Source organism: Streptomyces sp. NPDC101194, from assembly GCF_044767885.1.
Classification (GTDB): Bacteria; Actinomycetota; Actinomycetes; order Streptomycetales; family Streptomycetaceae; genus Streptomyces.
In genome coordinates, this window is sequence record NZ_JBIWOS010000005.1 from 82844 (window position 1) to 140514 (window position 57671).

At 69.8% G+C, this 57671-nt stretch carries 48 protein-coding genes (2 of these 48 running past the window's edge); 25 read left to right on the forward strand and 23 right to left on the reverse strand.

Features of this window, described 5'->3' with window-relative positions; genetic code table 11:
- The 3 genes from ACIRP2_RS20320 to ACIRP2_RS20330 form a co-directional block, all read right to left on the reverse strand.
- A protein-coding gene (locus ACIRP2_RS20320) for an SDR family oxidoreductase (protein WP_404252119.1) crosses the window boundary here: on the reverse strand, positions 1–370 show its 5' portion. Its footprint begins 362 nt before the window's first position; 370 of the gene's 732 nt are visible here — the first part of the coding sequence; its start codon is at positions 368–370; its stop codon lies beyond the left edge, outside the window.
- Positions 371–431: 61 nt separating this feature from the next.
- On the reverse strand, positions 432–1328 hold the full coding sequence (locus tag ACIRP2_RS20325; protein WP_404252121.1) for an ABC transporter substrate-binding protein: 897 nt from the start codon (positions 1326–1328) through the stop codon (positions 432–434).
- 319 nt (positions 1329–1647) lie between these two features.
- Complete coding sequence (locus ACIRP2_RS20330) at positions 1648–2403, reverse strand: SDR family NAD(P)-dependent oxidoreductase (RefSeq protein ID WP_404252123.1); 756 nt, start codon at positions 2401–2403, stop codon at positions 1648–1650.
- A 673-nt stretch (positions 2404–3076) separates the two neighbouring features.
- On the opposite strand from ACIRP2_RS20330, the gene ACIRP2_RS20335 reads away from it, so the two are divergent.
- Positions 3077–4057: a GlxA family transcriptional regulator gene (locus tag ACIRP2_RS20335; protein ID WP_404252125.1), complete on the forward strand. Its 981-nt coding sequence runs from the start codon at positions 3077–3079 to the stop codon at positions 4055–4057.
- 144 nt (positions 4058–4201) lie between these two features.
- Positions 4202–5581, forward strand: a complete 1380-nt coding sequence (locus ACIRP2_RS20340; protein WP_404252127.1) for a DJ-1/PfpI family protein — start codon at positions 4202–4204, stop codon at positions 5579–5581.
- 133 nt (positions 5582–5714) lie between these two features.
- Here the strand turns inward: ACIRP2_RS20340 and ACIRP2_RS20345 are convergent, their stop codons facing one another.
- From ACIRP2_RS20345 to ACIRP2_RS20355, 3 genes are all read right to left on the reverse strand, one after another.
- Positions 5715–6527 carry a GPP34 family phosphoprotein gene (locus ACIRP2_RS20345; RefSeq protein WP_404252129.1) on the reverse strand — a complete coding sequence of 271 codons (813 nt, stop codon included), beginning with the start codon at positions 6525–6527 and terminating at the stop codon, positions 5715–5717.
- A 453-nt stretch (positions 6528–6980) separates the two neighbouring features.
- The gene (locus ACIRP2_RS20350; RefSeq protein ID WP_404252131.1) at positions 6981–7253 is read right to left on the reverse strand and encodes a hypothetical protein; all 273 of its coding nucleotides are present in this window, start codon (positions 7251–7253) and stop codon (positions 6981–6983) included.
- A gap of 166 nt (positions 7254–7419) precedes the next feature.
- On the reverse strand, positions 7420–8439 hold the full coding sequence (locus ACIRP2_RS20355) for a translation initiation factor 2 (protein WP_404252133.1): 1020 nt from the start codon (positions 8437–8439) through the stop codon (positions 7420–7422).
- Between the two features lie 95 nt (positions 8440–8534).
- Here ACIRP2_RS20355 and ACIRP2_RS20360 point away from each other — a divergent pair, with 95 nt between their 5' ends.
- The 3 genes from ACIRP2_RS20360 to ACIRP2_RS20370 all read left to right on the forward strand — a co-directional run bounded on the left by ACIRP2_RS20360 (position 8535) and on the right by ACIRP2_RS20370 (position 15545).
- Positions 8535–12896 carry a WD40 repeat domain-containing protein gene (locus tag ACIRP2_RS20360; RefSeq protein WP_404252135.1) on the forward strand — a complete coding sequence of 1454 codons (4362 nt, stop codon included), beginning with the start codon at positions 8535–8537 and terminating at the stop codon, positions 12894–12896.
- Between the two features lie 44 nt (positions 12897–12940).
- The gene (locus ACIRP2_RS20365; protein WP_404252137.1) at positions 12941–14356 is read left to right on the forward strand and encodes an esterase/lipase family protein; all 1416 of its coding nucleotides are present in this window, start codon (positions 12941–12943) and stop codon (positions 14354–14356) included.
- 250 nt (positions 14357–14606) lie between these two features.
- Entirely contained in the window at positions 14607–15545 is a 939-nt protein-coding gene (locus ACIRP2_RS20370; RefSeq protein WP_404252139.1) for a hypothetical protein, read from the forward strand.
- 153 nt (positions 15546–15698) lie between these two features.
- Here the strand turns inward: ACIRP2_RS20370 and ACIRP2_RS20375 are convergent, their stop codons facing one another.
- From ACIRP2_RS20375 to ACIRP2_RS20385, 3 genes are all read right to left on the reverse strand, one after another.
- Complete coding sequence (locus tag ACIRP2_RS20375) at positions 15699–16805, reverse strand: C45 family autoproteolytic acyltransferase/hydolase (protein WP_404252141.1); 1107 nt, start codon at positions 16803–16805, stop codon at positions 15699–15701.
- Positions 16802–18433: an amidohydrolase gene (locus tag ACIRP2_RS20380; RefSeq protein ID WP_404252143.1), complete on the reverse strand. Its 1632-nt coding sequence runs from the start codon at positions 18431–18433 to the stop codon at positions 16802–16804. Before ACIRP2_RS20380 ends, ACIRP2_RS20375 begins: the two co-directional genes overlap by 4 nt.
- A 118-nt stretch (positions 18434–18551) precedes the next feature.
- On the reverse strand, positions 18552–19985 hold the full coding sequence (locus ACIRP2_RS20385) for a purine-cytosine permease family protein (RefSeq protein ID WP_404252145.1): 1434 nt from the start codon (positions 19983–19985) through the stop codon (positions 18552–18554).
- Between the two features lie 578 nt (positions 19986–20563).
- Between ACIRP2_RS20385 and ACIRP2_RS20390 the strand changes: the two genes are divergently transcribed.
- On the forward strand, positions 20564–21391 hold the full coding sequence (locus tag ACIRP2_RS20390) for a nucleotidyltransferase domain-containing protein (RefSeq protein ID WP_404252147.1): 828 nt from the start codon (positions 20564–20566) through the stop codon (positions 21389–21391).
- 626 nt (positions 21392–22017) lie between these two features.
- On the opposite strand, the gene ACIRP2_RS20395 is transcribed toward ACIRP2_RS20390, so the two are convergent.
- The 5 genes from ACIRP2_RS20395 to ACIRP2_RS20415 all read right to left on the reverse strand — a co-directional run bounded on the left by ACIRP2_RS20395 (position 22018) and on the right by ACIRP2_RS20415 (position 27977).
- Positions 22018–22578 (reverse strand): hypothetical protein, encoded by a 561-nt coding sequence (locus ACIRP2_RS20395; RefSeq protein ID WP_404252149.1) that lies wholly within the window; start codon positions 22576–22578, stop codon positions 22018–22020.
- 1270 nt (positions 22579–23848) lie between these two features.
- Complete coding sequence (locus tag ACIRP2_RS20400; RefSeq protein WP_404252151.1) at positions 23849–25021, reverse strand: S1 family peptidase; 1173 nt, start codon at positions 25019–25021, stop codon at positions 23849–23851.
- A gap of 424 nt (positions 25022–25445) precedes the next feature.
- Positions 25446–25910 carry a MarR family winged helix-turn-helix transcriptional regulator gene (locus tag ACIRP2_RS20405; RefSeq protein ID WP_404252153.1) on the reverse strand — a complete coding sequence of 155 codons (465 nt, stop codon included), beginning with the start codon at positions 25908–25910 and terminating at the stop codon, positions 25446–25448.
- Between the two features lie 267 nt (positions 25911–26177).
- Positions 26178–27191 (reverse strand): alcohol dehydrogenase AdhP, encoded by a 1014-nt coding sequence (adhP, locus tag ACIRP2_RS20410; RefSeq protein ID WP_404252155.1) that lies wholly within the window; start codon positions 27189–27191, stop codon positions 26178–26180.
- Between the two features lie 234 nt (positions 27192–27425).
- On the reverse strand, positions 27426–27977 hold the full coding sequence (locus ACIRP2_RS20415) for a glycoside hydrolase family 25 protein (RefSeq protein WP_404252157.1): 552 nt from the start codon (positions 27975–27977) through the stop codon (positions 27426–27428).
- 136 nt (positions 27978–28113) lie between these two features.
- Here ACIRP2_RS20415 and ACIRP2_RS20420 point away from each other — a divergent pair, with 136 nt between their 5' ends.
- A complete protein-coding gene (locus tag ACIRP2_RS20420; protein WP_404252875.1) occupies positions 28114–28827 on the forward strand; it encodes an NADPH-dependent F420 reductase in 714 nt (237 codons plus the stop codon).
- A 119-nt stretch (positions 28828–28946) separates the two neighbouring features.
- Here the strand turns inward: ACIRP2_RS20420 and ACIRP2_RS20425 are convergent, their stop codons facing one another.
- Together ACIRP2_RS20425 and ACIRP2_RS20430 are read right to left on the reverse strand one after the other, a co-directional pair.
- Positions 28947–30311, reverse strand: a complete 1365-nt coding sequence (locus ACIRP2_RS20425) for a radical SAM protein (protein ID WP_404252159.1) — start codon at positions 30309–30311, stop codon at positions 28947–28949.
- Positions 30312–30468: 157 nt separating this feature from the next.
- The gene (locus tag ACIRP2_RS20430) at positions 30469–31314 is read right to left on the reverse strand and encodes a pentapeptide repeat-containing protein (RefSeq protein ID WP_404252161.1); all 846 of its coding nucleotides are present in this window, start codon (positions 31312–31314) and stop codon (positions 30469–30471) included.
- A 164-nt stretch (positions 31315–31478) separates the two neighbouring features.
- On the opposite strand from ACIRP2_RS20430, the gene ACIRP2_RS20435 reads away from it, so the two are divergent.
- The 9 genes from ACIRP2_RS20435 (at position 31479) to ACIRP2_RS20475 (ending at position 40734) form a co-directional block, all read left to right on the forward strand.
- The gene (locus ACIRP2_RS20435; RefSeq protein WP_404252163.1) at positions 31479–32078 is read left to right on the forward strand and encodes a hypothetical protein; all 600 of its coding nucleotides are present in this window, start codon (positions 31479–31481) and stop codon (positions 32076–32078) included.
- Entirely contained in the window at positions 32078–32524 is a 447-nt protein-coding gene (locus tag ACIRP2_RS20440; RefSeq protein WP_404252165.1) for a hypothetical protein, read from the forward strand. Before ACIRP2_RS20435 ends, ACIRP2_RS20440 begins: the two co-directional genes overlap by 1 nt.
- A 283-nt stretch (positions 32525–32807) precedes the next feature.
- Positions 32808–32996 (forward strand): hypothetical protein, encoded by a 189-nt coding sequence (locus tag ACIRP2_RS20445; protein WP_404252167.1) that lies wholly within the window; start codon positions 32808–32810, stop codon positions 32994–32996.
- Positions 32997–33073: 77 nt separating this feature from the next.
- Complete coding sequence (locus ACIRP2_RS20450) at positions 33074–33565, forward strand: hypothetical protein (RefSeq protein WP_404252169.1); 492 nt, start codon at positions 33074–33076, stop codon at positions 33563–33565.
- 118 nt (positions 33566–33683) lie between these two features.
- Positions 33684–33911, forward strand: coding sequence for a hypothetical protein (locus ACIRP2_RS20455; protein WP_404252171.1), 228 nt, complete (start codon positions 33684–33686; stop codon positions 33909–33911).
- Positions 33912–34398: 487 nt separating this feature from the next.
- Positions 34399–35565: an L-rhamnose isomerase gene (gene rhaI, locus ACIRP2_RS20460; RefSeq protein ID WP_404252173.1), complete on the forward strand. Its 1167-nt coding sequence runs from the start codon at positions 34399–34401 to the stop codon at positions 35563–35565.
- A gap of 67 nt (positions 35566–35632) precedes the next feature.
- Complete coding sequence (locus ACIRP2_RS20465) at positions 35633–37678, forward strand: bifunctional aldolase/short-chain dehydrogenase (RefSeq protein ID WP_404252175.1); 2046 nt, start codon at positions 35633–35635, stop codon at positions 37676–37678.
- A gap of 34 nt (positions 37679–37712) precedes the next feature.
- Positions 37713–39278 carry a rhamnulokinase family protein gene (locus tag ACIRP2_RS20470; protein WP_404252177.1) on the forward strand — a complete coding sequence of 522 codons (1566 nt, stop codon included), beginning with the start codon at positions 37713–37715 and terminating at the stop codon, positions 39276–39278.
- A complete protein-coding gene (locus ACIRP2_RS20475) occupies positions 39271–40734 on the forward strand; it encodes an arabinose isomerase (protein ID WP_404252179.1) in 1464 nt (487 codons plus the stop codon). Before ACIRP2_RS20470 ends, ACIRP2_RS20475 begins: the two co-directional genes overlap by 8 nt.
- Positions 40735–40815: 81 nt before the next feature.
- Here ACIRP2_RS20475 and ACIRP2_RS20480 read toward each other — a convergent pair whose 3' ends face one another.
- Positions 40816–41892: an enoyl-CoA hydratase/isomerase family protein gene (locus ACIRP2_RS20480; protein ID WP_404252181.1), complete on the reverse strand. Its 1077-nt coding sequence runs from the start codon at positions 41890–41892 to the stop codon at positions 40816–40818.
- Positions 41893–42371: 479 nt separating this feature from the next.
- On the opposite strand from ACIRP2_RS20480, the gene ACIRP2_RS20485 reads away from it, so the two are divergent.
- Positions 42372–44504, forward strand: a complete 2133-nt coding sequence (locus tag ACIRP2_RS20485; RefSeq protein WP_404252183.1) for a SpoIIE family protein phosphatase — start codon at positions 42372–42374, stop codon at positions 44502–44504.
- Positions 44505–44599: 95 nt separating this feature from the next.
- Here the strand turns inward: ACIRP2_RS20485 and ACIRP2_RS20490 are convergent, their stop codons facing one another.
- From ACIRP2_RS20490 to ACIRP2_RS20505, 4 genes are all read right to left on the reverse strand, one after another.
- Positions 44600–45247: an LAETG motif-containing sortase-dependent surface protein gene (locus ACIRP2_RS20490; protein WP_404252185.1), complete on the reverse strand. Its 648-nt coding sequence runs from the start codon at positions 45245–45247 to the stop codon at positions 44600–44602.
- A 287-nt stretch (positions 45248–45534) separates the two neighbouring features.
- On the reverse strand, positions 45535–46023 hold the full coding sequence (locus ACIRP2_RS20495) for a GNAT family N-acetyltransferase (protein ID WP_404252187.1): 489 nt from the start codon (positions 46021–46023) through the stop codon (positions 45535–45537).
- Positions 46024–46064: 41 nt separating this feature from the next.
- Positions 46065–47156 carry a DUF6397 family protein gene (locus tag ACIRP2_RS20500; RefSeq protein WP_404252189.1) on the reverse strand — a complete coding sequence of 364 codons (1092 nt, stop codon included), beginning with the start codon at positions 47154–47156 and terminating at the stop codon, positions 46065–46067.
- A gap of 138 nt (positions 47157–47294) precedes the next feature.
- A complete protein-coding gene (locus ACIRP2_RS20505) occupies positions 47295–47708 on the reverse strand; it encodes a roadblock/LC7 domain-containing protein (RefSeq protein ID WP_351082903.1) in 414 nt (137 codons plus the stop codon).
- A 548-nt stretch (positions 47709–48256) separates the two neighbouring features.
- Here ACIRP2_RS20505 and ACIRP2_RS20510 point away from each other — a divergent pair.
- The 3 genes from ACIRP2_RS20510 to ACIRP2_RS20520 are packed head-to-tail and all read left to right on the forward strand — an operon-like array spanning position 48257 to position 51880.
- A complete protein-coding gene (locus ACIRP2_RS20510) occupies positions 48257–48622 on the forward strand; it encodes an ArsR/SmtB family transcription factor (RefSeq protein ID WP_404252191.1) in 366 nt (121 codons plus the stop codon).
- On the forward strand, positions 48606–51326 hold the full coding sequence (gene mgtA / locus ACIRP2_RS20515) for a magnesium-translocating P-type ATPase (RefSeq protein WP_404252193.1): 2721 nt from the start codon (positions 48606–48608) through the stop codon (positions 51324–51326). The genes ACIRP2_RS20510 and mgtA overlap by 17 nt, the downstream gene beginning before the upstream one ends.
- On the forward strand, positions 51323–51880 hold the full coding sequence (locus ACIRP2_RS20520) for a GNAT family N-acetyltransferase (protein ID WP_404252195.1): 558 nt from the start codon (positions 51323–51325) through the stop codon (positions 51878–51880). Before mgtA ends, ACIRP2_RS20520 begins: the two co-directional genes overlap by 4 nt.
- A gap of 19 nt (positions 51881–51899) precedes the next feature.
- Here the strand turns inward: ACIRP2_RS20520 and ACIRP2_RS20525 are convergent, their stop codons facing one another.
- Complete coding sequence (locus tag ACIRP2_RS20525) at positions 51900–52955, reverse strand: LCP family protein (protein WP_404252197.1); 1056 nt, start codon at positions 52953–52955, stop codon at positions 51900–51902.
- Between the two features lie 458 nt (positions 52956–53413).
- On the opposite strand from ACIRP2_RS20525, the gene tatA reads away from it, so the two are divergent.
- The 3 genes from tatA to ACIRP2_RS20540 all read left to right on the forward strand — a co-directional run bounded on the left by tatA (position 53414) and on the right by ACIRP2_RS20540 (position 55204).
- Positions 53414–53599, forward strand: coding sequence for a Sec-independent protein translocase subunit TatA (gene tatA / locus ACIRP2_RS20530; protein ID WP_376216209.1), 186 nt, complete (start codon positions 53414–53416; stop codon positions 53597–53599).
- 166 nt (positions 53600–53765) lie between these two features.
- Positions 53766–54341, forward strand: coding sequence for a TerD family protein (locus tag ACIRP2_RS20535; RefSeq protein WP_404252199.1), 576 nt, complete (start codon positions 53766–53768; stop codon positions 54339–54341).
- A gap of 263 nt (positions 54342–54604) precedes the next feature.
- Positions 54605–55204: a class I SAM-dependent methyltransferase gene (locus ACIRP2_RS20540; RefSeq protein ID WP_404252201.1), complete on the forward strand. Its 600-nt coding sequence runs from the start codon at positions 54605–54607 to the stop codon at positions 55202–55204.
- 8 nt (positions 55205–55212) lie between these two features.
- Here ACIRP2_RS20540 and ACIRP2_RS20545 read toward each other — a convergent pair whose 3' ends face one another.
- Positions 55213–56115, reverse strand: coding sequence for an oxygenase MpaB family protein (locus ACIRP2_RS20545; protein WP_404252203.1), 903 nt, complete (start codon positions 56113–56115; stop codon positions 55213–55215).
- Positions 56116–56228: 113 nt separating this feature from the next.
- Here ACIRP2_RS20545 and ACIRP2_RS20550 point away from each other — a divergent pair, with 113 nt between their 5' ends.
- Positions 56229–56528, forward strand: a complete 300-nt coding sequence (locus ACIRP2_RS20550; protein WP_404252877.1) for a hypothetical protein — start codon at positions 56229–56231, stop codon at positions 56526–56528.
- Positions 56529–56657: 129 nt separating this feature from the next.
- Positions 56658–57671, forward strand: the 5' portion of a protein-coding gene (locus tag ACIRP2_RS20555) for a hypothetical protein (RefSeq protein WP_404252205.1). 147 nt of this gene lie beyond the right edge of the window; only the first 1014 of its 1161 coding nucleotides appear in the window; the start codon lies at positions 56658–56660; its stop codon lies off the right edge, out of view.

The window sequence follows — 57671 nt, forward strand, 5'->3', positions numbered from 1 at the left end:
AGGGGATCGGTCCGGCCTTGAGGATGTCTTCCTGAAGCACTTTCGCCCGGTAGTAGTCCAGGTCTCGAACGTGGTCCACGCCGACGATCGAAAGAATGACGAAGTGTCCGACTCCGGCCTTCTCGCTCGCGGCAAGCAGGTTGTCCATCGAAGTCCGGAAGAAGGCGAGCGAGGCGTCGTCGAAGGTCGGGGAATTCGCCAGGTTGATGACGACGTCGGCGCCCGCCACTGCCGCCTCCACCCCCTGACCGGTAATGATGTTCACGCCTGTGGACAGGGAGTGCGGTACGGCCCGATGTCCGGCTGCGTTCAGGTTCTCCACGACCCGTGACCCGATCAGCCCGGTTCCGCCGATGACTGCGAATTTCATGACTCGCTCCTTCCGTCGGTGACTGGTGCCCTGTTTGCACTTTATGAGGCTTTGATTGCTATCAAGATGGCGTAGGCGTCGTCGGGCTCCTGGTTGCGGTGCGGTAGAACTCGGCTGCGGTGACAGTGACGGGGAGGGCGAGTTCGGCGGCGACCGCGGTGATCGCGGTGGCGCCGACGGCCAGGTCCGCTTGGCCGTCGGTGGTGAAGTACGGTGCGATGAACGTCTCGTAGTGGGCTCGGACTTCGTCCGCGGTGTGTCGGCCGAGGAACGTCTGGATGTGCCGCACCGTGGTATCGGGTTCGGTGTGGATCATCTGCAGGGCGCGCCGGTGGGCTCGCACCACGGCCTGGACCGCGGGGTCGTCCGGGTGGACGTAGGTGGGGTCGACGGCCACGCCTACGGTGGGGATCCGGAAGTGGTCGCCGACCCAGGCCAGCACCTGCCAGCCGTGCTCGGCGGCCATCGCCTCCGGTGCCATGGTGCTGCCGACCAGGGCGGCGTCGATGCTGCCCTCGTGCAGCCGGCGCAGGTCCATGCCGTAGTCGCCGGGCACACGGACGATGGTGCGGATGTCGCGGTCCGGGTCGAGACCGACTTGGCGCAGCACGATCCGGGCGAAGCACCCGGGTGCGGTGTGGGGTGCGTGTACCGCCAGCCGACGGCCTGCCAGGTCGGCCAGGGAGGTCAGGCCGGGGCGTGCGAGGAACCAGAACAGCGGGCGGTGGGTGTTGACGTCGAGTGCGACCCAGGGGGTGCCATCGGCCAGTCGTGACAGCAGCGCCCGGCCGAGCCCGATGGTGGCGCCTCGGCGCAGCCGCTCGTCGTCCCAGGAGCAGCCGTCGCGCAGCGCCACGTGGACGCCCTCGTCGGCGTAGTAGCCCTGCTGGTCGGCGATGTAGGCGACCAGTTCCTCATGCAGTCCCCGCCCGACGTAGGCGAGATCGATCGTGTACATGAACGTTCTTCCTTGATCGTGTCACCGCGCCGGGGGCTGTCCCGTCATCCCTGGCGGAACAGCGAGCGGCGTCGGATGCGATGCATCGCGAGTCGAAGGGACGTCCGCGGAGTGGATGTGTGCGGACGTTCCGACAACGCGGCGAGGTGCCGTAGCTGTCGTCGTGCGCCCGCCGGAATGGACGGGACAGGCCTTGGGCCCGGGTGTGTCGCAGGCCCGGCCGCTGCGACCCCTGGTGCAGAGGTGACGGCGTGCCAAATGCGCTCCGATCGCCGGCGTGACCGGGACGGTACGACCCCGTGCGCGGGGACGACGGACGTCAGTACATGGACATCCCGCCGTTGACCGCGGCCGTGGTGCCGGTCATGAAGGCGTTGTCGTCGCTGGCATAGAAGGCAACCGCTTGGGCGACGTCGCCCGGGTGCGCCAGGCGGCCCAGGGGGGTGGCGGCCACCTGCCGCTGTTTGAGCTCCTCGTCGATCACGTCCGCCATCCGGGTGCCTTCCACCGGGCCGGGCTCGACGACGTTGACCGTGATGCCACGCGGGCCCAGTTCCTGGGCGAGGTACCGGGCGAACTGCGCCAGTGCGGCCTTGGCCGTGCCCAGCGCGATCATGCCCTCCCTGGGTCGACTGCTCAGGCCGGTACCGAGATAGATGATGCGCCCCCAGCCCTGTGCGGTCATGGCGGGCAGAACGGCTTTGGTGACCGCGAACGCCGCACGCATCTCGTCGTCGAGCTTGCCGCCCAGTTCTTCCCACGTCATGTCCTGGAACGGCTTGATCACATACGGGGTGAGCGCGTTGTGCACAAGCACGTCGATGCCACCCCATGCCGCCTGGACCCGCCCGGTCAGCCTCTCGACCGCCCCTGCCTCACGCACGTCGGCCTGCACTGCCATGGCCTGGCCGCCTGCGGCCCGGATGCCGACCACGACCTCCTCGGCTGCCGTGCCGCTGCGGAGGTAGTTGACCACCACGCGCATCCCTCGCGCGGCCAGAAGGCGCGCGGTGGCCGCACCGATTCCGCTGCCGGCCCCTGTCACCAACGCCACTCTGCCGGTTGCCCCGGTCACGGGCCCACCTCCTGCTCGTCGTCGCGGGCCGTCGGCATGACCGCCCGGAGCTGTTCACCGTCGATGCCGGGGTGTGCCGAGCGGATCGCCCCGCTGACCATGGTGTCGACCGGTCGCCCGCAGCAATTTCGACCGGGAAACAGTCGAGTTCGCGCGGCAACTGCAAGAAGCGCAGCCACTTCGACCCGCCAAGCGCATCGCGTGCCGAACCTCCCGCCGATCCGGCCGGCCACCGCTCACCGCATCCTCGCTCTGCGTGTCCGGTCTGCTTGGTGATCAAGTCCCGCAGCGGGTCCTGCACGACCGGCGGGTCGCCGTCCACGTCACGCATCGAGACCGGATCCATGGCGGCAAGGGTAGGCGCGAGACGCAGTCGTGGCTGGTTGCCGCCCTCGGATCGCGAGACGTGTCGGTCAGACGCGGCCCCGTCAGCCCCATGTGGCCGAGCGCCACCAGCGGCAAGCCGGTGCACCCGGCCGCGCTCGCCACCGGCGCATCGATCGGCCTCGTCCAAGAGACGGAGCACGGAAGCGAAAGAGTGTCGACATGCCCAGCAGGGCGACGGGCGCACCCGACCTCACCGCACGGGATCTCCCGGGCAGTGCCTGATCCGTCCGTTCCACTGCGCCGAGAGCCCTCGTGGACGGCACCGGCTCCTGCTTACTGTGTCCGGGTGAATGATGTGACGAGCGGGTGCACCGGACGTGTGATCGTGCTGGTCCTGCCCGAGGTGAACCTGCTGGACCTCGGCGGTCCGGTGCAGGTCTTCGATGCCGCTGCCCATTTGGGGGGCGGCTACCGGCTGGAGTACGCCGCCGAGACCGGCGGGGTGCGCTCGGCGCAAGGCCTGCAGCTGACCGGCCTGTCGCACCTGGCGGAGACGCAGGCCGGGCCGGGCGATCTGGTACTGGTTCCCGGGCCGCGACTGACCGGATCCGGCCGACTGGTACCTGAGGCCGCGGTGCGCTGGGTACGGAAAGCGTATGACGCCGGGGCCCGGGTCGCATCGGTGTGCAGCGGTGCCGCCGTACTCGCAGAGGCGGGACTGCTGGACGGCCGGGCATGCACGACGCACTGGTCGCTCACCACGGCGATGCGCGAGCGCTACCCTGCGGCTCGGGTGCGCGAAGCCGCGCTGTACGTCCACGACGGACGGGTCAGCACCAGTGCCGGCATCTCGGCCGGAATCGACCTCTCGCTGTCTCTCGTCGAACAAGACCACGGCCCGGAGCTCACCGCCGCGGTCGCCCGTGAACTGGTGCTGTATCTACGACGGGACGGCGACACCACACAGATCAGCCCGTTCCTGCGCCACCGCGACCATGTGCAGCCCGCAGTGCACCGGGTGCAGGACTTCCTGGCCCAGAATCTGGACGCCCCTCACACCCTGGGCGAGCTCGCGGCCGTCGCCCACCTGTCCCCGCGCGGCCTGACCCGGGCCTTCTCGAAGGCCACCGGCATCACCCCGCTCACCTACCAGCGGCAGCTGCGTCTGGAGCGGGCCCGCACCCTACTGGTCGGCACCGGTCTGACGGTGGAGGCCGTCGCGGTCCGCTGCGGCTTCCGCGACGCACGACAGCTGCGCCGTCTGATCACCGAAACCTTCGGCGCCTCGCCGTCCCGGTTGCGGACACAACTGCGGTCGGCCGGCTGACCGTCCCGTTCTTCGGACGGTGGCAGTTCCTCGGCCTTGCCCGTCCTCCCTCTTCCCTTTCCCCTGCTGTGGACCACGAGTGCACAGCACTACCACCACGTGCCCGAATTATGGAGGTATGTCTTGCCCGAGGTGAATTCCGAGATGAGTAAGGGCCGTAAGGCCGTCCGCCGTACCGGCTGGGTCCTGGCCGGCCTGGTCCTGTCCATGGCGTCGTTCGCCGGGATCGTCTTCGCCGGAGTGAGTGCGTCCATGGCGGACAGCTTCGCGCCCGCTCCTGCCGCATCCGCCACGCGGTCGTGGCCTGCCGCCCGGCCCGTGCCGAAGGACCGCATCACGGTGGCAGTGGTGATCAGCAACGAGGGCTCCGTGGCAACCGACGTCCTGGCGCCCTATCAGGTGTTCGCCGAGTCGGAGAAGTTCTTCGTCTACACCGTGGCGGCAGAACGCCGTGTCTCCCCGTTGTCCGGCGGAGCACACCTGCTTCCCGATCACACGTTGACAGAAGTGGAGCGCGGCACACTGCCGGAACCCGATGTGATGGTCGTGCCCGCGGTGACCGACCCGGCCGACGCCAAGGAGGCCCGGACCCGCCGGTGGATCGCCGAACGCCATCACAGGGGCACGCGCGTCCTCGGTGTGTGCGCCGGCTCGGAACTCCTGGCCGCCTCCGGCCTGCTGGACGGCCACGACGCGACCTCGTTCTGGTCCGGCATCAGCTCCCTGAAACGCCAGTACCCGCAGGTGCACTGGAAGCGCGGTCAGCGGTACGTCGAGGACGGACGGGTGACCACCACCGCAGGCATCACCTCCGGCACCGTCGGCGCCTTGCGGGTGGTGGAGGAACTGGCGGGCAAGGACGAGGCCGCCCGCATCGGGAAGAGGCTGTCGTATCCGGGCTGGACCCCGGACGGGCCGACCGCGATCCCGGCCAACCGGCTGGCCATCGGCGACGTGCCCTACGCGCTCAACGCCGCATTCCCCTGGCTGCGGCCCACCGTGGGCATCGGCCTGGTCGACGGCGTGGGCGAGATCGACGCGGCTGCGGCCTTCGAAGGCTACGCCGGGGTTTCCTTCACCGCGCGAACGGTGGTGCTCGGGGCACGCGACACCGTCATCACCCGTCACGGCCTGGTCCTGATCGCCGAGACGGCACGCGGAGGCGCCCATGGGGTGGACCGCTTCGTGGTGCCCGGCGTTGCAGACACCTCGGCCGTGGACACGCCGCTGCGCACCTGGGCGCGCAGCAACGGACTGGCCGTGGAGTTGCCGGGCGGGGGACGGCGTGAGGGGGAATTCGGTTTCGACCCGGTCCTGCGCGACCTCGCCGCGCACAGCGACGTCCGTTCGGCCCTGGTCACGGCGAAGTTCTCCGAATATCCCTCGTCCCATCTGGAACTGACCGGCGCGACCTGGCCCAGGCGGACGACTCTGCTGGCCGCAGGAGCAGCCGTGTTCAGCGTCGGAGTGGGATTCGTCCCCACCGTGATCCGGCAGACGGTGCGGCGCCGGCGCACAGCGTAGCCGGTACCCGGAGGCCCACGGAACGCGCCCAGTCACCGAGGACGACCACCACGCGGGCGAACGATCGCTCAGCAGACGTCCTGGAAGACCACGGCGCGCTCCGACGCCATTCGTTCGACTCCCGGTTGTCGTGTCACCAGCCGCCGTGCCCGCCGTCCCCGTGCCCGCCGCTGTGATGACCGCTGTCGGCTCCTCCCCCGGACCAACCACCCGCGTCCAAGTCGTGGGCGAGGCCGTGGCCCCCGGTGGTGAAGTCGGCGTAGAGGTCGCTCAGCTCGCCGAGGAGTCGGCGGGTGAGGGCGTCTGCGCCGCTGGTCAGTGCTGTGGCGATTTCCTCACCGGCTTCCGCGGCTGTTCCGGCGGTGGTGGGCGTGAGGTGGCCGGGTGCGCCGAGGGCTGCCAGACGGCGACGGTCGGCGATCCCCCGCAGGCCCGGGTAGGCCGCAGCGGCGAGGCCCGCAGCCTGGACGAGCAGGGCGAGGGATACGTCGCGGGCGGCCTTCGGCGTTGCGGAGCCCGCGCGGACCACGCCGTCGAGACGGGCCTGCAGCGCCCGGCGGCGCTGCAGGTCGACGGAGAGAATGTCGTGGCGGGTACGGCCGCCGGGCTCGCGCCGGCGGCGGACCCGGACCGCCTTCTGGTCCTCGAGCCGGGAGAGATACTCGAGGGTGAGGGAGCGCGGTGTCTGGCGCAGCCATTCCTTGAGGTTCGGTGGTGGAGCAGCCGCACCCAGACTGCGCAGAACATTGTTGAGACGACGGTCCTCGACGCGTCGCGAGTCCGTCACCTCGATCCGCCGGGGGCTGACCGTGATCCGTCCGGCCAGGCCCAGATCCACCAACTCCGATGCCCGCAGAGCGAACCGGAGCCGGTCATCGGCCCGTATCCGTACACGTCGCCTGCCCGGGACTGTCGCGAGCAGGAGCAGTTCATCCCCCATGGCCATACATGCAGGTTAGGCGCGGTCGGCGAAGGAGGGGAGTCCTCCGCGGACCCTCGCGTCGGCTTCCGCGACGCGCCACGCCGGGCGCCCTCGAAGCCGATGAACGGTCCCGCTTCGCTGCCGGCGCGTCCGTGAGTCGCTCATGAGCGGGGCGATCCGATCCTTCGCTCTCCTCGACAGGCCGAAGGCCCGGGTCCACGGTCCGGCACACGCTCGACGGAACCGCAGAACGTGTTGGGGGCCGAGCCGTTTCTTCGAACAGCCGTCTGCCGTGCGACGCCTGGCGCGCACGCTCGCCGCGTTGTCGCAGTCGTCCACGTACGCTCACCGGCTGTGATGCCTGTTCCGTCCCCCTTCCCCGACCTTGACGCCAGGGTGAGAGTCGGCGTCCCGGGCATGCCCGCTCCACCCCCGGCGGGGCACCGACCGGATACCGGGAGTACGACGAGTCGGCGATCACGCTGGTGGGCACATGGCCTGCTGTTCCCGCTCGGCCTCACCGCACATGACGTCCGTGACTTCCTGCCCTGCCTCGAACAGGACATCGCCGAAGCTCCCGTCCGTCCCACGAGCGCACGGGTCGTCGTCCGCAAGCTCAGCGATGTGGAGGACAAGATCGCCGCGCCGGGCGTCGTCCGCAAACGTGTCCTCGACGTACTCGCCCGGGCCGACGACTCCGGTCATCACCGGCTGCTCATGCGCCTGCAGGCTGTCGCCCACCGCGCGCATGTCACGGAAGCTGAGTCGGAGTTCGAGTTCGAGTTTCGACGCAGCGTGGATACCGGAAAGGAGGCTGGGATGAGCACCCGCACCCCGAACCACCGGGGCCGGCGGTACCGCGAACCACCGTCCGGGACCCACGCCTGGCAGACAGGACAGGCTCATGGACGCGGCGCTATACGTCGTTCGGCCCCTTGGCCGCGGCCCGCGCCACGGCCGGGGCGATTGCGCGCTCGACCGCGGAGCGGCCCGCTCCGGGACTTCCGGTCCGCTCCACCATCGTGCGGACCATCGCGTGGTAGAAGAAGCTGGGCGAGGCCGCCGACCACAGATCGATCCGCTCCGGGTCGAGCAGGAAGTCGAGCACCGGCTCCGGCTCGGCCGGCACGAACGCGTACTCGCTGTGTTCCCACTTGTCCTCCACACCATGGCTCCAGCGGTCCCGCAGGTCGTCCTCACCCAGGTCCGCCAGCACCGCCCGGAAACAACCGGCCCACTGGTGCCGCTGGGTGTCCATCCCGAAGGACAGCAGCTCCACACCGGAGATGTCCTCCTCCTGTACGGCCAGTTCCTCGCGCAATGCCCGGCGGGCCGCCCCGAACAGGTCCGGGACCCCGTCCTTGAGATCATGCTTTCCGGAAAGTCCCTCATTGGCGGAGGAGTTCCACCGGCCGGCATTGCCGCCCACGGTCGCGCTGCGCCGGGAGAACAACATCTTGTTGTCCTTCCCCGTGATCACGATGACGTTCGCCCCGAAACTGCTGGACAGGAAGCCGTTCACGGTGACCGGGTCGGCCCCGTCGAGGTAGTGCTCGCGCAGAGTCCGCCCGGCCCCCTTCCCCTCCTCCAGGCTGCGGTCCAACTGCTGCGAGGCCAGGAAGGTGAAGTAGTCCGTGGGAGAGAAGCGCAGTTCGACGATCGGGTCCTCGTACTCGTCGCTGCGGGTGACCGCGATCGTCTCCAGTGCGAAACGCGGGTGGTTCCAGCGCCGAGGGGCACCGGAGACGGCCTGCGTGCGCTGCTCGTCCTCGATCTCCTGGCGCCAGCGCAGCACCTCCTCCGGCACATGTACGAAGGTCTCCGGATCGAAGTAGACGCGGACGTTGTCCTCCTTGATGGGCCGCGTCCCATCGCCCTCGTAGACGTGGTACGGCGTCCTGAGCGGGCCGATACGGAACAGGTCGCGGTCGGACACGAGAACCCTCACTCCCTGGGTGACAAAGGGGAGTTGACAGTTGCACACCGCCCCTGCCTCGGGCAACATCGGGAATCTTCAGGGGGGAGCCGTCGGTGGGGCGCATACCGGATCGCGGTGCGGCGTACGTCGTGTGCGTGGACGTGTACGACCATCCCGAGCAGATCCAGGGTTCCCCCACCCTGCCCGAACTCGGCGGCGTCGTCGACCGGTTCTGGCGGCTGGCCGACACCCTGGGCTTCACACCCGGCGGTCCCGTCATCACCGGCAGCAAGGCCGACATCGAGAAGGGCCTGGCCGCGATCCGCACCGCGACCACCGACCGCAAACTCATCTACTGGATCGGCCACGGCCACCAGAGCGGCCGCACCCTGCTGCTCTGCCGGGACTGGGGCAACCCCGACGGCACCAGCGGCGCCCTGACCGGCGAAGATCTCGGCTGGCACGTCGTCGAGATGAAGGGCGACATCCTCGTCATCGTCGACACCTGCTTCGCCCAGGACGTCGCGCAGCGGGCGGACGACGCCGTGCGGCATGCCGAACGCACCCTGGGTACCCCACCGGTGCCCGGTGGCGCACCCGCGTCGACCCGCAGCATCGGCTGCGTGGGCACGGCGGCCGGCGCCGCGCTGCCCGGCACCTCCGCGCGGGCGAGTCGGGCCCAGGTCGGCGTCTGGCTGGACGGTTGGGCCGAGGTGTGCGGGAATCCGGACCACGCCTTCCGCCGGGGCCGCCCCCTGTGGAGTCCGTACTCTGACGCCGTGGACGCGGCCGCCGTCATGGAAGCCGTCTCCGAACACCTCACCGCCACCGGCAAGATGCAGACAGCCCGGCTCTACGGGGGAGAGCGCCTCGCGAAGTTCTTCACCAACCCCCATTTCGTGGCCGACGCCCCGCCCCGGTCTGCGGCCAGCGCGGCGCCGACGCCCCACAGGCGGCTCGGCGGGCTGCGACTGGAGGCCGACGACGAACGGTTCGTCGGCCGCCGCGATCCGCTCGACCGGGTGGCCCGCTGGCTCGGATCCGCCCACCACAACGGGGTCATGGTCGTCAAAGGGGGCCCCGGCAGCGGAAAATCGGCGTTCCTCGGCCAAGTAGCGCTCATGACTCTTGAGGACTCCGCCCGACACAACCACCTGCCCGCCCGGCTGCGGACCGACCTGGTCGGCGCGATCGATGCCGTCATCGGCTGCCGGGGCCGCAGCAGCCTGAGCTGCGCCCGCGAGATCGGCACACAGCTCGGCCTGGACACCGCCGGATGGACCGACACCCGCCAGGCCGTCGGAACGCTGGCGACCGAATGCGCGGAACGCCCCCGGACCGGCCTGATCGTCGACGGCCTCGACGAAGCGGACGACAGCGACCTGGACTCGATCATCACGGATGTCCTCACCCCGCTCCTCGAACACAACAGGGTCAAAATCCTCATCGGGACCCGCGAGGACGCGCGAAGCAACCAACATCCCCTCATCCACGACGCAGCCGGCCTGCTCCAGCTCGACCAGGACCCGGACCGTGACAGGGACGTGGCCGCCTACGTGAACCGGCGGCTGACCGAGCCCTCCTCGCCCTACGCCGGCGGCACCGTCCCGCTGGACCTGCTGCGGGCCGTCACCGAGGCCGTCGTCGACCGCAGCCAGGGCGTGTTCCTCGCCGCCCGCTTCTACTGCAGCGCCCTCACCCGCCTCGATGCCCCACATCCACCCGGGCACCCCGCCTTCCGGGCCCTCCTGGTCTCCGGTCTCGACGAGGTCTTCGCCATGGAACTGCGCTACATGGGCGCGGCCCTCGGCGAATCGGGCGAGATTTCCGACACCCTGCCCGGCCGGCCCGACGGGCTGCTCCTTCCGCTCGCTCTCGCCCAGGGCGCGGGCCTGCCCGACGAGGACGGCATTTGGCTGGACACGGCCAACGCCCTCGCCAAGCGCTGCGGAACCGGCCACCACTACACCCGTGACGACATCCCCCGCATCCTGCGGGTCGCCGGCGCACACATCGATGTCGACGGTGATGACGGTCAGCAGGTGTACCGGCTCTATCACAAGGCCCTGATCCAGCATCTCATCGACGGCGTCCGCGCCACCGCGACCGCCGCCGACCTGCACTCCACCATGACCGACGTCCTGTTGCGGGTGCACGAGAAGCTGTACCACGAGCGGCCCGACACCAACAGCTACATCGCCCGCAACGCCGCCTCTCACGCGGCGGCCGCGGGACGGCTCGACGAACTCGTCGAGAACGCCGACTTCATGTTCCGTGCCGACCCCGCCCGGCTCATCCCTCTGCTCGATCAGCCCGCGTTCCCGCCCACTCCGTACACCATCCTCTACCGCCGCGTCGCCGAGGAGCTGCTCGGCAGGACCCCGTTCCAGCGGGCCGCACTGCTACGTGCCGCCGCCGTGCGCCACGACCCGCGACTGCTGGCCTGGGCCTCACGCTCCATGGTCCTGCCGTGGCAGGACCTGTGGACCACCGCCGCCCCCGAGACCTCGTACAGGGAACTGCGCACCCCCTACGGCGACGTCCGCGCCCTCGCCTGCACACCGGCGCCCGAGGACACCGTCCTCGGGTCCGGCGACCAGGTATGGCAGTGGCCCTTGGCGAGCGGGCGCCCGGAACTGCTTCGCCGGTTCACCCCGGTCGCTGCCGGACACCGTGTCAACCGCTTGCACGCCCTGGCCGTTCCGGCCAGGGCGGACAGCACGATCGCCGCCGTCGCGGCCGACACCGAACGGGTACTGATCTGGCCCGCGGACCCGGCCGAGACGGTCCGCCCGCTCGGGTGGGGAGCACGGGTCGGCGGAGTCGCGGTGGGCGCGGACCAGGACCGGGAGATCGTCGTGGCCGCCGTCGGCACCCAGGTCGGAATCTGGGAGTGGACGGAGAACAAGCCCCGACACCTCGGCTTCCTGAACTGGCCACAACAGCAAACCACCCAGCGCGACACGGCACTCGCCGTGGCGGTCGCAGAGCTCAGCGCCGAGGCCGGCCCGGAACTGATGGTCATCGCGGGCGGTGACGGCGGTTGCGTGGTGTGGGATGTGCGGACGCACCGGAAGCGGCTGGCCTTCGGCGCGGATGGCGGCCGGTGCGAAGCGCTGGCCGTGGCGCAGGACTCGGCCGGGGGCGCGGCGGGCGTTCTGGTCGCCGGGCTGTGCACCGGACCGCCCGACCTGCGGGTGTGGCGGATCACGGCGGCGGACGGGGACTTCACGGCATGTCAGGTGTTCGCCGCCGGACTGCGCCATCGCTCGGGGCTCGCTGTGGCGCTCGGCCGGGGCGGCGGGCGGTCACTGGTAGCGGCCCTGGACGGCGGAGCCGCCCGGGTCTGGAGCCTGGCCGACGGCAGTGAACTCCCGCCCCTGACCGGCCATCGGACCCGGCCGACCTCGCTCGTGTTCCGCTCCGACGACAGTGGTCAGGTCGCCGTGGCCGACGGTGTCCGGGTGAGGGTCTGGGATCCGCCCGCGCAGATGGCCGCACCGCACCCGCGGACCGGGCTGCCGGTCCCCGGCCGACGGCACGTGGGCGCCGTGGCGGCACGACCCGACGGCACTGGCGCGGTCGTCCTCGCCTCCGGGACGGCAACCCGCGTCTGGGACCTCGACGGCGAGCACCTGCACGACGAGCCGGCTCTCGGCCGCGTCGGAGGCGTCGCGCTGCACGCGGAGCCCGCCACCGGCCTCTGGCTCGCCGTCAGCGGCCGGGACGACACCCTGGGGCCCTGTGTCCGGGTCCGGGAGCTGGATTCCGCACGGACCGCGGGCAACCGGTCGGGCCGTACGTACGCCCTGGCCGTTCCGGACCGCGAACGCGATACGAGTCTCGGCTCCGTCGTCCTGCACCGGGACAGCGCGGCTCTGTCGGTGTTCGCCGCCGACGACCGTCGTATCCGCCGATGGGACGTCCTGGAGCGACAGTCCCTGCCTGACCACTACGTCACCACGGGCCTGGTGGAACACCTCGTCGTCGTCACGGCCCCGGGATCCCTCCCCCACCTGGCCGCCACGGCGGGCGACTCGCTCTGGATCTGGCCGGAGCTGCGGCCCGGACTGCCCGGTCGACGTTTCCGGTTCACCGGCGGGGCCGCCCACGCCCTCGCCGGCAGCTACGACGCCGACGAGCGGCCCTGGTTCGCGGTGGCCACCTCTACGGGGATCTCCCTGTTCACGCCGGACGTCCGGAGCGCCCACCCAGCGCTGCCCGACGCACCTTCGAACGTCCACTCCCTCGCCTTCGAGACGACGGCCTCGGGCCGAACCGTCCTGGTGGCCGCCTCCCGAACCCGCGAGATCCACACCTGGTCCATCGACAGCCCCGGCAAGCCCGCGCGCCGCATCCCGGACCGCGGCTACGCGGTACACGGAGTCTTTGCCGCCCCCGCGCGCTCCGGGCTCCACGTCGCCGCCGTCGGCCTCGACCGCATGGACCTCCTCCGCCTCACCGACCCCGACTGACCTCGGTCGGCTTCGTCCTGTCTCACCGGAAGGAACGCACGTCTATGGCGCACGACCTGGTGATCTTCGTACCGGGAATCCTCGGCAGCATCCTGCGGACCCCGGACGGGGACACGGGCGGGAACGGGGGCGAGGACGTCTGGAGGCTCACCTTCGGCGTGGCGGGCAGCGTGCTGCTCGGAACCGAACGGTACTTCGACCGGATCGCCCTGCCGGACGGGCTCGGCAGCGCCGAACCCGACGGCGAGCACGCCCTTCGGCCTGCCGGGCTGCTGGTGGAACCACGCACCTGGCCCGGACTCATGCCGCACGTCGCCTACAAGCGCCTGGCCCGCTATTTCGCCGCCCAACGCGACCAGCGCATCGTCACCTTCCCTTACGACTGGCGGCTGTCCAACCAGGTCTCCGCGCAGCGCCTGGCGGAGTTCACCGAACGCGAGCTGGGCCGATGGCGCGAGGAGCGCAGGGCCGCGGGCGCCGTCGAGGAGCCCAGGGCGGTGTTCGTCTGCCACTCCATGGGCGGCCTGGTGGCCCGGTACTACCTGGAGGTCCTCGGAGGCCGGGAGATCGCCCGCTCGATGGTGACGATCGGCACCCCGTACGCCGGTGCGGTCAAGGCGGTCCAGGCGCTGACCGACACCCTGCCGCGCCGCAGGGTGCTGAACCTGCCCGGGCGGCTGCGCGAAGGACTCCTGCGCGCAGCCCGCAGCATGCCGTCCGTCCACGAACTCCTGCCCACCTACCAGTGCGTGACCGGCCACCCCGACGGTACCCGCCTGGACACCGTCGACATCCCCGGCCTGGACACCGAGATGGTCCGCCGTGCCTTCGCCTTCAGGAGCACGCTCGACGAGCACGTCCGCAAGAACGCGGCCGCCGACCGCGCCGCCGGCACCGGGCCGGCCTACCGGGTGTTCGCGGCCGGAGGCCGCGGGATGCCGACCGACATCTCGCTGAGCCTGTCCGGCGGTGAGACCCGCTATCACGACCGGTTCGAGGGCGACGACCGCTGGCAGGGAGACGGAACCGTGTGGTGCCTGTCGGCCACCCCACCCGAGTGGCCCGACACGGCACACATGGACTGGTACCCGCGCGGCCACACGGCCCTGGCCAACGACGAGCTCCTGCACGGCCAGTTGCGCGACCGGTTCGACGCCCTCGACGTGCGCCCGTACCAGTCCTCCGGAGTCTCCTTCGGCATCGAGGTGCCCGAGGTGGTACGGGCCGGTGAACCCTTCACCATCGAGGCGGTCTCCGAACACGACGGGCTGCTGCTGGAAGCGACTCTGATCGCCCCCGACGGAACTCCCACCGACGAAGCCTGGCGTCTGCTGCCCACCGCGGAGGGCGTCTTTCGCGCCACCGCGGTCGTACCCCCCGGCCTGTGGACCCTGGAGATCAGTGCGCCGAGAGTGCCTGCCGCACCCGTGCAGGAGGAAACGCTGCTGGCGCTGGAATAGGTCCCGGGCGGGCACCAGCACACCCGCGTACCGGAGAGTGCCGGGGCCTTTGCGCGAGGAAGGGACCGGGCTCGGCCGTCGAGGACGAACGCCACCGCGCGGGCGGCGGGGACGACTGCTGCCCGCGTCGGTGACGCGGATCTCGCGAACGACACCTGGCTGGTTTCGTGCCCGCCCTGTTCCCAGCGAGCGGAGTGGGGCGTTGACTTGTTCAGGAACACGGGTTCTGACCGAGAGGACGGGACATGTGATGCCTCCTGCGCAGCCGAAGGACCCGCAACCGCTCGTGGTCGGCGCCGCCCCGGATGAGGCCCACTCCGCCGCCGGGAGCATGACCCCGTTCGACGACACCTACGACCAGCCCGACCCGCGCGCGTACTTCCGTGTGCTGGGGCCCTGGGAGTACCAGACCCCTCACCACGCGCAGGGCGTGTTCCGGCACATGCTCGATACATGCGGATCCTCGAAGGACGCGGCAGGCCCGGCCACGGTGCTGGACATCTGCTGTTCGTACGGCTTCAACGCCGCTCTGCTCAACCATCACCTCACCTGGAACGACCTGTACACCCACTACACGTCCCCGCATGCCACCACGATGACCACCGCCGAGTTGATCGAGTGGGACAGGGCGTTCTACGCGGCTCATCGGCGTTCGGACGCGGTTCGCGTCGTCGGGCTCGACGCCGCGCCCCGTGCCGTCTTCTACGCTCGTGCCGTGGGCCTGCTGGACGACGGTTTTGCCGAGAACCTGGAGGCCGCTCCGGCCGGCCCAGCCCTGCGTCAGGCCGTACGGGACACCTGCCTGATCACCGTCACCGGCGGAGCCAGCTTTCTTTCGCAACGTACCTTCCGGCCTGTCCTGGAGAACGTTCGGGGGCCCGTGCGGGTCGCTGCGTTCGTACTGCGCACCGGCTCCTACCAGCCCGTCGCCGACTGTCTGAAGGAGTACGGCCTCATCACCGAAAAGGCCTCCGGGCACACCTTCCCGCAGCGCCGCTTCACCGGCCCGCAGGAGCAGCAGTACGCGGTCAACGCGGTCGTCGCAGCCGGTGAGGATCCGCGCGGCAAGGAGAGCGACGGTTACTTCCACACCACGCTCTACGTGTCACGCCCCGTGACGGACGAGGCGCAATCGCCGTCGGCGCCCCGATCGACCAGCGGTATCGCCGTTCCACCGGGGGCGTGGTGATGGTTCATGCCGGCGCTCTCCTGACCTTGCGGTGGCTCGGTGGGGTGTCGTGCGACGCCGACGGGGTCGCCGCCCTGTGACGACACCCCGGGCACTCGCGGTCACGCCCGCCCGCGAAGCCACCCGCACCGGTTGCGCCGCGACGGCGCCGCGTCATCCGGCGGTGAGCGTACGCCAGTCGCGCGAACCCATGTCGGCGGGTGTGCCGTCGAGGATCCTGGCGGTGCGCGTCGAGGGTTCGAGGGTGACGGTCGCGAGGCTTGCCCAGCGCTGACCGAGCGGTTTGTCCAGGTCGGGCAGGCAGGTGACCGGTGGCTCACCGTCGCGTGTCACGAGACAGCCCGCGAGGTCGTCGGGCGTGGCCGGCGGCTCCGTGCGCGCGAGACGTGCACGCACGAAGTCGTATCGTTCTCCCGAATCGGGCTGGTAGAGCCATGACTTCTCGTCCGCGGCGGGGTCGGGCGTCAGGAAGTGGTTGGTGCGCAGCAGCATGCCCTGTTCGGTCTGCACGGAGAACACGCCGACCGGACTCAGGTCGAGAAGGACGGCGTCCGTCTCGTCGAAGAGCGCGAACGAACCGGACGATGCCAGCGGCGCGCTGCGGACGATCTCCACGGCCTCGGCGACACTGTCTGCTTCTTCGAGGACGATCGCCGCGAGCACGTGCACGGGGATGCCGCCGATGCTGTCGCGAACATGCCCGAGGATGTTGAAGTGCAGGGCCAGACCGGCGCTGTTGACGCCGATCTTGCCGAGGATGCCGTCCTCGGTGAGGCCGACGAAGTCGTGGCGGCCTCCCCGTACCTCCAACGTGTGCCACAGGGAGCTGAGTTCGATGTGCCAGTCCCAGGTCTGGACGCCGAAGGTGCGTGGCACCGAACGGCCGTCTCCAGCGGCGCGGCGCACGATCGTCGTGCATTCGCCGGGCGGCACGGTGGCACTGCGGGCCAGGATCTCGGTGCGCGCGTTGAGGGCCCCGATGCGCCACGGGTCGGCGCCGGACCCGTGGGCGATGCCGTCGATCTCGGCCCGCGCTCCTGGACGGAACCTCCCGATCGCGTCGAGGCCGCGCTCCGCATCCTCGCGTACCCGGGCGGGGGTGATGGAGCCGAGGGCGAAGAGCCGGTCGTACGCGTCGATCGCGGCGGGAATGCCGTCACGCAGTTGCTCACCTCGGGCGACACCGCGGTCGTACGGGTCGGCGGCGGCGGCCTCGACATGGTGGCGGTGGTGGGGGCGGGGAATTGACGTCGCGGTCACGAGCGTCCTTTCGCGGTGTTCGTATGGAGCTGTACCGCACCGCCGACGACCGTCGCGAGGACGGCATTGCCGGGCTGTGCTTCAGGGGCGAGGTCGAGCGGATTGGCCGCGAACACGGTGAGGTCGGCGAGGCAGCCGGGCGCGATCCGTCCGAGTTCGGCGGACGCTCCGGCGGCGTACGCCGCCGCGGCGGTCATGCCGGTGTAGGCCTCGCGTGCGGAGATCGCCTGCCCGGGCTGGACGGGTGCCGTGTACGGCTCCTCGACCGGGCGGCGCAACTGGCAGTCGGCCAGGCCGATGCGCGGATCGCCGGGGCCGATGGGCCAGTCGGAGCCGAGGGCCACGACGGCGCCGTGGTCCAGGAGGTCGCGGGTGCGCCAGCCGTGGGCGACGCGGTCGGGCCCGATACGCCGCGACCAGTTGTCGGTGCCGTCGGCGCGCGTGTGCCGGGTCGCGTGCACGGGCTGGAGGCTTGCGACGACGTCGAGTTCCGCGAACCTGCGCAGCAGGTCGTCGGGGATGGACTCGATGTGCTCGATGCGGTGCGGGGCACGGGCACCCGGGCCGACTTCCTCGATGACGTCGAGCGCGAACCGGACGGCCCGGTCACCGATCGCGTGGGTCGCGGTCGGGATGCCGCGCTCGGTGAAGAACCGTATCGCGGCGCGGTATGCGTCGGTGTCGCGCCACAGGGGCTCTCGGTTCTCGCCGTGGATGTCCGGGTGGTCGAACCATGCTGTGCCGTTGTCCGCGGTCCCGTCGAGCATGAACTTCGCGCCCTCGACGTGCCAGCGCCGCCCCCTGCGGCCCTGGAGGTCGGCGATGCGCTGCCAGACGTCCGGCGGCGAATCGGCCGGTACCAGCGGAGAGCAGCGGATGCGCAGCGGCAGGTCCCCGTGTTCCTCGATGTGCCGGTACACCGCTTCGGAGGGGTCGGAGAAGTCGAGCGCGTGCAGGCCGGTGAGACCGCTGCGCGCGAGGCGTTCCAATTGGTGGCGCACGTACTGGGCGGCGGTGTCCAGCGGCACTTCGGGATAGTGGTCGAATACCAGGTCCATGGCTTGGAGCTCGACCACGAGTCCCGTCGGGCGGCCGTCCGGGCCGACTTCGATCGACGAGGCGTCGGTGAACGTCTCACGGCCGGTCAGGCCGACGATCTCCACGGCGCGGGGGCTCACGACGAGAGCGTGCGCGTCGCTCGTCATCAAGGAGATCGGCCGTCCGGGGAAGTGCTCCGCGAACACGATGCCGGTCGGGTCGCCGTCGAACACGTTCACGTCGAGGTCGTATCCGGTGATCCACTCGTCCGTCGACCGCGTGTTCGCGGCTGCGGCCAACCGTGCGAGCACCTGGCCGAGAGTGGTGGCGCCGGACAGGTCCACACCACTGCCGGTCGAGATCGACCCCCATACGGGGTGGGCATGGACGTCGGTGAGGCCGGGCAGGATCACGGCGCCCGCGAAGTCGTGGACGGCCGTGCCTGGGCCACGCAGCGGTTCGAGGTCCGCCGCGGTGCCGACGGCGATGATCCGGCCGTCGGCGATCGCGACCGTGTCGGCGGGCGGACCGGCGGTGTCAGCGGCCAGATGTTCGACATGGTGCGCGAGTGCGATGACGTCGGCGTGCACTGGGGGTTCCTTCTGGTCCTGCTGCGTCCGGTGTGCGGGTTCGGCGGGCACGGGGGCTCGTCGGCGGGGCGCCTCGCAGCGCGACGCCCGGCCCGTGGAATCGGTCGAAGGGTGCGCGTCAGATGCGCGGGATGCTTCGAAGGGCGCGGGTCATCGCCCAGTAGACCGCCGCCGCGGCAATCATGCCGGACGGGATCGCCAGGTCGATGCCGCCCAGCGCATGGGCGATCGGGCCGGTCCAGAAACTGGTGTTCACCCACATCGCGGACGTAAGACCACCGACGAGGAGCGCGAGGACTCCGGCCCAGTGGACGCCGCGGTGGTACCAGAACGGGCCACCCCGCTGCTGGCCGAGCAGATCGGTCCCGCTGTAGCGGTTGCGCCGCAGGACCAGGTCGGTCACCGCCACCGCCATGGCCGGGCCGGTCACGACAACCACGAGTTGGAGCATGGTGTTGACGCTGGTGAGGAAGTCGAAGACGAGGATCGCGTACAGCGTCATGGCCGTGCCGAGGACACCGATGATCAGGACCGCCGGGATGCGCGCGAGGCGGACGCCGACCGACTGGATGGACAGACTGGCACTGTAGGCCGTCATGCCGTTGTTCGTCATGGTGTTGACGACGACCGCGATGACGAAGACGGGGATGAACCAGCCGGGCAGGACGCTCTCCAGTGCGGCTTCCGGGTCGCTCATGTCGAGACTGGTCGCCGCGAGCGCTCCGACGACGGTGAAGACGGTGCTCGGCAGGTACGCGCCGAACGCGGTCCATCCGGCAACGGCGACCGGGCTGCTGTCACGGGGCAGGTATCGGGCAAGATCCGGGCTGTTGCTGTACGAGAGCGGCGTGGAGGCGATGATCGCGAGACCCGTACCGAGTGCCGCGGCGAGTGCGGTCCCCCTGAGCGGCTCGGCCGGAGCGTAGGACCAGTCGGCCGCATCGAGCACGTACCCCGTGACAACGACGAACACCATCGTCAGGAGGACGCTGAGTGCGGTGTAGAGACGAACGATCGTCGCGTGTCCGAAGATCGCGATGAGCAGCGTTCCCCCGGCGATCACACAGATGACGACCGCGTCGGTGACCGAGTCGTCCGGCAGGCCGAACCGGCCGGCCAGACCGATGCCGGCGACCGAGGCGGCCGACCAGTTCAGGGCGAGGTAGGCGGCGGCTATCAGCCAACCGGTCAGGACGAGCACGATCTTGTTCCCCACGACCCCGTACATCGCGCGAGAAATGACCGACCCGCTCGTTCCCGCGGCAGGACCGCTCGCCGCGACGATGCCCGTACAGATCCAGAGCAGATTCCCGACGAGGATCACGCCGAGCGACTGCGGGAGCGTGAGCCCCATGAGGATCAGCGTGGCGCCGACGACGAAGCTCAGGTAACTCACGTTCGGCGCCGCCCAGACCGCGAACAGCTGGCGTGTCCGCCCGCCGCGCTCGTCCTCCGGGACCAGGCCGATGCCCCGGGTTTCCAGCTGTCCCGCGCGCTCGGCGCCGCGTCCGCCGGAGGGCCTCACGAAGGAGGTGTCGTTCGTCGTCGTCATCGAGGCCTCTCGGGTCCACCGGCCGCACGACACTATTGGGCGCGTGACCAACAAGCTATTGGTCACACATCCAATAGCTAGTCCTCCTTGGCGTCAAGACCCCGTCCCGCACAAAAGCGAAAGCCGCCCGGCGATCGCCGCGCGGGAGATCGAGCGGACCGCCGCTCGCACATCGCGCCGGAGCGCACCCCACGGGCGGACGCGGTCGGGAGTCGACCACAGCCTCGACGTCGCGGCCTCTCGGTGCGGATGGCACGGACCGCATCCATCAGGTCGCTTCGCGCAGCGGCCGTACGTCGCCGTCGAGGTCGTACGCCCCGGACTGGCCGCCGGCCCCGAATTCCGGCGGCGATTCAGGGCCAGGACGATCCCGAGTCCGTCCGGATGCGGGGCTTGCGAGGTCGTGATCTTCCGGAACGAGCCACCGAGGTGGGACGCGCCGGATGCCCCATGAGGTCGACGGTCGTCGGATCCGGTCGCGCGGAGCCCACTCACGACCGGATCCGACAGCCGACGGAGCAAACGGTCGACTGCATGAACGGTCGACCCGACGCGGCGTCGGCTGCGAGACTCGCTCCATGCGGATGATCGTCGAGGACATGGCCTGCCGTCTGACCGAGGTGCCCGGTGTCATCGGAGTACTGCTCGGCGGAAGCCGGGCGCGCGGAGAACATCGGCCGGAATCGGACTGGGATCTCGGCGTCTACTACCGAGGCGGGCTCGACCTCGCCGCGTTGCGCAGGCTGGCCGGCCCCGATGTGGAGGTAGCGGGCCCGGGCGGCTGGGGACCTTGGGTCAACGGCGGAGCGTGGCTGCAGGTGGACGGTGTGGCGGTGGACTGGATTCTGCGGGACCTGGACCGAGTCGAACAGGTGTGGGCGGACTGCCGCGAGGGCCGATTCGAGGTAGGCGTGCAACCCGGGCACCCCCTCGGATTCTGGTCGCCCTGCTATGCCGGCGAGGTGGCGCTGGGTCAGGTACTGGCCGACCCTACGGGCGAGTTGACAAGCCTTCAGCGACGGAGCGGCGCCTACCCCGAGCCGCTGCGAGAGGCGTTGAGGGCGGGAGCCTGGGAGGCGGAGTTCCTCGTCGACATCGCGACGAAGGGGGCGGCACGGGCGGACACGCTCCATGTTTCGCTCTGCATCTCCCGGGCCTTCGGAGTCCTGGTCCAGGCGTTGTTCGCCGAGGATCGGCGTTGGTGCCTCAACGAGAAGGGCGCTCTGGCCGTCGCCGAGACGCTGTCGGCGGCACCGACCGACTTCGGCCGACGGGTCCGTCGCCTGCTGGGGGCTCCCGGCGAGACCGCCGAATCGCTCGCCGCGACGGTGGCCCAGGCACGGGTGCTCGTCACGGAGACCCGTGCCGCGCTGGGCTCCGCCCGGCCTGCCGAGTCCGGTTCCTGAGCCGAGGAGTCAGCGGCCTCGACGTCCACGGTGTCGGATGCCGACCGCGTTGCGGGGCTCGGTTCGGTTCGGTTCGGTTCGGTTCGGTTCGGTTCATGAGCGACCGCGACGCACTATCCACGTCGTCACCGCTCTCCGGTGGCGCAAAAGGGTCGACCCGCCGAAACTGAATCTCCGTCGGACCGAGCCGCGAAGACGCTCGTTCTGAGCGACCGCGTCTGTTCCTGGGGGCTGATCACCGGAGCCTGGACCCCGGATGGCAACACGCGTGTCGGGGTGTGGGTTCGGGCTCCGGCTCGGGAGGGCCCGTGACCGGTCGTGAGGTGACCGGTGTCCGGGGCGGCCGGGACGTGGACGGCGTCTGCCGCGCCGTTGCCACGTCATGCCGCCCAGGTCGCCGGGCCCTACCGAGGGGTGCCTGTCCAGTTCCGCGAGCCGGAGGCAGGTAGCCGGTTCGGCTGCTGCGGCCTGACAGGCGACGCCTCGCCGTCCGGCTTCCGGTTCGGCGTGGCAGGTGCTGTGCGTCATAGGGTGCTGGTCGGGTGTGGGGGTCCGGACGGGTGTCCGGGCGGGAACCCCGGCCCGATTCCGGCGGGCCGGGGTTCCGTGTCAGGCGAGTGACTCGGTTACCACTTGCCGCCCTCGCGGCGGTGGTCGATCACCCGGAAGCTGCCCACGACACCGTCGCGGACGTGGACGCCGCCCCGGACGTGGCCCGGGAAGACGCCGTCGCTGGAGCTGTGAGGTCCGACGGTGGCGATGGGGGCACCGTTGTCGCAGGTGGCCCCGCGGAAGACCTCGACGGTCCGGCGGCTGTCGTTGCGGATGTTGAGGCTCTTGGAGCCGAGGCCGCTGACCACGGTGATGCAGCCGCCCCGCTCGTCGGAGTAGGTGCGCTCGTTGATGTGGATCCGGCCCTCGTAGCGCCGCCCCTCGTAGCCACGGCGCTCGTAGCCACGACCCTCTTCGCCCCTGCCCTCGTTGCCCTTGCCCTCGTTGCCCTTGCTCTCGTTGCCCTTGCCGGCGTCGCCGCCGTTGAGGGCCGAAACGGGGGCGGCGGCCTGCTGGATGACGGGGGCGGCCTGGGCCGGCTCGGAGGTGGCGGCCGACGCGTAGGTGATGCCGGTGGCGGCCAGGGCCGCCGCTGCCGCTACCGCGGCGGTAACAACGGTGGAACGGGTAACCATGTCACTTCTCCTGTCTCAGAGAGGCCGACTGAGCAGTCGACCTGTGATTGAACGTACTTACGGTCCACATACCTGTCATTTCGGATGCATTGGCAAGGAGGCTCGAATCGCCGATCGAGGGACAAGAAGTACGCCAAATGCTATATCCCGATAATATTATTAATACCCAACTTTGCCCCACAGCAGGTGAGTTGATGAAACGTTGGTCCGACCGGGCGACTTCCTGATTCCCGGTCACCCCCACGCCCGCGTGTCTGTCTTTGACACCCCCCGAAAGTGCGTCACACCACCACTCCGAACTCCCGCCACCCACGCCCCGACCTGCAACGACTGCCTGGACAACCACTGCGAAAACTCGGCCACGCAACGAAGGGGCGCCACGGACGATCCATGGGAGGGCAAAACGCGGTCGCAGATCCACACCGAGTCCGCCGCGGGATTGTCGGCTGCCGTCCGGACAGCGATTGCGTCGAGAACCGGCTGTGCGAACGTGGCGACTGCCTCACGTCCGATGCACTTCACTCACCGTCCGACACCATCGAACCAGCGCAGCACGGAGCGCATCCGCAAGCGCATGCACGACACCGCGTCAGGGACCCTTCGTTTACATCAGGCCGGATCAGCGAGCGGCGTTCGGCGCCGTGGATCGCGAGGCGGAGGAGGGAAACATTCACGCCGCGTCTCAGAAGCTCGTCGAGTCATCGGGGGTGTGGTCGCCGAGGGTCGCGAAGTACGCGATCAGCACGATGAAGGCGAAGACGCTGGCGTCGCCCCACACGCATGTGCGCTCCCCGGCAGCTCACGCCCGGTGATCGAGGTGGCGCAGGCGAACACCGCGAACACGCAGAACATGAGCGCGGCCGACCTGACTCGGTGCTTCTTCTTCACGGACAGGGAATAACCGCGCGGCATGCCCGGCGTACGCCGTTTCCCGTCCACCCGCGCCGGCCACTGTCGCCACCCTGGCTGTTGCGCGGGCGATCCGACCCGGTCTTCCGACGGTCTCCGCTTCCGCACTCGGGCCGGTGGCCCCGATTCGTCCGAGTCCCGGCGAGCGGTCGTCGCCTCGATGCCCTTACGGCACCCGGCCCGGCATGAACACACCCTCGTTCCGACTGCGGCATCGTGTGGCGCCCCGCGCCGCCTTGTCACGCGCCCGGGCGGGCCCTCGGCCGCGGGCAGGCCTGTCGCCCGGAACGAAGAATGCCCGGTCGCGACAGGTCCCGCGCGGAGGGCCGGCCGGAACACCGTCCGGCCGGCCCTCGTGCGGTCAGGCGGTGTGCAGTGTCAGCCCGTACCGGTTCAATATCTCGTTGATCGGCTGGTGCCAGGTCTCTCCACCGCCGCTGCAATCGCCCCAGCCGCCCGAAGTGACTCCTTGCGCCTGGTCTCCGCTGATGAAGGATCCGCCGGAGTCACCCGGCTCGGCGCAGACGCTCGTCTTCGTCATCTGGTAGACCGCGCCTTGGCTGTAGTTCACGGTCTCGTTCTTGGCCAGTACGTTTCCGCAGTGCCAATGGGACGTGGAACCGGAGCGGCAGACGGAAGCACCTATGGGCGCCTCCGCCGAGCCCCGGACCAGCTGGTCGGAGACCGTACCCCAGCCAAGGACCACAGGTACGGTCCACCAGCCGTTGCCGACACCGACCCAGGCGTAGTCGTCACCGGGGAAGGACGATCCCTGGAAGTTGCCGATGGCCGAGCCGTCCCAACCGTTGACCGCGGCGCCCGCCCGGCCACAGTGTCCTGCGGTGACGAAGCCGCCATGGACGGAGAAGCCGATGGAACACCGGACGTTGCCCGTGTAGTACGGATCCCCGCCCACGGTCCCGGCGGAGAAGGTCCTGGGCGCCTCGGGGGTCTGCTTCACCAGGACGGGGCCGGCCTCGCGAGCCCGTTCGACAAACTCTCGGACATCGTTGTCACCCTGAGCGGACGAGACCACGCTCACGACGACCCGGTTGGCTTTCGGGTCGACGTGCCAACTGCTGACGCCGTCCGGCGCGGACAGTGCGTCGAGCCGCGCCTTGGTCGCGTCGAGCTGCCGTGCACTGTGACTCACCAGCCGGACGTCCGCGCCCGCCGCACCCACGGCGTCTACCCTCCCGGCGTCGGTGACGGCCACGGTGAGCCTTCCCTGGTCCGGGTCGAACCAGGAACCGGCGTACGCCGTACCGGCGGCCCGTCGCGCTGCGCCCTCTACGACCGTTGCCGTCTTCTCGGCGGCCAGACGCGCCTTGGCCTGGCTTTCCGTCAGACCGAGGTCCCTGCGCATGGCAGAAATCAGCCCGTCGGACGCCGGCGCCTCGGCGGCATCGGAACGGGAAACAGTGGACGGAGAGTTTGCGGACGGAGAGTTCACAGCCGAGGCGGAGGCGAGACCTGCAGTCGCCCAGGCTCCGACGACCAGGGTGGCGGCAAGACCCGCGCGTAAGGCAGTCATGCGTCTCAACGGAATGACCCTTCTGTTGTTCCGACATCGTGGGGAGGAACAGCAGGCGCCCGAGAGGTCTCAGCTGAGAGCGCTCTCAGACTGTGCCGCAACGGACTGTAGCCCAGCAATCTCATCAGGTCCATGCCAATGCACGCTCCGGACCAACCCGGGTCGCGCGCGGGGCACGGGGCGTCCCTGAACCGGCCCCGGCGTCGGGCAATTCGATCTCTCGTCAGGCCCGCACACACCCGGCACAACGGCCGCCGCCACCGAGCGCACACATCCCGGTGCGCCTCACGCCGGCACACTCGACAGGGGTCGCGGCGACGGCCTGCGGAACGAGGGAGTCGATCCCGTGCCCGATCGCACGGCCACGAGGCGACCGAGCGCGGCAGCGGTCACCCGGGACCACTCGCACCGACCCGGGAATCGCTCAACGACCAGGTCTCGCCCCTTCGGGCAATTCATGGACATGGGCGTGGACTCGCCTCAGCAACGCCGCCAGTTGGACCTGTTCCTTGCCGGTCAGGGGAGCGAGCAGGTCCCGCTGGACAGCCAGGGCCTCGCCCTGCAGTTCCGCGAGCGCCTCCCGGCCGGCCGGGGTGGGCGTGACGGTGACACGACGACGGTCCGTGATGTCACGAGCCCGGTCCACGAATCCGACGAGTGCCAGATCGTCCACGATCTTCACCATGTCGCTCCGGTCGATCCCCAGACGTTCCGCCAGTTCCCGCTGGACATGGGGGCCGAAATCGACCAGCGCCGACAGCACCGCCATGTGCCAGAGCTTCAGATCACGCTCGGCCAGCCGCGACGCCAGCCTGCGACGCGCAGCCTTGCCCGTCCTGGACAACAAATAGGTCGTGAGTCCCAGGAGGCTGGGCGGGGTCTCGCTCATCGACGACATCTTAGGCCCCGACCAATGATAGGTGATCACCCACTGATCCGATGGGATCGCGGACGCTTCGCGCTCGCGTCTGCCGGTCGACGAGTCCGCCGGGCGGCTCCGCTTCCACGTCGCGATGCCGCCCCCTCCTGGAGGGCGGCATCGCAGGGTTGCAGCCGTACTGGCGACGCGCACCCGGGTGACAGCCGTCCCACACCCTGCCGGAACCCGGCAGACGGGACGGAGGCGCGCCGACGTGCTCCACCGCGCGCGGCAGGGTCAGCGCAGGTCGAAGACGAGACGCCCCGGAACCTTGCCTGTCAGCACCTCGTCGATCGCCGCGTTGACGTCCTCGAGCATTCGGCTCTCGCGGACCACACGTGTACGACCGAGCCGGTGCAGCTGGAACACCTCGGCGAGATCCTCACGGGTTCCGACGATCGAACCGATCACCTTCGTACCGTTCAGCACCGTGTCGAAGACGGGCAGTTCCAGCTTGCCTTCGGCGGGCAGCGCCACCAGTACGAGCGTGCCTCCCCTGCGCAGCGCACCGTACGCGGCACCGAACGACTCGTTGCTCACTGCCAGCGAGATGGCCGCGTCCGCCCCACCCAGCCACTGCGTCTCCTCCGCAACGTCCTGGACCCGGGCATCGATGACGTGGTCGGCGCCCAGTTCTCGGGCAAGCGCCAGCTTCTCGTCGGTGACGTCGACAGCGATCGTCTCGGCCCCGAAGATGCGCGCGTACTGCAGGGCAAGATGCCCCAGGCCGCCGATGCCCGAGATGAGCGCGCGCGTCCCCGGGCGGGCGCCGGACAGTTTCACGGCCTTGTACGTGGTGACGCCCGCACAGGTCAGCGCCGCCGCGTCCAACGGGTCGACGCCGTCGGGGACCGGCACCACATATGTCCCGTGCGCCAGCGCGTACTCGGCATGACTGCCGTCCACGGAGTAGCCACTGTTCCGCTGCTTCGGACAGAGCGTCTCCCAGCCGGAGACGCAGTGGTCGCAGCGCCCGCACGCCTCTGAGAGCCAAGGGATGGCCACCCTGTCCCCCACCGCGAGATGGGAGACCTGCGCACCGATCGCTTCGACGACACCGATGCCCTCGTGCCCCGGTACGAACGGCGGGTCGGGCTTGACCGGCCAGTCGCCCCGCGCCGCGTGAATGTCCGTGTGGCACAACCCGGAGGCCTCCATCCGCACCAGCACCTGGTGGCCCGCGGGCGACGGCACGGGCCTCTCCTCGACCACCAGCGGCTCTGTGAAACTGCGGACAACGGCGGCTTTCATGGGCACTCCTCCGCTTCGATCAGGCAGATCGGGCACGTCCGGCTGATCGGCCACCACCCGAGAGCATGAAGGTGACAGAAGCCTCGGAACAGGCTATTCCGGATGAATGGTTTCCGCTTCTCCGGTCCGCTCTCGTCCCACTCCCCCGCGCCCGGCCCCTCGTCGGGGACCGGCGTTCGGCGCCGAGCATCCGATCACCGATGCACGCGCGGGCCTCGCAGCCCGCGCGTGCCGCTACCCGCGAGCCCAGTCACGCATGGCGGTCCGTGAGGAGAAGTCGGCGACATCCTTGTCGAGCGGCTGGTCGGTGTACTGGTGAATGCGCCAGGACGCCTTGATCCTGGGCTTTCCCGCAGCCGTGTAATCGGCTATCCACAGGCCGTCCCCGGCATACGACGTCGTATCGTGATTCAGCCAGAAGTAGCGGTTGCAGTACAGCAGAACCTTGTGATGAGGACGCAACCGCTTCACCTCTCGGATGAACCGGTCCTTTTCGTCATTGCTCGCCCGTGTGCCCTCGCCGTTCTCCTCCCAGTCGACGGCGAGCAGATCCCCCTCCTTCTCCGGGGCCTTGCTCAGAAAATACTCCGCCTGAGCCGTGATGTTGCCCGGCCAGAGAAAGTGGTAGAAGCCGACCACGCACTCCGCGTCCCTGGCGCGCTTGGCCTGTGAGCTCAGATGCGGATTGATGTACGAACGCCCCTCGGTGGCTTTGATGAGGACGAAGTCCAGTCCGTCCGTGTCGAAGGACGACTGATACGAGCTGACATCGATGCCATGCAGCACGGGCACCCCCTCCACATGGGCACGGTGATTCCGGTTGTCTTCCTGTAGGTGCCCGCAGTCACCCGATCCCATCCTTCCGGTGAAGGAGCGAATCGTTTTGCCAATACCCGGAATAGGGACCGGCGGAGGGTGGTTGGTGAAGCGGCGAGAGCTCACCACGTACCGCACGCACCATCGGAAGGTCGGATCCATGAAGATCGGCATCATCGGAGCGGGCAACATCGGCGGCAACCTCACCCGTCGCCTGACCGCGCTCGGCCATGACGTTTCCGTCGCCAACTCGCGCGGTCCGCAGACGCTGGCCGCGCTCGCCCGAGAAACCGGAGCCACCCCGGTCACCGCCGCGGAGGCTGCCCGGGGGGCGCAGGTCGTCGTCGTCACCGTCCCCCTCAAGGCCGTCCCCCTTCTGCCCTCAGGGTTCCTGGACGGGGCGGCGGAGGGGGCCGTGGTCATCGACACCGGTAACTACTACCCGCAGCAGCGCGACGGCCGCATCGGCGCGATCGAGGACGGGCTGCCGGAAAGCCGCTGGACCGAGCAGCAGATCGGCCACCCGGTGATCAAGGCATTCAACGGGACGTACGCACAGGACATCCTGGACAACGGCCGCCCGAAGGGCAGCCCGGGTCGTCAGGCGTTGCCGGTGGCCGGCGACGACGCGGCGGCCAAGCAGGTCGTGCGCGACCTCATCGACGAACTGGGCTTCGACACCGTGGACGCGGGCAGCCTCGACGAGTCCTGGCATCAGCAGCCCGGCACGCCCGTCTACGGACACCAGGGCGACGCCGAGGCCGTGGCCAAGGCCCTCGCCGCAGCGTCCCCGGAGCGCACGGCGGAGTGGCGCGCCTGATGTGACGGCGAGTCGCCGGTCGACGGGGGCACCCCGTGCCCGGACGGCACCCTGACGGACGCGACAGAACAGCCCGGCCCGTCTCCGAAGCCCGGACTGCTCCGGAGACGGGCCCGTTGCTACTGATCGTCGTCCGGCCGGGGCGGAAGACTGTCCATGAAGGAACTCACGGAGAAGACCGCGCGTCCGGGCCCGGGCGGCCCGTAGCCGGGGGGCGAAGTGAGGCCGTACTCCTCCATGGTCGCGCGGTAGGCGTCGAGCAGGCGGATGTGGTACTCCAGCGGCGCTCCGTCCGGATTGGTCCTGCCGAGCGGGGTGGTGGGTTCCGGGCACCAGGTGGTGAAGCGCGGGGTGATGCCGTGCGACATGAAGAACCGCAGGCCTTCGGTGGTCGATTCGATGGCTTCCTTCACCGTCGTGAAGCCGAAGGGTTCGGCCATCTCCACGCCCGCGACGAAGTTGGGGATGACATTGCGGGGGCCGAAGACCTCCGCGGAGTCCAGGATTCGACGGTGCCACTCGTCGCGGCCCACGTATCGCTCCTTGCCGGGGCAGTAGAGCTCGAAGAGCCGACGGTCCCACACCTCGTAGTTGGGGTGGTAGATCTGGACGCCGTAGTCGTGGAAGCGCTGCACGTCGGCCTTGGGCAGGGCCTGGGCGACGACCTTCCCGATCCAGCGACCGGGGAAACGCTCCTCGATGGCCTTGGCGTACTGCCCGTAGAAATCGGCCTCGTCACGTCCGCCGATGTGGGAGGTGATGGCACCGCCGGTGAGGGTGTAGGCGGTGGATGCCTTCGCGGTGTCGTACTTGTCGATGATGGCCAGTGCCTCCAGGACCTCCTCCACCGGCTTCACACCGGTGTAGGGGCGTCCCGCAGCTTTGTGCTGGCGCCAGTTGTGGTTGATGTCGCAGTACTGGCACTCCTCCTTCGCCCCGAAGTACTGGCAGACCCGGAAGACCGTCAGATAGACGAGGTAGCCCCACTGGATGGTGGGCGCGACCTCCATCACGGACTTGCCGTTCTCCAGGGTGTGCCGGTAGTAGTCCGGCATCGGCGGCAGGCCGACGTCGGAGATCCGCCGACCGTCGAGGTAGAGCCCGAGCACGCCGTCGTCATCGGCGGCGACGCGGTACGGGGACGCCGGATTGACCCGCACCGACACCACGGTCCTGCGCAGTTCGTACGGGCCTCCGGTGAGCACGATCTCCTCCGGCGGACGCCGGAGCGCGGCAGCGCCCAGCTCGGGGAGGGTTCCGTGGTCGAACGAGAAGATGAAGTATGACTTCGGCTTGATCTCGCCGCTCTCGTTGTCGCTGAGCGCGGACTCGTCGAACGCGACGCCGCCGCGCAGCAGGTCTTCCTTGATGACGGCTTCCCGGGGCACGTGCGGGAACTGCTCCATCAGCCGCTCGATCAGGTGGGTGCGGCTCCCATCGGCACGATCGCGCTCCGTGCGGCTGAGGTCGGTACTGCTGGACATGTGCGGGGCTCCTCGGTCCGGTCGTCGAAGGCGTTCCGGGTACGCCGCACTGTGCAACGAACCACGGGCCCCGGTGGTGCCCCGCCGCCGAGGCCGGCTCCCCCGGGTGCGGCGCGGACGGCGTCCGGGCGCCCGATGACGTCGTCCGGCTGCGGAATCACCGCTTCCAGTGCGTGGGTCGGCTCAGCGACGGCGGGAGCCTCGTCGCCTCGTCACCCCTGGCCGCGTTGAGCTGGGCCTGCGTGAGAAAGAGGCTTCCGGTGAGGTCGGCGCCGGACAGGTCGGCATCCCTGAAGTCGGCCCCGATCAGATCGGCCAGACGCAGATCGGCACCCGTGAGGTCCGCCGCGATGAGATACGCACCACGCAGATCGGCGCCCCGGAGATCGGCACCCTTGAGCCTGGCACCGATGAGGTCGGCGCCGCGATGGTCGCGCTTCTTCCTTCGGGACGCCGTGGCTCGGACGAGTGTGCTGGTACGGAGCAGGAGGCCGGCGACGTCGTCACGGTGGGCTGCCACGTCCAACTCCGTGAACGCGTCCGCCGGGAGGTGGGTGAGGCGCTCCGTCTCGTCGAGGCTGCGACGGATCTCCCCGTGGAGGGACCGTGCTGATTCCAGGGACAGCGCTTCCGTCAGGTACCAGAGGAGCTCGTGGAGCTGTCGCATGACGGGGAACACCTGGAACATCTGCTGAGCGGTCCCAGGGGCCCGACGCCAGTCCTGCCCGCCGAAGGTCTCCGCGGAGACCCTCTGACCGGCTCCGAAACAGTCGTAGACGGTGCAGCCCTGGAAGCCCTGGGTCCTCAGTTCGGTGTGAATGCCGCAGCGGAAGTCCTCCCGCAGGTTGTGGCAGGGCTTTCCGGCATCCTTGTTGATCGCGAAGTCCGCGGACCGCGTCAGGGTCAGCGCGACGCAGCACAGGCCGAAGCAATTCGCACAGTCGGCGCGAAGTGCGTCATGGTCGGTGCGACCGGCGCCGGGGCCTTGGACATGGTCGGGCACGGTGCGTGGATCCTCCGGGCTAGGGATGGGGTATGGAACGGCCGGACGGTCAACCCTAGCGGGATCTGTCACCCGTACGCGCCGATTTCATGATCGCTCCCGGGTGCTCCGGCGCCCGTAGCGTCCTTCTCGCCCTGTCACTTCGGCGAAAAGAGCGCCTCTTCATGCCTGTACGTGCGCTGTCCGGCTCCTCGTCCCCTTCGACGTCCCGCCCGGGTTCGCTCCTGCGCAGACTGGTCGTCACTCTTCTCCTTCCGCTGCTCACGCTCGCGGGCAGTGCGTTGCTCACCCCGGGGACGGCTCTGGCCGGCCCGGCCTCCTCGCCGTCGGCCGGTGTCGTGCACTCGGTCGTGTCCCATCCGGCTTCGCCGTGCACCAGCAGCGATCCGGTCGTCTGCTCGATCCGGGAGATGACCCCGGAACAATGGGCACAGGCACGCGAGATCCGGATCCGCTACCACGAGTTGCTCGACTCCATGGAGCGGGTGGAGGACCGGATGCGCGCCGCGGGCCGTTCCGACGAGGAGATCGCTCGCGTACTGGTCGCCATGCGCAACGAGGCCAAGGACATCACCCGCGCGGGTATGTCTCCGGAGGCCGTGAAGGCTCTCGAGGCGCGCAACATGGCGAAGTACGGCAACCCGCTGGGCCCGACGGCCGACCAGCAGTTCGCCAAGTACGGCAGCTGGGCGGCGGTCATCGACGCGGCGACCCGCAGCAACGCGGCGATCGACGAGGAGCTCGGCCTGGAGCCGCGTCACTGATGTCCACGACAGTGCTGCAGGACTACGACCGTCATGGCCTCGTGTGGGCACTGGACCCGGCCTCCGGGCTGCTCGTCCCCGCCTCCGGCCGCTGTCATGGCTTCGTCCATGTCCTGCCGCACGGCACCGGCACCTTCGCCGCTCTGTACGCGGACGATGCGGCTCTGTGGCTCCAGTTCGGTGAACGTCGTTGGGACGGTGAACAGGTGACCGTCCGGCACGTGCAGCGACCGGACGGCACCCGCGTCGTCACTGTCGACCATCCGTCCGGTCCGACGTGGCAGGCACGGCTGCCACCACCGGACACCGGCCCGTACGATCCGGCCTACGACTGGACCGACACCCTCGCGGACAATTTCTTCCTCTGGGCGGACGAGCAACTGTCCGACCCGCATCGCCGGGCCGTTCTGCGCGATCACTATCGGCGGGGCTTCGCCCCCGTGTAGCTCTGTGACCGGAAGGTCCTGCCGGGATCACAGCGCCCGAACCGGCCCGGAATCCATGCACGCGACCATGGTGGGTGCCACATCTCTCCCGGGAGTGTCCACGAACGTGGCGGACTCCATCGGTCGGCGACGCCCCTGCCCGGCGCGTGCTCACGGATCCGGCAGGCCTGGCCCGGCAACGCGCCCGTGCCCGGTCGGCCTTCTTGGACATCCTCGATGACGCGATCGCGCTCGGTGCAGCCGTGACGGGCGGGCACGCGTGGGGCTGCCGAAGATGCACGGCATGAAGGAAGGACTGGACTCCACCGTGCTGGGGACGCACCACGCGGTGAAGGCCGCACTCGCCCCGCACGGCATCCTCAATCATGGCGGACTTCTCGGCGGCGTCGGGTCGTCGCCCTCCGACAGAAGGGACTTCGCAGGTTCGACCGGGGGCCGGCGGGTGCGGCAGAGTCGGCCGGATTCGGGTTGACCGACCGGCCGTGCGGGAGTCGCTGTCAGTGGGGCGACGCACACTGGCAGCAGTACGGCACGGGCGGAGGGGCGCTGATGGACAGCGGGAACGGGACCGGTTTCGAACCGGCCACCGGCGACGGGCCGACGGCCCCGGTACCGGACGAGAGGCGGGCTGCTTCGGTTCGTACGGCGTTCGAGGGAATGCTGCAGATCCGGCGGCTGACGAACACCGGGCTCGGCAGCCCGGAGAGCGTCCCCGCGCGATGGGAGATCCTTCGGCCGATACGGGCCATCGCCCTGGCCCTTGAGGCGTCGGGTCTGGCCGCCTCGGCCGTTGACGAGTCAGGCCTGCGGATCGCGACGGGCTATCGCCTGGAGCACGGCGAGTCGCCGGGTGGCGTCAGGATCGAATGGCTCGGCCCGCCCGGTAGCGGGGCCGCCCACGCGGAGGAGAGCGAGTTGGCCCGGTGCGCCGCTGTGCTGCGGGAGTTGGGTTGGACGGTGTTGCTGTATCGCGGGCCACGACGAAGAAGGTTTCTGGAGGTCGAGCCACCGGCAGGTGTCGGACCACCGACCGTTGACTGAGGGCTGCCGTTCGGATCACGCCGGCCCGCGTGTCCCGGCACCGCGTCGCATGGGCCGGCATTGTCAGACCCATGGGGGATGCTGGTGGGTCCGACACCTCTGACCGGGAGATGCTGAGATGCGCAATGACGAACTCGCCGCGGCCCAGGCGTATGTCCGACTGCTGCAGGCCACTCGGGCGGCGCTCGCGGAGCCTGACGAAGGTCCCCTGTACATGCCGTTGCTCGCCTCGCCGATCGCGGAGGCCGACGGCGCGCTGGAGCGTGCGGGGCTCTGCGGCAACGAATCCCGGTTCTTCGATCTGGTGCGCTCGCTTCAGCCGAGCATGTCCGGCAGCGGTCGCTGAACCCCACCCGTCGAACAAGGCCACTGCACGGCATCGCCGTCGCGATGCCCTCCGTCGCCGGGCGGACCGGCCAGGGCCGGCCCCGTCCGACGGTCCGCGGGGCGGGGGGCGGAGGCTCGAGAACGGCCGATGTTCCAGGGGCCGCCGGTACTGACGTCATCGCGTCGTCACTCTTCACCTCGTCCCGCCGATGCGCCACCATGCTCTGAATCGAGTCGGTGAACCCGGCACCCTCCGAGCCGTCCCGAGCACGATCGATCGCGATCGGCCCGGACCGGACCCGCCGCGCGGCCGACTCCTCACCGGACCTGCCGACCGCGCGCTGAATTGATTCAAGTCGACATGAGGCCAGCGGGGGGACACACCCGACTGTGTGCATGAGGCTTGACTGAAGACCGACCGCAAACCTAGCGTACGTCCGGATGAAACGATTCATACACTGTCCGAACGACCACGGTCGCTGGATGACTCCGCTTGCGAGGTGTTCATGTCTGATGTGTCGGCCGCCAAGGCAGCCCTGAAGTCCCAGGTGATCGAGACGCCGTCGTGGGGATACGGAAACTCCGGGACGCGGTTCAAGGTGTTCGCGCAGCCGGGAGTGCCTCGCGACCCGTTCGAGAAGCTGGAGGACGCCGCACAGGTGAACGCGTTCACGGGCGTGGCGCCGAAGGTGTCGTTGCACATCCCGTGGGACAAGGTCGAGGACTACTCCGCACTCACCCGGCGCGCCGCCGATCTCGGGCTGCGGATCGGTGCGATCAATTCCAACGTCTTCCAGGACGACGACTACAAGCTGGGGTCGGTCACGCATCCCGACCCGAAGGTGCGCCGCAAGGCCACCGATCATCTGCTCGAATGCGTCGACATCATGGACGAGACCGGTTCCCCCGATCTCAAACTCTGGTTCTCCGACGGCACGAACTATCCCGGGCAGGACGACATCGTGGCCCGTCAGGGCCGGCTCGCCGAGGCATTGGCCGAGGTGTACGGGCGACTGGCCGACGACCAGCGGATGCTCCTGGAGTACAAGCTCTTCGAGCCCGCGTTCTACACGACGGACGTGCCGGACTGGGGCACGGCGTATGCGCACTGCCTCGACCTCGGTCCCAAGGCTCAGGTGGTCGTGGACACCGGACACCACGCGCCGGGCACCAACATCGAGTTCATCGTGGCCTTCCTGCTGCGAGCGGGGAGACTCGGTGCCTTCGACTTCAACTCACGGTTCTACGCCGACGACGACCTGATGGTCGGCGCCGCCGACCCGTTCCAGTTGTTCCGGATCATGCACGAGGTGGTGAAGAACGGCGGCCTGAAGCCCGAGGCGAACGTCAACTTCATGCTCGATCAGTGCCACAACATCGAGGCGAAGATCCCTGCCGTGATCCGGTCGGTCGCCAATGTGCAGGAAGCGACCGCCAAGGCCTTGCTCATCGACACGGACACGCTGAGCACCGCTCAGCGGTCCGGCGACGTCCTGGCCGCGAACGGCGTCCTGATGGACGCGTACAACACCGATGTCCGTCCGCTGCTCGCCGAGGTACGTGAGGAGCTCGGCCTGGCCGGGGATCCGTTCGCCGCATATCTCGCCTCGGGCAATCAGGAGCGCATCGCCGCCGCGCGGGTCGGTGGCGTGCAGGCCGGCTGGGGCGCCTGAGCCCCAGCCCTCTCCCCCGTACACCCGTCCGCTCGGTTCCGTCCGACTGCGACCACGAAGGAATCCCATGACGCCCGCGACGCACCCCGAAGTCGCCGCCCTCCTGGAGCGAGCCCATCGGCTCGGATCCGACGCCCGCAACACCAACTACGCGGGGGGCAACACGTCCGTCAAGGCCACCGGCACCGACCCCGTCACCGGCGGCGAGACCGAGCTGCTGTGGGTCAAGGGGTCCGGTGGCGATCTCGGCACGCTCACCGAGGCAGGCCTCGCCGTGCTGCGCCTGGACCGGGTCCGCGCCCTCAGGACCGTGTACCCAGGGGTGGAGCGCGAGGACGAGATGGTGTCCGCGTTCGACTACTGCCTGCACGGCAAGGGCGGTGCCGCGCCCTCCATCGACACAGCGATGCATGCGCTGGTCGATGCCGCGCACGTCGATCATCTGCACCCGGACTCCGGGATCGCGCTGGCGTGTTCGGCCGACGGCGAGAAGCTCACGGCGGAGTGTTTCGGTGACAAGGTGGCCTGGGTGGGCTGGCGCAGGCCCGGGTTCCAGCTCGGCCTGGACATCGCGGCGGTCAGGGCGGCCAACCCACGGGCCCTCGGTGTGATCCTCGGTGGCCACGGCATCACGGCCTGGGGCGAGACCTCGGACGAGTGTGAGCGCAACGCTCTCTGGATGATCCGCACAGCCGAGACATTCCTTCGGGAGCGTGGCCGGGCGGAGCCGTTCGGGCCCGTGTGGGCGGGCCGGGAGCCTCTCGCCGCGGATGAGCGCCGCGAACGTGCCGCCGCGCTCGCACCGCTGATCCGCTCTCTGGCTTCCACAGACCGTCCGCAGGTGGGCCACTTCACCGACGCCGAGCCCGTCCTGGACTTCCTGTCCCGTACCGAACACCCGCGACTCGCCGCGCTCGGCACGTCGTGCCCGGATCATTTCCTCCGGACGAAGGTCAGCCCACTCGTCCTCGACCTGCCCGCGGACGCCCCACCGGCAAAGACGGCGGCACGTCTCAAGGAACTGCACGACCGGTACCGGGAGGCGTATCGCGCGTACTACGAGCGTCATGCCGATCCCGCCTCCCCCGCGATGCGCGGCGCGGACCCGGCGATCGTGCTGGTGCCCGGGGTCGGCATGTTCTCCTTCGGCAAGGACAAACAGACCGCTCGGGTCGCCGCGGAGTTCTACCTCAATGCCATCAACGTGATGCGTGGCGCCGAGGCCGTGTCGACGTACACACCGATCGAGGAGTCCGAGAAGTTCCGGATCGAGTACTGGGAACTGGAGGAGGCCAAACTGCGCCGGATGCCCGCGGCCAAGCCGCTGGCCACCCGGGTGGCACTGGTCACGGGGGCGGGGTCCGGTATCGGCAAGGCCATCGCGCACCGGCTGGTCGCAGAAGGGGCGTGTGTCGTCGTCGCCGATGTCGACACACGGAGCGCCGCCTCGGTGGCACAGGAGCTCGGCGGGCCGGACAGGGCCGTCGCGGTGACCGTCGACGTGACGAGCGAGGAGCAGATCGCCGAGGCGTTCAAGAGCGCGGTGCTGGCCTTCGGCGGTGTGGATCTGGTCGTGAACAACGCTGGCATCTCGATCTCGAAGCCGCTGCTCGAAACCACGGCCCGGGACTGGGACCTTCAGCACACCATCATGGCGCGCGGATCGTTCCTCGTCTCACGTGAGGCCGCGCGGGTGATGCGGGAGCAGAACCTCGGCGGCGACATCGTCTACATCACGTCGAAGAATGCGGTGTTCGCCGGCCCGAACAACGTCGCCTACTCGGCGACGAAGGCCGATCAGGCTCACCAGGTACGGCTTCTGGCGGCCGAGTTGGGCGAGTACGGGATCCGGGTGAACGGCGTCAACCCCGACGGGGTGGTGCGTGGATCCGGAATCTTCGCGGGTGGCTGGGGTGCCCAGCGTGCGGCCACGTACGGCATCGAGGAGGAGAAGCTCGGTGAGTTCTACGCCCAACGGACCATCCTCAAGCGCGAGGTGCTCCCGGAGCACGTCGCGAACGCCGTCTTCGCGCTGACCGGCGGGCACCTCACCCACACGACCGGCCTCCACATCCCCGTGGACGCCGGTGTGGCCGCGGCGTTCCTTCGATGACCTTCCCCGCTCCGACGACCCGGATGAGAGCTCCATGCCTGTGACGCCACGACGCGGCACGGTCTTCGCGGCCGTGGACCTCGGTGCCACGAGCGGTCGGGTGATCACCGGCCGGGCCGGGCCCGACGAGCTCGTGCTGACCGAGGCACTCCGTTTCCCCAATGTCCCGGTACGGCTGCCGGACGGCCTGCGATGGGACGTACTCGCCCTGTACCAGGGGATGCTGGACGGTCTGCGGACGGCGGCGCGTGGCGGACCGCTCACCTCGATCGGCATCGATACCTGGGCGGTCGACTACGGCCTGCTCGACGCCGACGGAGCGCTGGTCGGGTTGCCGTTCCACTACCGCGACAGCCGAAACGGCAAGGCCGTCGAGCAGGTGCTGGCCGAATGCGGGGCGCCGGAGCTGTATGCCGTCAACGGGTTGCAGCACCTGCCGTTCAACACGGTGTTCCAGCTCGCGGCGCATCGTGCGAGTTCCCAGTGGGGTACGGCACGAACGATGCTGTTGATCCCCGACCTCATGGTGCACTGGCTGACCGGCACACTGGGCGCGGAGATCACCAACGCCTCGACGACCGGCCTGTTGGACGCGTCCACCGGGACCTGGTCCGATGCGTTGATCGGCAGGCTCGGTCTGGAGCGTTCCTGGTTTCCGGCGCTGCGTGAGCCGGGTGAGCCGGCGGGAACACTGCTGCCGCACGTTGCCGAGTACACCGGTCTTCCCGCCGGTACGCCGGTGACGACCGTCGCCTCGCACGACACGGCGTCGGCGGTCGCCTCGGTGCCCGCGACCGAGCCCGGATTCGCCTATGTGTCCTGCGGTACATGGTCGTTGGTCGGCCTGGAGCTTTCAGCTCCGGTCCTGACGGAGGAGTCCAGGGCGGCGAACTTCACCAATGAGCGTGGGGTGGACGGCACCATCCGTCACCTCCGCAACATCATGGGCCTGTGGCTGCTTGAGGAGTGCCGTCGCGCCTGGGGCAGGCGGGGGACAGCTCCGGCCCTGGCGGAACTGCTCGCAGAAGCGGCCCGTGCCAGACCGTTCGCCGCCGTGATCGACCCCGACGACGAGATGTTCCTCGCCCCGGGTGACATGCCGTCGCGGATCGACGCCCACCTCGTGCGGAGCGGGCAGGTGCCGCCCGACAGTCCTGGCGGGTATGTGCGATGTGTGCTGGAAAGCCTGGCGCTGGCTCATCGCAGGACGCTGCGTCAGGCAGCCGGGCTGGCAGGGAGAGAGCCGACCCGGATCCATCTCGTCGGCGGGGGTTCGCGCAACGCGCTGTTGTGTCAGTGGACCGCCGATGCCACCGGGCTGCCCGTCACGGCCGGTCCCGCCGAGGCCACGGCGCTCGGCAACATCCTGCTGCAGGCGCGCGCCCATGGCCTGGTGGGCGACCTCATGGACATGCGGCGACTCGTCGCGCGGACCCAGGAACTGCGCCATTACACCCCCCGGGGAGATCAGCGGGCCTGGGACCGGGCTGCCGCAAGGCTGGCACCCGTCCGAGTCCTGGACACCCGGGCAACGAACCAGGCCCCTTCCGAGGACACCCGGGCCCTCGATGGACGACGAAGGAAGGAAGCTCATGACTGATGTCTCTTCCACCGTGCTCGGCGGCGTGCTCGCCCGCACGGCGCGACGTCGCACCCGAGTCGGTCTGGTCTCCGGTGGACTCGGCGCCTACTGGCCGCAGTTCCCCGGCCTCCTCGACCGGTTGCGGGAATCCGCGCGCTTCGTGACCGGACGCTTCGAGGAGCTGGGTTGCGAGGTCGTCGACGCAGGCTTCATCTCCGACCCTCCGGAGGCCACCACCGCGGCTGAACAGCTGCGCAGGGCCGACTGCGACATCGTCGTGACGTTCCTGACGACATACCTCACGGCCTCGATGGTCCTTCCCATCGCCCAGCGCACCCGCACCCCGGTACTGGTCATCGACCTCCAGCCGACCGAAGCGATGGACCACGCCGACACCGACACGGGGAAATGGCTGGCCTACTGCGGACAGTGCCCGTTGCCGGAGATCGCCAATGTGTTCCGGCGCAGCGGCATTCCCTTCCGCTCCGTATCCGGCCATCTGCACGACGAGAACGCATGGAGTCGCATCCGTCGCTGGATCTCCGCCGCGCAGGTGCGGGGCGCGATGCGGCACGGCCGGCACGGGCTGATGGGCCACCTCTATCCCGGGATGCTCGATGTCTCCACTGACATGACGTTGGTCTCGGCCCAGTTCGGCGGGCATGTCGAAGTTCTCGAATTCGACGACCTGCGGGTCCGCGTCGCCGACGTGACGGACGAGGAAGCGGTCGAGCGCGTCGCGGTGGCGCGTACGGTCTTCACCCTCGACGACTCCGTCGACGAGGAAGATCTCGCCTGGGCCGCCCGGGTGTCGGTCGGACTGGACCGGCTCGTCGAGGACTTCGGACTCGACAGCCTGGCGTACTACCACCGTGGGCTGGAGGGCGAGATCCACGAACGGCTCGGCGCAGGCATGATCCTCGGCGCGTCGCTGCTGACGGCCCGGGGCGTCCCGATGGCCGGGGAGTACGAGCTGCGCACCAGCCTGGCCATGCTGATCGCCGACACCATCGGCGCCGGCGGCTCCTTCACCGAACTCCAGGCCCTCAACTTCCGCGACCGCGTCGTCGAGATGGGCCACGACGGCCCCGCCCACCTCGCGATCAGCGCCAAGGATCCGCTGCTGCGGGGGCTGGGTGTCTACCACGGCAAGCGCGGGTGGGGCGTCAGCGTCGAGTTCGATGTCAAGCACGGCCCCGTCACCACGTTCGGCATCGGTCAGGAAGCCGACGGCACCTTCACGTTCGTCGCCTCCGAGGGCGAAGTCGTCCCAGGGCCCCTGTTGGAGATCGGCAACACCACCTCCCGCGTCGACTTCGGCTTCGACCCCGGTGAGTGGACCGATGTCTGGTCCGCCACCGGCATCGGTCATCATTGGGCGCTCTGCACCGGTCACCGTGCCAAGGATCTCAGGGCCGCGGCCGACCTGCTCGGTCTGCCGTTCCGTAGCGTCACCGGCCCGAACGATCTCTGAGCCGGTCCGCGGTCCCCGCCGCGCGCGGTCCGTGCCGGTCATCGCCCCGGTGCGTCACACACCGCCGCGGATCACCTCTTCTCAGTCCGCCACACGGGAGCCGCTGTCCAGGCCGAGTTCACGCTCAGGACCCAACGGCGCGAAGAATCGCGCAACATCGGCCTCGGTGACCTCGGCCAAGCCGGCCGGGCTCCATCGAGGGCTGCGGTCCTTGTCGATGATCTGGGCACGTACCCCTTCCACCAGGTCGGGCCGGGTGAAGGCGGTGCAGGACGTCCGGTACTCCTGGTCCAGCACCGCCTCCAGGCTGTCGAGGCGTCGGGCCCTGCGCAGGGCCGCGAGGGTCACCTTGAGCGCGGTGGGTGACTTGGCCCGGATCGTTTCGGCGGACTCCTTGGCGGCGGGGACGCCGCTGTTGTCGAGCCGGTCGAGGATCTCCTCGACCGAATCGGCCGCATAACAGGAATCGATCCACTCCCGGTGCCCCGCCAGTTCACCGTCCGGCGCCGGTGCGGCATGGCGCCGGACGGTCTCCGCGACCTCGGCTGCCGTTCCGCAGGCGGCGAGCTCCGTGGTGAGCCCGGCAAGGGTCTGTGACGGTACGAAGTGGTCGGCGAGCCCGCAGAGCAGCGCGTCACTCGCGCCGACCGCGTCCGCGGTGAGCGCGAGATGGGTACCGAGCTCGCCGGGCGCGGCGCCGAGCAGGTGCGTCCCACCCACATCGGGGACGAAGCCGATACCGGTCTCGGGCATGGCGATGCGCGAGCGTTCGGTGACGACGCGGACATCGCCGTGGGCCGAGACACCGACGCCACCACCCATCACGATGCCGTCCATGATCGCGACGTACGGCTTGGGGAACCTCGCGATGCGGGCGTTGAGCCGGTACTCGTCGCGCCAGAAGTCCAACGATGCGCCGCCGCCCGCGCGGGCGTCCTCGTGGATCGACCGGATGTCACCACCCGCACAGAGGCCGCGCTCCCCGGCTCCGGTGATCAGGACGGCGGCTACGGTGTCGTCGGCCTCGGCTTCGGCGAGTGCTTCGTCGATGCGCAGCACCATGGCGTGGTTCAGCGCGTTGAGGGCGCGCGGGCGGTTGAGGGTGATGTGGCGGATGCGTCCCTCGGTGTTCAGCAGAACAGGATCTTCGTGGTTCATGAATGCGCTCCGGTCAGCCCCTGTACGGTATCGCCCGCCGCTCGCGGACGATCTTCCGTTGTCATTCTGCGGGGCACGTCGTGAGGCCGGTCAACGGGGGTGCGGAGGCCGTCCGTACCGGGGCGTCGCCCCCTTCCCACCGGGTCCGCCTGGCAGCCCGCCGGAACGGGCTCGACAATTGAGGCACCTGTACGGGCCACGTCGGCCCGGTAGGACGGGTCTTCGAAGTGGCGTCGTTCGGCCGGAGCCCGAGCCGTGCGGCAGACGCCAGTTCGAAGACACCGGCCCAGGGGTTGTCCCGCGTTCCCTGGCGGATCAGTGCGCGGTGTCGGATGCGGTGCACAGCGAGGCGGAGGGGCATCCACATACTGAATGTATGTGGACGTTCCGACAAGGCAGCGAGGTGCTGTAGCTGTCGTCGTGCGCCGCCAGGGAATACGGACAACCCTTGGCCCCGGCGAACGATCTCCGGAGCAGGAATGACCGATCACGAGCGGCAACCGAGCGCCCCCGACCCGTCCCGTCCGCTGACCGAGAAGGGACACCACGGCGAGACCGCGACGGCAGAGCGGCTCGTCATGAATCGGACGGGCAGTTTCGAGTGGGACCTGGACGCCCACACGCTCGACATCGACGACGCGGGCCTGCTGGTATTCGGCCTGGACCCCCGGACCTTCGATTCCCGGCCCGAGGCGCTGGTCAAACGACTCGAACGTGCGGAGCGCGCCCGGCTCAACAGGACGATCGACGAGGCGATCAAGGCCGGGCGCAATGCGTACAGCGTGCACATCCGGGTACCGCTGGCCGACGGCACCGACCAGTGGACGCACATCCAGGCGCGGATCCTGCGCAACGACGGCGGCCGGGCACGGCGGGTCGTCGGAGTGGTGAGGGACGCGACGGCCGAGGTCACCCATTCGGCCTTCGTGCAGGACCTGGAAGAACGCCGCCGGCGCCACACCAGCATCGTGGAACGAACGACGAGCGCTCTGGCACGTGCGGTGACCGTGGACGACGTGACCGCTGCGCTGACCGGGCCCGGAGGACCGGCGCGGCTCGGGGCGGACGGCCTCGCGCTCGGCCTGGTCGAGAACACGGCGCTGAACGTCATCGCACTGAGCGGCAATCCGCTGGCGGCTCTCGACGAACTCGGATCCGGGCGGCTGGACCGGAGGTTTCCGCTGGCCGACGCGGTTCTCAGCGGTCGGCCCCGGTTCCTGACCTCGGTGACGGAACTCGTCCATCGCTATCCCGCGCTGGCGCGGTACACGGACGGCATGAAATTCCGTGCGGCCGCGTATCTGCCGTTGGTCGCCCAGGCGCGATCCCTCGGTGCGCTGGCGCTGTTCTACCGCGACAGCACGGCCTTCGACGTCGATGAGCGCAATCTGTGTCTGGGGCTCACCGCCATCGTCGCGCAGTCGCTGCAGCGGGCCAGGCTCTTCGACGAGGAGCGCGAATTCGCCACCGGTCTCCAGGCGACGATGCTGCCGCGGCGGATCCAGGAGATCGCGGGCGGCGAGATAGCGGTGCGCTATCACGCGGCCTGGAGCGGACGCCAGGTCGGTGGTGACTGGTACGACGTGATCGCGCTTCCCAAGAACCGCTGCGGGATCGTGGTCGGTGACGTGCAGGGCCATGACACACACGCCGCTGCCATCATGGGCCAGTTGCGCATCGCGCTGCGCGCGTACGCAGCCGAGGGGCACCCTCCGTCGACGGTTCTGGCCCGAGCCTCGCGATTCCTCGCCGAACTGGACACGGAGCGCTTTGCGACTTGCACCTATGCCCAGGTCGATCTCGCCTCGGGGACTGTGAAAGTGGTCCGTGCCGGGCATTTCGGCCCGCTGATCCGGCACATGGACGGCCGGGTCGGCAGCCCACAGGTGCGAGGCGGTCTGCCGCTGGGAATCTCCACCGATCTCGAGGACGAGGAGTATCCGGAGACCCGTCTCGACCTGGTGCCGGGCGAAACCCTTGTCTTGTACACCGATGGCCTGGTGGAAGAGCCGGGGGTCGATATCGATACAGGTGTCCAGGCCCTGATCCACGAGGTGAGCGCGGGGCCCGCGGGCGCTCAAGCACTGGCCGATCATCTCTCGGACCGGCTCTGGGAGCGTTGGGGCTCGGGGGACGATGTCGCCCTGCTCGTGCTGCGGCGCAGTCCGGACCCGGGGTCGCCCCGGGCCCCGCGGTTGCACCAGTACATCCACCAGGCCGACCCCGAGGGCCTCTCCGACGCCCGCACGATCGTGCGCCAGGCTCTCACCGACTGGGACATGGCAGAAATCGCCGATGCCGCCGAGCTGGCGACCGGGGAGCTGCTGGTGAATGTGCTTCTGCACACGGAGGGCGGCGCGGTACTCACCCTGGAGGTACTGCCCGAGCCCACCCGCCGGGTCCGGCTGTCGGTTCAGGATCGTTCAAGTGTCTGGCCGAGACGCCGCAGTCCGGGCGAGACTGCGACGTCGGGGCGCGGCCTGCTGCTCCTGGACGCCGTCACCACGCGTTGGGGTGTCGAGCCCCGCGGCGAGGGGAAGGCGGTCTGGTGCGAGATCGGGCCCTCGATGCCGCTCGACTCCACTCGTCCACCGCCCGCGGAACGGGCGTGACGAGCACGCGAAGGGGTGTGCCGCCTCGCGAACGAGGTGACACACCCCCGGCCGACGGTCCCGACACGGTTCCGCAGCAGGACCGTCGGCCTACGTCAGTGCTGTGCGGTACGACGCTTGCGCACGGACCACATGATGCCGCCACCGGCCAGCAGAACGGCAACAGCCGCTCCAGCGATGATCGGGGTGGCGGACGACGAGCCCGTCTCGGCCAGGTCCGACGAGCCGGGGCTCGAGGGCGCCGCCGCGGGGGCGGATTCCGAAGCCGCCTCGCTGGGGGTGGCGCTGCCGACGGGTGCCTCCGAGGAGGGCGCCTGCGACGGGGTCCCCACGGACGGTGCGGGAGACGGGGTGGCCTCGGAGGGCGCGGGCGACGGGGGCGTGCCCTCGCACACCGGTGCCTGCTTGGTCTCGTCCCGCGAGAAGTTGTCTCCGTCGCCCGCCTTGACGACGAGGTGAACCGTCAGTTCCGCGTCGTGCTTGGGAAGTTCGAGCTTCTTGTGGAACTCCCTTCCGAAAGTCTCGGTGGGCAGGAGGTCCTTGCCGTCGACAGTGACGGTCACCTGGTTGGTGACGTTGCCGTTGTAGGCGGTCAGATCGAGGCTCACCTCGGAACAGGTCACGGCCCAGGTGGGTGTGTGAGCTGCGGCCGGGCCTGCGGAGAGGACCGCGCCGGTCAAGCCGGCCACCGCAGCGGCTGCGAGTGTCCCCGCAGCACGCAACGATCTCCTGGGTATGGTCATGAAATTCTTCCTCCGCATATGTTTCATCGCCCGAATGGCGGTGGGGCGCACAGTACTGCCCCTGCCGACGGTGCGCGTACCCGCCCCATGGGCATCCGTAGTCACAACCGAGCCTGCGTCGACGCGAGTTGGGACATGGCGACGCGGTGTGGCGGTCGGGGGCACGTGGGTTGCGGCGCGAAACGAGTAGCAGCCTTCCGCGCGGAGCGGCCCGAGGGGTGGCCAGGAGGGTTCCTTCAGTGGCCGGTCGGCGGTCGGAAGGGTTGCCGAGCGGCCGCCATGCGGTGTCACAGAGCGCGGTGCATGATGTGCAGTCCGACGAACCCCTGTGTCGGATGGTCGAACCCCTCGGGCAGGGTTCCCAGGATTTCGAAGCCGAGCGACCGGTAGAGCCCCACGGCGTGGGTGTTCGTCTCGACCACGGCGTTGAACTGCATGGCTCGAAATCCCGACGAGCGCGCCCAGTCGAGCGTGTAGACGCACAAGGCCCGGCCCACACCCTGCCCGGAACGCCGGGGATCCACCATGTAGCTCGCACTGGCGATGTGCGCACCATTGCCCATGTGGTTGTTGTTCATCTTTGCCGTGCCGAGGATCGTCCCGGCGTCGTCGACCGCGACCACCGCTCGGTTCGGCGACCTGAGGAGCCACCAGGAGCGGGCCTCGTCCTCACCGAGATCGAGCGGATAGGTGAACGTCTCCCCCGCGGCGACGATTTCGTGGAAGAACGGCCAAATGGTGGGCCAGTCCTCGTCGGTGGCTTCTCTGATCAGCATAGGGGCCAGGATGTCGGCGCCGGACTCCTGGCGCGAGTCGTTTATCGGCGAGGCTGTCGTAGCTTACGTGTGCGCAGCCCCAGCCGGGCGAGCAGCCCAGGTGCGTGTTCCGGCAATGCCGCAGGCACCGGAACAGGTCCGGAGCCGGGCCAACCCACGGGACCGGAACCGCGCACGGGATCGAGAAGGGATTCGCGCTCGTCCACCCGCGCGGTGTCGAACGCCGATCCGGGCTCGGTGACCGGGTTGGGTTCACACGTGGGAGTGTGGTCACGCGCCGAGGCAGGTTCGGCGGCGGGGCCGACTCCCGGCTCAGATCCGTACCCGCTCGCGAAGCCGCGCACGCCATCAGGCCCTCGCTCGTGCACACGGCCGAGGCGGGGGCGTCGCTCGTCGCCGGGCCGCGGTGCCTGTCGGGTTTCCCGGGCGTGGTCCAGCTCCATGATCAGGCCGACTCGCCGCCACAGCATCTCGTCCGGTTCGTCGGCCTGCATCAGACGTGTCCAGGTCTCCCGCGCCCTGTGCGATCCCGTCAACCCGAAGGCCGGTTCCGGCCGGATCCTCGCGAGGTAGGCGCGCTCGTACGGATCATCGACCACCTCCGCCAACTGCACCGGATCCAGGGTGACGGCAAGCACCGCCGCACGGGCCCAGGGATCCTCCAGGAGGCTCAGCAGCCGTTCGACCCGGCGCCAGCGCCAGTCGCGCGCACGGCAGTCGGCACCTCCCGCCAACCGATCACGCACCCGGTCCGGGCTCTTCCCCACCAGGAGCCGGGGTTCCCGGACGGCGAACTCCGCGAGCTCCTGGGCGAGATAGAGCCAGACCACCGTCCGGTACCGGTTGAGATAGAAGGTGATCGGCGTGAAACATCCCGCGCGGGCCAGTCTGGTGAAGCGGCCCGGACTGATCCCCAGTAGCTGAGCCCCCTCCGCCGTGCCGACGGTGCGCACCCGCTCCCGCAGCACCTCCGGAAACCCGTCCTGCGACCGCAGCCGGTCGACCTCCTCCCGGCGGACCCTGGGCCTTCCCCCGCCCTGCTGCACCAGCACACGGACCAGACCCGTGTGCACCGCGACGGCGAACTCGCCTCGTTTCAGCTGAAGCTCCTGGGCCGCCGCGCCCACAGTCATCGTGCGCACGGTCTCCCGACACACCGTTCCGGCAACGCTCATGGTGCACTCCCCCGTGAGATTCGGTTACTCTCTGTGAGTACCGTAACTCCGGGGAGACACCGCCCGCACGACCTGTGGACAACTCCCGCCCGCCGATCAGGCAGGGTCGTTTCCTGCGCTTCCCGCCTGCCTCGCGGCGACACCGAGATGTTCGCCGACCCGGTTGACGAGCAGCGTCATCTCGTACGCGACCTGGCCCACATCGGCCTCCGCCGCGCTCAGCACACACAGGCAGCTGCCCTCGCCCGCGGCTGTCACGAAGAGCAGCGCCTCGTCGAATTCCACCATGGTCTGCCGGGCCTTCCCGGCCCGGAAGTGGCGCCCCGAACCACGCGCGAGGCTGTGCAGGCCGGACGACACCGCAGCCAGATGCTCAGCGTCCTCACGCGCCAGGCCCGTGCTCGCGCCGGTCACCAGCCCGTCGTTCGACAGCACCAACGCGTGCCGTATGTGCTCGACCCTGCTCGTGAGATCGTCAAGAAGCCAGTCAAGTCCCCTGTCCAGCGCCATTTTCCCCGCTCCTCCCCGCTCATGCGTTCCCCGTGCCCCACGTTTCACGCAAGCCTCGCGCACTGGTCACGTACGGGCAAGCGCTCCTTCGTCATGTGGCCGGGTCCGGGCCCCTGTCGGGCAAGAGGCCGGCCGGGCCGGAGAGCACGGTCCACCCCGATGAGGAGCCGGGCCCGGCCGCTGGCGTCCGGCCCACGAACTCGGCCGCACCTCCGAGTCCCGCGCATCCGACGGCACGCACACCGCGACAGCGTGGCGAGCGGGAAACTGCCCCGCGGACGACGAGCACCCACACCGGTGCGGCCGCTTCCGCTCGCTCGCCGAGCACCGGACGAGTCCCCCATCCGATCGCGCCGACAGGCCCGTCTCTCGTTCCCTGGTGGCCGCCGGCGGCCGTTCCGGTACTCGTGCTCCCACCCGCGCCCCGCCGGTTCCCGTCCCGCTCCCGTTCCCTCTCCGGCGAACAGCCCGCGGACGGCAGACGTCCGGCGCCTACACTGGAGACTTCGGGCGCGAGCAGTCGGCCCACGCTGACAGGGAGAGCAAGAGTGTCGACAGCTGCCGACAGCGGTTTCACGGATCCGCCCGCGGAGGTACTGGTGGAGGCGGCCGCCGCCTTCGGTCTGCTGGCGACACCTGCGCGGCTCCACATCGTGTGGGCCCTCTCCCAGGGCGAAAGTGATGTGACCGGCCTCGCGGACCGGGTGGGCGGCACCCTGCCGTCGGTGAGCCAGCACCTGACGAAGCTGAAACTGGCCGGTCTCGTACGGTCACGGCGCGAAGGCCGTCGGCAGGTGTATCTGGTCGACGACCCCGATGTGGTGACCGTCGTCCGTTTGATGGTCGGCCAGCTCTCCGCACGCGCCGGACACACGCCCGAGCAGCCCGTACGCCTCCGTGAGCTCGGTGCCTGAGAGCAGTGCCGCCGCAGGTCCCGGCAGCACCGACCCCGATGACCCGTCCGCCGTCGTCGTGCCGATAGCGAGCGCGGCGGCCGGCCGGAGCGCCGCCGCCGATGTCGCACCGCCCGCGCCGTCCGTCGCCGGGCCGACCTCCTTGCAGGTTCTCCGTTCGCTGGACAGCGGCCCTCGGGGGCTGCAGGAGGCGCAGGCGGAGGAACGGCTGGCCCGGTTCGGCGAGAACACCTTGCCGGCCTGGCGTCCGGTCTCCTGGCCCCGCCGTTTCGTTCGCAGCCTGCGGGATCCGTTCACCTCGGTGCTCCTCTGCCTGGGTCTGGTCTCCGCTGCGGTGGCCTCGTGGGGCACGGCCTCGGTGACGCTGGTGCTCGTGGTCGTCAGCTGTGTGTTGCGCTCCGCGGAGGAACATCGGGCCGACCGTTCCACGGCCGCGCTGCGGGAGCTGGTGGCGACCACCGCGACCGTGCTGCGCCGCACCGGACCGGATGCCGCGCCGCAGGCGCGTGAGCTGCCGGTCGGGGAGCTGGTGCCGGGCGACGTGATCCGCCTCGGTCCCGGAGATCTCGTGCCGGCCGATGTACGGCTGCTGCGCGCGAGCGGTCTGACCGTGCATCAGTCGGCCCTTACCGGGGAGTCGGCACCGGTCGCCAAAGAGCCCGTCGACGCTCCGGACCGGGACCGGTCGCCCGGCGCCGGGCCCGGTGGCGAGGCCGGACTGTTCGCGCGGCCCGAGCTGTGCTTCCAGGGCAGCAGCGTGACATCGGGGAGCGGTACGGCGGTGGTGACGGCCACAGGAGCGAACACCCGGTTCGCCGCCGCGTACGACAGTTCGGCGCGCCGCCGCGGCACGAGTGCGTTCGACCGTTCGGTCCAGGGGATCTCCTGGACGCTGATCCGGTTCATGCTGCTCACCCCGCCCCTGGTGCTGATGGCCAACGCGGCTCTGCGCGGCCGCGGCCTGGAGACGTTGCCGTTCGCCGTCGCGGTGGCGGTGGGTCTGACTCCGGAGATGCTGCCGGTGATCGTCACGACGGCGCTGGCCCGGGGCGCTTCGCTGCTTGCCCGCAACCGCGGGGTGATCGTCAAACGGCTGCCGGCCCTGCATGATCTCGGCGCGATCGATGTGCTGTGTCTGGACAAGACGGGAACGCTCACCCAGGACCGGCCCGTCGTCGAACGGTCGCTGAACGGAGCGGACCGGTCCGATCCCGAGGTACTGCACTGGGCCGCGGTCAACGCGCTGTGGACGCTGCAGCTCGCTGATCTGCCCGCTGCCGACGCACTCGACGAGGCGGTGCTGGACGCGGCCGAGGAGCAGGAGGAGGCACTGTCCGCGTACGACGGTGTGGCCGCGCTGCCGTTCGACCCGGTGCGGCGGCTGGGCACCGCCGTCGTACGCATTCCTGGGCGGCTCGGCATCCACACCCTCGTCACGAAGGGGGCGGTGGAGGCGGTGCTCGACCGCTGTGCGCTGGACGACGACGAACGGGACCGGCTGAGGGCCCTGGCCGCCCGTGAGTCCGCGAACGGCCTGCGGCTGCTCGCGGTGGCCCGGACCGAGCGGCCCGCCCGGCTCGGTGCGTACACCGCTGCCGACGAGCGCGGGTTGTCCTTCCTCGGCTTCGTCGCTCTGCGGGACGCGCTCACGCCGAGCGCCGCGGAGGCCCTGGGCGTGCTGGAACACCGGGGCGTCCGTGTGAAGGTCCTCACCGGCGACGATCCCGGGACGGTCGCCCGCGCCTGCCGGGACCTGGGCCTCGATCCGGGCGAAGTCGTCTCCGCGGCTCGGATCGACGCGCTGTCGGACGAGGAGCTGGCGGATGCCGCCGACCGGGCCACGGTCTTCGCCCGCTGCACACCGGAGCACAAGGCCCGGATCGTCTTTGCGCTGCGTGCGTCCGGACACACCACCGGCTTTCTCGGCGACGGCGTCAACGATCTGCCCGCGATGCACGCGGCCGATGTCGGCATCTGCCCGCGCAACGCGGTCGACGTGGCGCGGGAGACCGCCGATGTGGTGCTCGCCGAGAAGGATCTGGCGGCCATCGATCACGCGATCACGGCGGGCCGGCACTGCAGCGGCAACATCGCCACGTATCTGCGCATCACGCTCTCGTCGAACCTCGGCAATGTCATCGCAATGCTCGCCGCAGGGCTGATGCTGCCGTTCCTGCCGATGCTTCCCGCCCAGGTCCTGGTGCAGAACCTGTGCTTCGACGTGGCGCAGCTCGCCTTCGCGTTCGACCGGCCGGCACCCGAGGTGCTGCGGCGGCCGACGGTGCTGCGGCCGCGCGACTTCCTCCGTTTCATCACCGGGTTCGGTCTGCTGAACGCCACTGCCGACCTGGCGACATTCGGCGTGCTGGCCTACGCCTTGCACGGTTCGGCGACGGCGGGCGGGCAGGAGGCCTTCCACTCGGGGTGGTTCACCGAGAACCTGCTCACCCAGGCTCTGGTGATGCTGCTGCTCCGTACGGGCCGCCGCTCCGCCGAGGGGCGCAGCGGGGGGCCGCTCCGCGCCGCCGTGTGCGGACTTGCCGTTGTCGGCCTGGGGCTTCCGCTCACCCCACTCGGGCCACTGCTGGGCATGAGTGCGCTGCCACCGCTCTATTACCTCTTGCTCGCAACGGTCCTGGCTCTGTACGCATACGGGTTGTGGGCGGCCCGTGCCCGCTACGAACGGAAGTGGAGATATTCATGACCTCGCCGGGCATCGACCACTCCGGATCCGGCGCCCGCCCCGGCCCCTGGGGCGGGCGGACGGTGCGTGCTCGCCGCGCCACGGTCGACGATGTGCCCGCGCTGGTGCGGCTGCGGGGGCTGATGCTGGCCGACATGGGAATCGAGACCGGGGACGCCGACGCCCCATGGCGGGCGGCCTCCGCGCGATGGTTCACCGAGCAGATGCGCCGCCCTGACATGTTCGCGGCGTTCCTCGTCGACGACCCCGAGCTCGGCACCGTCTCCAGCGCGGTCGGGGCATGCGAAGCGCGTGCCCCCGGCCCGGCCAGTCCGAGCGGGCTGCGCGGGCATGTGTCCAATGTGAGCACCGACCCTCGTCGGCGCCGCCGCGGTCACGCCCGTGTCTGCCTCGAAGCCCTGCTCACGTGGTTCCGTGAGGAGACTCAGGTCGTGGTCGTCGATCTGAACGCCACGGGGGACGGTGCCGCGCTGTACGAGTCGCTCGGCTTCACGGCTCCCCGGCATCCGGCGTTGCAGCTTCGGACGGAACGAGCACCGCGCCGAGCACCGTGATCCGGCTCCTGGCCGACGGTCAACCGTAGGAGAGGTCCGCGCAGGGGTCGTCGTCGGCCGACCTCACCCCGCCGGAGACGGCGGACGGCGCTGCGGAGGCGGTCGGCGTCCCGGATCCGACCACCGGATTCCGGGCGAAGGAACTGCCGAGGACCACCCGGATTCCGGCGGTTGTCGACGCGGTCGTCCGCGCGCCGCGGAAGAACCGTGCGGTGGTCCCCGCCTCATCCCACAGGCCAGGTCCGAATTCGATGACGGTCGCGGCATGGTCCTGGTTGCCCGCCGTGGCCGTGGTGGTGACGGTGAAGCCTCGGGAGCGCAACTGCTCTGCGGCTCTGGCCGCGAGCCCCGCGACTTTGGTGCCGTTGTGCACGGCGACGGGGATGCCCTTGCCGGAGACCGGAGCGGCTGCCGTGGGTGATGCCGGGCGGCCGTCCGCCCCGCCCCCTTGGGCCGGTCCCTTGCCGCCGGCGTCCCGGCCGTCGACCGTGCGGTCCGCCTTCAACGCTGCCCAGAGCGCGTCGGCGAGCGGCAGCAGCGTGCCGGGGTTCAGCCCCCGGGACTTCACCTTCTTGATGAAGGAGGCCACGAAGGCCTGCTGGCGCTTGATCCGTCCCATGTCCGAGCCGTCACCGATGCCGTGCCGGGGCCGGACGTAGTCGAGTGCCCGGAGACGGTCTGCGGTCCTTCGGCGATGATCCGGGCGCCTCGCGTGGGCCGCTTCGGACTGAGGTCGCGCTGGTGGATGTCGTGGGGAAGGCACACACGTACGCCCCCCCCCCGCAGCCGAGGTCAGCGCGGCGAATCCGGCGAAGTCGACGACGACGGTGTGGTCGACGCGCAGGCCGGTGAGATGTTCGACGGTGTTCTGGGTACAGGCCGGATTTCCCTCGGCCGTCTCCCCCACCGAGAACGCTCCGTTGAACATCACCGCGTGCTGCGGTGCGGTCCACTCGCCCGTCGGCACTGTGCAGGCCGGGATGTCGACCAGGGAATCACGCGGGATGGACACGGCGACCGCGTGCCTGCGGTCACCGTACACATGAAGCAGGAACGCGGTGTCGGATCGTCCCACCGCACCCGTGCCGCCGCCCAGCCCGCCGTTGTCGCGCGCGCGAGTCCGACCCGATGACCAGGACGTTCTGCCCCTTCGACGAGTCCGGAGGCCGGTCGCCGGAGATTCCGTCCGCGCCGAAGGTGCTGATGCTGCCATTCACCTGCAGACAGCCCCACCCGATGCCCGCGACCAGCAGCACGAGCAACGACAGCCCCGACACGGCCGTGCGCCGCGGACGGCTCCCCCTTCCCCTGCCGGCACCCACCGTGCGATTCCCCGTCATCGACCACCCCGTCCACCCGGCTTCCATGGGGGAAGGCGCGTTCCGCCCGCCCCATGGTTGTACAGTTGCGCAATGTGACAAGTATCGCTGCTCGACCGGATCACCGGACCTGCCTGCAACCAGCTTGAGGCACCGCCCGCCGGCGCCGAACGAGAACAGCGGTCAAAACACCGAAAGGAAGGGCGGGACGTAGATGTTGCGCAACGGTCTCGAACCCTGGCACCTGCTGATCGTGGCGATCGTGGTGATCGTGCTGTTCGGCTCGAAGAAGCTGCCGGACACGGCCCGCGCCCTGGGCAAATCCATGCGGATCCTGAAGAGTGAGGCGAAGGCCATGAAGGAGACCGACACCGGCCCGGGCACCGAGCCCCGCGCCTGAGACACCGGCTCGCCGGCGTGCGGCGACCTTCGCCGTCTTCACTTCAGGAATTGCGCAATCAAGGGAACCGGGAGCACGGCACCGTCGTTGACCCGGGTGACGGCCCAAGAAGCGCCGATCACCGCAGCACTGAAGCTCTGGACCACTGGATCGATGGAGGAAGTTCATGGGTGTGAGCCTGGCCAAGGGCGGCAACGTCTCCTTGTCGAAGGAGGCGCCCGGCCTGACCGCAGTGACGGTCGGCCTGGGCTGGGACGTGAGGACGACGACAGGCGCGGATCACGACCTGGATGCGAGCGCTCTGCTGTGCTCGGACACCGGCAAGGTGCTCTCCGACCTGCACTTCGTCTTCTACAACAACCTGACGAGCCCGGACGGTTCGGTCCAGCACACCGGGGACAATCTGACCGGTGAGGGCGAGGGCGACGACGAGTCCATCAATGTGGATCTCGCGGCTGTCCCGGCGAACGTCGCGAAGATAGTCTTCCCGGTCTCCATTCACGACGCGCAGAGCCGCGGGCAGAGCTTCGGCCAGGTCCGCAACGCGTTCATCCGCGTGGTGAACCGGGCGAACAACGTCGAGCTGGCTCGTTACGACCTCAGCGAGGACGCCTCGACCGAGACCGCCATGGTCTTCGGCGAGCTGTACCGGCATGGCGCGGAGTGGAAGTTCCGTGCGGTCGGCCAGGGGTACGCCTCGGGCCTGGCCGGGATCGCGTCCGACTACGGGGTCAATGTCTGACCCCGTGGACCTGCACGGGCAATGAGCACCGGCCTCTCCCCTGCCCCCGTCGGCGGGGCGGGGGAGGCCTGCGTGTTCCGCGTAACGTGCCCTCGCGGTCGCCCCGTCGCGCCGCGGTGCACTGCTCGTACTCGGATTCCGCGCCGCTCGGGTCGACCGGCGGTCGACAGGTCGGGGGGGCGGACCCGTTCGGGCCTGTCGACGGTCACCGCCCGACGCCACGGTCCGTTTCGCCCCGACGGCAACTGCGCGATCATGTCCGCATGGCCGATGATCACACACGCGTCCAGGACTTCTTCACGACCCGCGCGGCGGACTGGGACACCCGGTTCCCCGACGACGGGCCTGCCTACGCCGCCGGGGTCGACGCCCTCGGACTGAGGGTCGGTGACGCCGTGCTCGATGCCGGCTGCGGTACGGGGAGGGCGCTGCCCGCGCTGCGCGCCGCCGTGGGAGCCCAGGGCGCGGTGCTGGGCGTGGACCTCACCGCGGCGATGCTGGACTCGGCGGTACGGGCCGGACGTGACCGGAGCGGGGCACTGATCCTCGCCGATGTCGCCCGATTGCCCCTGCGGTCTCGGTCGCTCGACGCCGTGTTCGCGGCCGGGCTCATCTCCCATCTGTCGCATCCAGGACCGGACCTGGCGGAATTGGCGCGGGTGGTTCGGCCGGGCGGACAGCTGGCTCTCTTCCATCCCATCGGGCGAGCCGCCCTGGCAGCGCGCCACGGCCGCCCGATCACCGACGACGACCTGCGCGCCGAGCACAACCTCCGCCCGCTGCTGGCACGTTCGGGCTGGCTGCTCGGCACGTACACCGACGAGGACGACCACTTCCTCGCCCTGGCCGTTCGGACGCGCTGACCTGGGGGCTACTCGTCCGCGACGACGGGGCCGCGCTCGTGCGCGACCGGACAGCCTCGGATGCCCGGGGCGGGGAAGGTACCGAGCCCGGAGATCTCATAGCCGCCGGAATAGCCCTTGATCTCAGGGTTCTGCCGGGCGTAGTGCGGGGTTGCACGCGGCGGCAGCAGTCGCACGGCCCGTGCTCTCAGTCGCAGGGCGCCGTGGGTGAGGCCCCGTGCCGCGGAACTCGGACGTTCGTAGCGGAATGCCCTCAGCAGCGAGTCGTCGAGAAGCGCGAGGGCCGCCTTCCGCGCGACGGGGGCGAGGGGGCGCGGATACCAGGAGCTCATCAGGTCCAGCGTGGCGTCGGAGACACGGCGCCCGCCTTCGTCCCAGCCGAAGTGCTCGGCCTCGTAGGAGTCGAGGGTGCGCTCGAAGTCCTCGTAGGTCCGAGGCAGGTCCTTGATGCCCATATGAGCGCCCAGGGTGCGGTAGTAGGCGGCGCACGCCCGCAGTTCATGGTCGGACAGCCGACGCCATCCGAAGTCGTCGAGCCATCTCTTCGGAGTGACAACGAAGGTGCACAGCACGTAACGCATGTCGTCGTCGCTGATGTCGTAACTGCGGTGCATCTGATTGATCCGGCGGATGGCCGCGCGGCCCGGGTCGCTGTCGAAACCGTGCTCCACGACCGCGTCGAGGAGAAGTGCGGTGTCGTCGTAGCGCTTTTGCGGACGGCCCGTCAGTTCCGCTGTCTCCGCGAGGAGTCTTCCGATGCTGGGGACGGCATACGTTCGGTACAGGGCCAGTTCGAGAGCGCGGGTGATGTCCCAGGGAAACTCGTAGGTTGCCGTGATCCGGTAGATCCGGAGGAAGTCCCTTTCCGGATCGAGAAGCTGGATCTCCTTCAGCCGGTCGTACCGCTTCACCGCACCGCCCCCTGTTCTCGGTCGAAGGTCCAACCCTACGACGACGGGGAACACCGTAGACGGCAGGCGCAATGCGCTCGGAGATTTCCGGAAAGGCGGTCTCCGTGATCGACATGATCGGCAGTTTGCGAAAGTGGGTCTCCCCGGACCGGAAGGACACGCGGCAGGCGCGATCTCTCGACGAAGGACGACGCAAGCAGCGCAATCTGTTCGAGGCCGCCGCCACCTGTGTCTCGGCATCCGTGGACGACGACCAGGCCCTGGTCGACGAAGCGAGCGGCTGGGTGTCGCCCGAGGCGCTCTCCTTCGGTGTCAGCGAGTTGGCCTGCCGTGCCGTGCTCGCCCTGGCCCGTGAGCGCGACGAGACACCGCGGGCAGTGGCCCGAACGTTGCTCGGTCTGCCCGCCGACTGAACAGCGCTCCCTCCGCCGGACGGCGCGTGCCGGCCCCTGTCGTGTCATCGCTTGTCAGGGCCTCGACGAGTGGGTTACCGACTCGTTAAGGTGCGCCGACGGACAACCACGACGGACGAGGAGGGTGCCGTGGCCGGGACGAGCGACGCGGTCGCCGACGACGACGCACTGTATGTGCTGACCGCGGTACTGCTGACACCGGCACAGTTCCCGAGCGTGCTCGGTGACGACTACCCGGCCGCCTGTGCGGAACTCGCCCTCGAACCGTACGCCGAGGGCTACGGGCTGGTCCTCGGACAGGACGGCAGTGGTGCGCGGTGGACCGTCGTCGTCGAGGACGTGTCGCTGGTCGCCGTGGCCATCGCGTCGTGGGACTGCGGAATGGAGTACGACCTCTCCCCCGACGACCGTTCGGTGGTCTGTGCGCTGCCCGGCTGGCCCCTCGCGGTGGGGGTCGCGGCCCCGGGAGTGGCCGCCCCGCACGATCCGTTGCCGGATCCGGCGGCCGAGGGTGCTGATCCCGCGCCGCTGGCTCCACCCGACACGGACTCGTGGGGCCCGGCCCAGAGGCGCTTGGGCGCGGACGAGATAGCGCATCAGTGGACGGCCTGGCGCGAGCAGATCGACGACGAGACGGCCTTCACCACGCCGGGAGGCACAGACGGCGCGGGGGGCGCAGGCAACTCGGCCGACGACTCGCGGAGGCGCGCCACCGCGGGGAAGGACGAGGCGGCGGGGGCCGGCACCGAAGGCATGACCGGTACCGACGGTCGAACCGGAACCAGCGGCGGGACCGAGGACAACGGTGAGGGCGGGCCCGGAGGCACGGCCGAAGCTGCGATCGGGGTCGAGACCGGCAGTGGAGCCGAGGTCGAGCCGGGTGCCGGACTTCCTGGCGGATCAGGTGCAAGGGCCCAGGACGAGGCCGAAACCGGACCCGGGGCCACGGCCGGGGGCGAGGCCCGGAGCAGCCACCCCGAAGCCACGGCCGAGAGCCTCGCGCCGGAGTCCCTTTCAGGGACACATCCCGGTGTACGGCGAGCGCTCGCGGAGGCACACGCCTATGTGGACACCCCACCGCCCCCGGGCCGCGTCCGGTCCTCCTTCGCCACCGGCGAGGCCCGCATGCTGCGCGCCGACGGC

What these genes read in the sequence shown, in the direction of transcription:
- ACIRP2_RS20390 (WP_404252147.1), top strand. Translation starts at nt 20,564, where the DNA reads ATGCGGATGATCGTCGAGGACATGGCCTGCCGTCTGACCGAGGTGCCC.
- ACIRP2_RS20440 (WP_404252165.1), top strand. Translation starts at nt 32,078, where the DNA reads ATGTCCACGACAGTGCTGCAGGACTACGACCGTCATGGCCTCGTGTGG.
- ACIRP2_RS20450 (WP_404252169.1), top strand. Translation starts at nt 33,074, where the DNA reads ATGGACAGCGGGAACGGGACCGGTTTCGAACCGGCCACCGGCGACGGG.
- ACIRP2_RS20535 (WP_404252199.1), top strand. Translation starts at nt 53,766, where the DNA reads ATGGGTGTGAGCCTGGCCAAGGGCGGCAACGTCTCCTTGTCGAAGGAG.
- ACIRP2_RS20400 (WP_404252151.1), bottom strand. Translation starts at nt 25,021, where the DNA reads ATGACTGCCTTACGCGCGGGTCTTGCCGCCACCCTGGTCGTCGGAGCC.
- ACIRP2_RS20325 (WP_404252121.1), bottom strand. Translation starts at nt 1,328, where the DNA reads ATGTACACGATCGATCTCGCCTACGTCGGGCGGGGACTGCATGAGGAA.
- ACIRP2_RS20445 (WP_404252167.1), top strand. Translation starts at nt 32,808, where the DNA reads ATGAAGGAAGGACTGGACTCCACCGTGCTGGGGACGCACCACGCGGTG.
- ACIRP2_RS20485 (WP_404252183.1), top strand. Translation starts at nt 42,372, where the DNA reads ATGACCGATCACGAGCGGCAACCGAGCGCCCCCGACCCGTCCCGTCCG.
- ACIRP2_RS20490 (WP_404252185.1), bottom strand. Translation starts at nt 45,247, where the DNA reads ATGACCATACCCAGGAGATCGTTGCGTGCTGCGGGGACACTCGCAGCC.
- ACIRP2_RS20475 (WP_404252179.1), top strand. Translation starts at nt 39,271, where the DNA reads ATGACTGATGTCTCTTCCACCGTGCTCGGCGGCGTGCTCGCCCGCACG.
- ACIRP2_RS20340 (WP_404252127.1), top strand. Translation starts at nt 4,202, where the DNA reads ATGAGTAAGGGCCGTAAGGCCGTCCGCCGTACCGGCTGGGTCCTGGCC.
- ACIRP2_RS20470 (WP_404252177.1), top strand. Translation starts at nt 37,713, where the DNA reads ATGCCTGTGACGCCACGACGCGGCACGGTCTTCGCGGCCGTGGACCTC.
- ACIRP2_RS20350 (WP_404252131.1), bottom strand. Translation starts at nt 7,253, where the DNA reads ATGCGCGCGGTGGGCGACAGCCTGCAGGCGCATGAGCAGCCGGTGATG.
- ACIRP2_RS20505 (WP_351082903.1), bottom strand. Translation starts at nt 47,708, where the DNA reads ATGGCGCTGGACAGGGGACTTGACTGGCTTCTTGACGATCTCACGAGC.
- ACIRP2_RS20435 (WP_404252163.1), top strand. Translation starts at nt 31,479, where the DNA reads ATGCCTGTACGTGCGCTGTCCGGCTCCTCGTCCCCTTCGACGTCCCGC.
- ACIRP2_RS20395 (WP_404252149.1), bottom strand. Translation starts at nt 22,578, where the DNA reads ATGGTTACCCGTTCCACCGTTGTTACCGCCGCGGTAGCGGCAGCGGCG.
- ACIRP2_RS20550 (WP_404252877.1), top strand. Translation starts at nt 56,229, where the DNA reads ATGATCGGCAGTTTGCGAAAGTGGGTCTCCCCGGACCGGAAGGACACG.
- ACIRP2_RS20480 (WP_404252181.1), bottom strand. Translation starts at nt 41,892, where the DNA reads ATGAACCACGAAGATCCTGTTCTGCTGAACACCGAGGGACGCATCCGC.
- ACIRP2_RS20540 (WP_404252201.1), top strand. Translation starts at nt 54,605, where the DNA reads ATGGCCGATGATCACACACGCGTCCAGGACTTCTTCACGACCCGCGCG.
- ACIRP2_RS20520 (WP_404252195.1), top strand. Translation starts at nt 51,323, where the DNA reads ATGACCTCGCCGGGCATCGACCACTCCGGATCCGGCGCCCGCCCCGGC.
- tatA (WP_376216209.1), top strand. Translation starts at nt 53,414, where the DNA reads ATGTTGCGCAACGGTCTCGAACCCTGGCACCTGCTGATCGTGGCGATC.
- rhaI (WP_404252173.1), top strand. Translation starts at nt 34,399, where the DNA reads ATGTCTGATGTGTCGGCCGCCAAGGCAGCCCTGAAGTCCCAGGTGATC.
- ACIRP2_RS20385 (WP_404252145.1), bottom strand. Translation starts at nt 19,985, where the DNA reads ATGACGACGACGAACGACACCTCCTTCGTGAGGCCCTCCGGCGGACGC.
- ACIRP2_RS20500 (WP_404252189.1), bottom strand. Translation starts at nt 47,156, where the DNA reads ATGACTGTGGGCGCGGCGGCCCAGGAGCTTCAGCTGAAACGAGGCGAG.
- ACIRP2_RS20365 (WP_404252137.1), top strand. Translation starts at nt 12,941, where the DNA reads ATGGCGCACGACCTGGTGATCTTCGTACCGGGAATCCTCGGCAGCATC.
- ACIRP2_RS20345 (WP_404252129.1), bottom strand. Translation starts at nt 6,527, where the DNA reads ATGGCCATGGGGGATGAACTGCTCCTGCTCGCGACAGTCCCGGGCAGG.
- ACIRP2_RS20370 (WP_404252139.1), top strand. Translation starts at nt 14,607, where the DNA reads ATGCCTCCTGCGCAGCCGAAGGACCCGCAACCGCTCGTGGTCGGCGCC.
- ACIRP2_RS20465 (WP_404252175.1), top strand. Translation starts at nt 35,633, where the DNA reads ATGACGCCCGCGACGCACCCCGAAGTCGCCGCCCTCCTGGAGCGAGCC.
- ACIRP2_RS20495 (WP_404252187.1), bottom strand. Translation starts at nt 46,023, where the DNA reads ATGCTGATCAGAGAAGCCACCGACGAGGACTGGCCCACCATTTGGCCG.
- ACIRP2_RS20425 (WP_404252159.1), bottom strand. Translation starts at nt 30,311, where the DNA reads ATGTCCAGCAGTACCGACCTCAGCCGCACGGAGCGCGATCGTGCCGAT.
- ACIRP2_RS20405 (WP_404252153.1), bottom strand. Translation starts at nt 25,910, where the DNA reads ATGAGCGAGACCCCGCCCAGCCTCCTGGGACTCACGACCTATTTGTTG.
- adhP (WP_404252155.1), bottom strand. Translation starts at nt 27,191, where the DNA reads ATGAAAGCCGCCGTTGTCCGCAGTTTCACAGAGCCGCTGGTGGTCGAG.
- ACIRP2_RS20455 (WP_404252171.1), top strand. Translation starts at nt 33,684, where the DNA reads ATGCGCAATGACGAACTCGCCGCGGCCCAGGCGTATGTCCGACTGCTG.